Annotated in this window: 52 protein-coding genes and 21 pseudogenes (2 of these 73 running past the window's edge); 50 read left to right on the top strand and 23 right to left on the bottom strand. The window is 48.7% G+C overall.

Annotated features, from left to right (window positions below; translation table 11 throughout):
• The 9 genes and pseudogenes from ACQGXV_RS35845 to ACQGXV_RS35805 form a co-directional block, all read left to right on the top strand.
• On the top strand, positions 1-170 hold the 3' portion of the coding sequence (locus ACQGXV_RS35845; RefSeq protein ID WP_440864665.1) for an IS30 family transposase. 805 nt of this gene lie to the left of the window's left edge; 170 of the gene's 975 nt are visible here — the last part of the coding sequence; its start codon lies beyond the left edge, outside the window; its stop codon occupies positions 168-170.
• A gap of 34 nt (positions 171-204) precedes the next feature.
• Positions 205-300: pseudogene (locus ACQGXV_RS35840) on the top strand (IS5/IS1182 family transposase); the annotation flags it as partial.
• 30 nt (positions 301-330) lie between these two features.
• Positions 331-696, top strand: a complete 366-nt coding sequence (locus tag ACQGXV_RS35835; protein ID WP_440862584.1) for an IS630 transposase-related protein — start codon at positions 331-333, stop codon at positions 694-696.
• On the top strand, positions 620-1,153 hold the full coding sequence (locus tag ACQGXV_RS35830) for an IS630 family transposase (protein WP_440867179.1): 534 nt from the start codon (positions 620-622) through the stop codon (positions 1,151-1,153). Before ACQGXV_RS35835 ends, ACQGXV_RS35830 begins: the two co-directional genes overlap by 77 nt.
• Positions 1,154-1,176: 23 nt before the next feature.
• Positions 1,177-1,871, top strand: a pseudogene (locus ACQGXV_RS35825) (IS5 family transposase); the annotation flags it as partial.
• Positions 1,872-1,917: 46 nt separating this feature from the next.
• A pseudogene (locus ACQGXV_RS35820) lies at positions 1,918-2,217 on the top strand (molybdopterin dinucleotide binding domain-containing protein); the annotation flags it as partial.
• Between the two features lie 11 nt (positions 2,218-2,228).
• Positions 2,229-3,089, top strand: coding sequence for a formate dehydrogenase subunit beta (fdxH, locus tag ACQGXV_RS35815; protein ID WP_440864664.1), 861 nt, complete (start codon positions 2,229-2,231; stop codon positions 3,087-3,089).
• A 38-nt stretch (positions 3,090-3,127) separates the two neighbouring features.
• The gene (locus ACQGXV_RS35810) at positions 3,128-3,406 is read left to right on the top strand and encodes a transposase (RefSeq protein WP_440863524.1); all 279 of its coding nucleotides are present in this window, start codon (positions 3,128-3,130) and stop codon (positions 3,404-3,406) included.
• Positions 3,400-3,951, top strand: a complete 552-nt coding sequence (locus ACQGXV_RS35805) for an IS3 family transposase (protein WP_440864663.1) — start codon at positions 3,400-3,402, stop codon at positions 3,949-3,951. Before ACQGXV_RS35810 ends, ACQGXV_RS35805 begins: the two co-directional genes overlap by 7 nt.
• A gap of 6 nt (positions 3,952-3,957) precedes the next feature.
• Here the strand turns inward: ACQGXV_RS35805 and ACQGXV_RS35800 are convergent, their stop codons facing one another.
• Positions 3,958-4,308, bottom strand: coding sequence for a transposase (locus ACQGXV_RS35800; protein WP_440867671.1), 351 nt, complete (start codon positions 4,306-4,308; stop codon positions 3,958-3,960).
• Positions 4,309-4,628: 320 nt separating this feature from the next.
• On the opposite strand from ACQGXV_RS35800, the pseudogene ACQGXV_RS35795 reads away from it, so the two are divergent.
• Positions 4,629-4,961 (top strand): annotated as a pseudogene (locus ACQGXV_RS35795) (integrase core domain-containing protein); the annotation flags it as partial.
• A 62-nt stretch (positions 4,962-5,023) separates the two neighbouring features.
• Positions 5,024-5,262 (top strand): annotated as a pseudogene (locus tag ACQGXV_RS35790) (cytochrome b/b6 domain-containing protein); the annotation flags it as partial.
• Between the two features lie 22 nt (positions 5,263-5,284).
• Here ACQGXV_RS35790 and ACQGXV_RS35785 read toward each other — a convergent pair.
• Together ACQGXV_RS35785 and ACQGXV_RS35780 are read right to left on the bottom strand one after the other, a co-directional pair.
• Positions 5,285-5,818 (bottom strand): IS630 family transposase, encoded by a 534-nt coding sequence (locus tag ACQGXV_RS35785; RefSeq protein WP_440862665.1) that lies wholly within the window; start codon positions 5,816-5,818, stop codon positions 5,285-5,287.
• A complete protein-coding gene (locus ACQGXV_RS35780) occupies positions 5,742-6,107 on the bottom strand; it encodes an IS630 transposase-related protein (protein ID WP_440862584.1) in 366 nt (121 codons plus the stop codon). Before ACQGXV_RS35780 ends, ACQGXV_RS35785 begins: the two co-directional genes overlap by 77 nt.
• A gap of 178 nt (positions 6,108-6,285) precedes the next feature.
• On the opposite strand from ACQGXV_RS35780, the pseudogene ACQGXV_RS35775 reads away from it, so the two are divergent.
• Positions 6,286-6,687 (top strand): annotated as a pseudogene (locus tag ACQGXV_RS35775) (formate dehydrogenase subunit gamma); the annotation flags it as partial.
• A gap of 71 nt (positions 6,688-6,758) precedes the next feature.
• Here the strand turns inward: ACQGXV_RS35775 and pgl are convergent.
• A complete protein-coding gene (gene pgl, locus ACQGXV_RS35770; RefSeq protein WP_440867814.1) occupies positions 6,759-7,757 on the bottom strand; it encodes a 6-phosphogluconolactonase in 999 nt (332 codons plus the stop codon).
• Positions 7,758-7,883: 126 nt separating this feature from the next.
• Here pgl and ACQGXV_RS35765 point away from each other — a divergent pair, with 126 nt between their 5' ends.
• From ACQGXV_RS35765 to ACQGXV_RS35755, 3 genes and pseudogenes are all read left to right on the top strand, one after another.
• Positions 7,884-8,249 carry an IS630 transposase-related protein gene (locus tag ACQGXV_RS35765; RefSeq protein WP_440862584.1) on the top strand — a complete coding sequence of 122 codons (366 nt, stop codon included), beginning with the start codon at positions 7,884-7,886 and terminating at the stop codon, positions 8,247-8,249.
• On the top strand, positions 8,173-8,706 hold the full coding sequence (locus ACQGXV_RS35760; RefSeq protein ID WP_440867174.1) for an IS630 family transposase: 534 nt from the start codon (positions 8,173-8,175) through the stop codon (positions 8,704-8,706). The genes ACQGXV_RS35765 and ACQGXV_RS35760 overlap by 77 nt, the downstream gene beginning before the upstream one ends.
• Before the next feature lie 29 nt (positions 8,707-8,735).
• A pseudogene (locus ACQGXV_RS35755) lies at positions 8,736-9,557 on the top strand (pyridoxal phosphatase).
• Between the two features lie 33 nt (positions 9,558-9,590).
• On the opposite strand, the pseudogene ACQGXV_RS35750 reads toward ACQGXV_RS35755, so the two are convergent.
• Together ACQGXV_RS35750 and ACQGXV_RS35745 are read right to left on the bottom strand one after the other, a co-directional pair.
• Positions 9,591-10,508: pseudogene (locus tag ACQGXV_RS35750) on the bottom strand (IS256 family transposase); the annotation flags it as partial.
• 45 nt (positions 10,509-10,553) lie between these two features.
• Complete coding sequence (locus ACQGXV_RS35745; RefSeq protein ID WP_440864662.1) at positions 10,554-11,291, bottom strand: transposase family protein; 738 nt, start codon at positions 11,289-11,291, stop codon at positions 10,554-10,556.
• 511 nt (positions 11,292-11,802) lie between these two features.
• Here ACQGXV_RS35745 and ACQGXV_RS35740 point away from each other — a divergent pair.
• A pseudogene (locus tag ACQGXV_RS35740) lies at positions 11,803-12,006 on the top strand (transposase); the annotation flags it as partial.
• 29 nt (positions 12,007-12,035) lie between these two features.
• Here ACQGXV_RS35740 and ACQGXV_RS35735 read toward each other — a convergent pair.
• A protein-coding gene (locus tag ACQGXV_RS35735) for an IS3 family transposase (protein ID WP_440864661.1) occupies positions 12,036-13,195 on the bottom strand; the annotation gives its coding sequence in 2 pieces (ribosomal slippage) (positions 12,036-12,940 and positions 12,940-13,195; 1,161 coding nt in all).
• Between the two features lie 61 nt (positions 13,196-13,256).
• On the opposite strand from ACQGXV_RS35735, the pseudogene ACQGXV_RS35730 reads away from it, so the two are divergent.
• Both ACQGXV_RS35730 and ACQGXV_RS35725 read left to right on the top strand, forming a co-directional pair.
• A pseudogene (locus ACQGXV_RS35730) lies at positions 13,257-13,409 on the top strand (transposase); the annotation flags it as partial.
• A 208-nt stretch (positions 13,410-13,617) separates the two neighbouring features.
• Positions 13,618-14,502 (top strand): annotated as a pseudogene (locus ACQGXV_RS35725) (IS5 family transposase); the annotation flags it as partial.
• 102 nt (positions 14,503-14,604) lie between these two features.
• On the opposite strand, the pseudogene ACQGXV_RS35720 reads toward ACQGXV_RS35725, so the two are convergent.
• Positions 14,605-14,793, bottom strand: a pseudogene (locus tag ACQGXV_RS35720) (molybdenum-dependent transcriptional regulator); the annotation flags it as partial.
• 237 nt (positions 14,794-15,030) lie between these two features.
• Here ACQGXV_RS35720 and ACQGXV_RS35715 point away from each other — a divergent pair.
• The 5 genes and pseudogenes from ACQGXV_RS35715 (at position 15,031) to ACQGXV_RS35695 (ending at position 17,704) form a co-directional block, all read left to right on the top strand.
• Positions 15,031-15,180: an AcrZ family multidrug efflux pump-associated protein gene (locus ACQGXV_RS35715; RefSeq protein ID WP_196906231.1), complete on the top strand. Its 150-nt coding sequence runs from the start codon at positions 15,031-15,033 to the stop codon at positions 15,178-15,180.
• 385 nt (positions 15,181-15,565) lie between these two features.
• On the top strand, positions 15,566-16,327 hold the full coding sequence (gene modA / locus ACQGXV_RS35710) for a molybdate ABC transporter substrate-binding protein (protein ID WP_440867813.1): 762 nt from the start codon (positions 15,566-15,568) through the stop codon (positions 16,325-16,327).
• Positions 16,324-16,476 (top strand): annotated as a pseudogene (modB, locus tag ACQGXV_RS35705) (molybdate ABC transporter permease subunit); the annotation flags it as partial. The gene modA and the pseudogene modB, both read left to right, overlap by 4 nt.
• 89 nt (positions 16,477-16,565) lie before the next feature.
• Positions 16,566-17,540, top strand: a complete 975-nt coding sequence (locus tag ACQGXV_RS35700; RefSeq protein ID WP_440864660.1) for an IS30 family transposase — start codon at positions 16,566-16,568, stop codon at positions 17,538-17,540.
• Between the two features lie 32 nt (positions 17,541-17,572).
• Positions 17,573-17,704 (top strand): hypothetical protein, encoded by a 132-nt coding sequence (locus ACQGXV_RS35695; protein ID WP_440864659.1) that lies wholly within the window; start codon positions 17,573-17,575, stop codon positions 17,702-17,704.
• Positions 17,705-17,755: 51 nt separating this feature from the next.
• Here the strand turns inward: ACQGXV_RS35695 and ACQGXV_RS35690 are convergent.
• A pseudogene (locus tag ACQGXV_RS35690) lies at positions 17,756-18,040 on the bottom strand (aldose epimerase family protein); the annotation flags it as partial.
• 19 nt (positions 18,041-18,059) lie between these two features.
• Entirely contained in the window at positions 18,060-19,076 is a 1,017-nt protein-coding gene (gene galE / locus ACQGXV_RS35685; RefSeq protein WP_440864658.1) for a UDP-glucose 4-epimerase GalE, read from the bottom strand.
• 1,126 nt (positions 19,077-20,202) lie between these two features.
• On the opposite strand from galE, the gene ACQGXV_RS35680 reads away from it, so the two are divergent.
• From ACQGXV_RS35680 to ACQGXV_RS35670, 3 genes are all read left to right on the top strand, one after another.
• Positions 20,203-20,580 carry a helix-turn-helix transcriptional regulator gene (locus tag ACQGXV_RS35680; protein WP_440864657.1) on the top strand — a complete coding sequence of 126 codons (378 nt, stop codon included), beginning with the start codon at positions 20,203-20,205 and terminating at the stop codon, positions 20,578-20,580.
• A 127-nt stretch (positions 20,581-20,707) separates the two neighbouring features.
• Complete coding sequence (locus ACQGXV_RS35675; RefSeq protein WP_440864656.1) at positions 20,708-21,118, top strand: PAS domain-containing protein; 411 nt, start codon at positions 20,708-20,710, stop codon at positions 21,116-21,118.
• 334 nt (positions 21,119-21,452) lie between these two features.
• Positions 21,453-21,641, top strand: coding sequence for a hypothetical protein (locus ACQGXV_RS35670; RefSeq protein ID WP_440864655.1), 189 nt, complete (start codon positions 21,453-21,455; stop codon positions 21,639-21,641).
• 73 nt (positions 21,642-21,714) lie between these two features.
• On the opposite strand, the gene modF is transcribed toward ACQGXV_RS35670, so the two are convergent.
• From modF to ACQGXV_RS35650, 4 genes are all read right to left on the bottom strand, one after another.
• Positions 21,715-23,196, bottom strand: coding sequence for a molybdate ABC transporter ATP-binding protein ModF (gene modF, locus ACQGXV_RS35665; protein ID WP_440864654.1), 1,482 nt, complete (start codon positions 23,194-23,196; stop codon positions 21,715-21,717).
• A gap of 101 nt (positions 23,197-23,297) precedes the next feature.
• Positions 23,298-23,474 carry a TOBE domain-containing protein gene (locus ACQGXV_RS35660; protein WP_440864653.1) on the bottom strand — a complete coding sequence of 59 codons (177 nt, stop codon included), beginning with the start codon at positions 23,472-23,474 and terminating at the stop codon, positions 23,298-23,300.
• Positions 23,475-23,527: 53 nt separating this feature from the next.
• A complete protein-coding gene (locus ACQGXV_RS35655) occupies positions 23,528-23,962 on the bottom strand; it encodes a transposase family protein (RefSeq protein ID WP_440862780.1) in 435 nt (144 codons plus the stop codon).
• Positions 23,910-24,233, bottom strand: coding sequence for a helix-turn-helix domain-containing protein (locus ACQGXV_RS35650; protein WP_440867812.1), 324 nt, complete (start codon positions 24,231-24,233; stop codon positions 23,910-23,912). The genes ACQGXV_RS35655 and ACQGXV_RS35650 overlap by 53 nt, the downstream gene beginning before the upstream one ends.
• Before the next feature lie 93 nt (positions 24,234-24,326).
• Here ACQGXV_RS35650 and ACQGXV_RS35645 point away from each other — a divergent pair.
• The 4 genes and pseudogenes from ACQGXV_RS35645 to ACQGXV_RS35630 all read left to right on the top strand — a co-directional run.
• A pseudogene (locus ACQGXV_RS35645) lies at positions 24,327-24,783 on the top strand (transposase); the annotation flags it as partial.
• A 239-nt stretch (positions 24,784-25,022) separates the two neighbouring features.
• Positions 25,023-25,523 (top strand): annotated as a pseudogene (locus ACQGXV_RS35640) (transposase); the annotation flags it as partial.
• Between the two features lie 142 nt (positions 25,524-25,665).
• Positions 25,666-26,031: an IS630 transposase-related protein gene (locus ACQGXV_RS35635; protein WP_440862584.1), complete on the top strand. Its 366-nt coding sequence runs from the start codon at positions 25,666-25,668 to the stop codon at positions 26,029-26,031.
• Positions 25,955-26,380 (top strand): annotated as a pseudogene (locus ACQGXV_RS35630) (transposase); the annotation flags it as partial. The gene ACQGXV_RS35635 and the pseudogene ACQGXV_RS35630, both read left to right, overlap by 77 nt.
• Here ACQGXV_RS35630 and ACQGXV_RS35625 read toward each other — a convergent pair.
• Both ACQGXV_RS35625 and istA (ACQGXV_RS35620) read right to left on the bottom strand, forming a co-directional pair.
• Positions 26,332-27,075 (bottom strand): ATP-binding protein, encoded by a 744-nt coding sequence (locus ACQGXV_RS35625; protein WP_440864652.1) that lies wholly within the window; start codon positions 27,073-27,075, stop codon positions 26,332-26,334. The pseudogene ACQGXV_RS35630 and the gene ACQGXV_RS35625 sit on opposite strands and share 49 nt — an antisense overlap.
• Positions 27,072-27,842: pseudogene (istA, locus tag ACQGXV_RS35620) on the bottom strand (IS21 family transposase); the annotation flags it as partial. The gene ACQGXV_RS35625 and the pseudogene istA (ACQGXV_RS35620), both read right to left, overlap by 4 nt.
• A gap of 52 nt (positions 27,843-27,894) precedes the next feature.
• On the opposite strand from istA (ACQGXV_RS35620), the gene ACQGXV_RS35615 reads away from it, so the two are divergent.
• From ACQGXV_RS35615 to ACQGXV_RS35595, 5 genes are read left to right on the top strand one after another with little or no spacing between them, the layout of a single operon-like run.
• Entirely contained in the window at positions 27,895-28,377 is a 483-nt protein-coding gene (locus tag ACQGXV_RS35615; protein ID WP_440863617.1) for a transposase, read from the top strand.
• On the top strand, positions 28,374-29,219 hold the full coding sequence (locus ACQGXV_RS35610) for an IS3 family transposase (protein ID WP_440864651.1): 846 nt from the start codon (positions 28,374-28,376) through the stop codon (positions 29,217-29,219). Before ACQGXV_RS35615 ends, ACQGXV_RS35610 begins: the two co-directional genes overlap by 4 nt.
• Positions 29,161-29,322, top strand: a complete 162-nt coding sequence (locus ACQGXV_RS35605; protein WP_440864650.1) for a hypothetical protein — start codon at positions 29,161-29,163, stop codon at positions 29,320-29,322. The genes ACQGXV_RS35610 and ACQGXV_RS35605 overlap by 59 nt, the downstream gene beginning before the upstream one ends.
• A gap of 28 nt (positions 29,323-29,350) precedes the next feature.
• A complete protein-coding gene (locus ACQGXV_RS35600) occupies positions 29,351-29,716 on the top strand; it encodes an IS630 transposase-related protein (protein ID WP_440862584.1) in 366 nt (121 codons plus the stop codon).
• Positions 29,640-30,173 (top strand): IS630 family transposase, encoded by a 534-nt coding sequence (locus ACQGXV_RS35595; RefSeq protein ID WP_440862665.1) that lies wholly within the window; start codon positions 29,640-29,642, stop codon positions 30,171-30,173. The genes ACQGXV_RS35600 and ACQGXV_RS35595 overlap by 77 nt, the downstream gene beginning before the upstream one ends.
• 24 nt (positions 30,174-30,197) lie before the next feature.
• On the opposite strand, the pseudogene istA (ACQGXV_RS35590) reads toward ACQGXV_RS35595, so the two are convergent.
• Positions 30,198-30,908: pseudogene (gene istA, locus ACQGXV_RS35590) on the bottom strand (IS21 family transposase); the annotation flags it as partial.
• Positions 30,909-31,274: 366 nt separating this feature from the next.
• On the opposite strand from istA (ACQGXV_RS35590), the gene ACQGXV_RS35585 reads away from it, so the two are divergent.
• The 4 genes and pseudogenes from ACQGXV_RS35585 to ACQGXV_RS35570 all read left to right on the top strand — a co-directional run bounded on the left by ACQGXV_RS35585 (position 31,275) and on the right by ACQGXV_RS35570 (position 34,448).
• Positions 31,275-31,820, top strand: a complete 546-nt coding sequence (locus ACQGXV_RS35585; protein ID WP_440864649.1) for a chorismate mutase — start codon at positions 31,275-31,277, stop codon at positions 31,818-31,820.
• A gap of 19 nt (positions 31,821-31,839) precedes the next feature.
• Positions 31,840-33,030 (top strand): cytochrome P450, encoded by a 1,191-nt coding sequence (locus ACQGXV_RS35580; RefSeq protein WP_440864648.1) that lies wholly within the window; start codon positions 31,840-31,842, stop codon positions 33,028-33,030.
• A gap of 76 nt (positions 33,031-33,106) precedes the next feature.
• Positions 33,107-33,259: pseudogene (locus ACQGXV_RS35575) on the top strand (IS6 family transposase); the annotation flags it as partial.
• A gap of 47 nt (positions 33,260-33,306) precedes the next feature.
• Positions 33,307-34,448 (top strand): IS3 family transposase gene (locus ACQGXV_RS35570; protein WP_440864647.1). Its coding sequence is split into 2 segments (ribosomal slippage): positions 33,307-33,544 and positions 33,544-34,448, totalling 1,143 coding nucleotides; the frame shifts between segments, so codons are not numbered across the junction.
• Here ACQGXV_RS35570 and ACQGXV_RS35565 read toward each other — a convergent pair.
• From ACQGXV_RS35565 to metG, 3 genes are all read right to left on the bottom strand, one after another.
• Positions 34,434-34,919 carry an IS30 family transposase gene (locus ACQGXV_RS35565; protein WP_440864646.1) on the bottom strand — a complete coding sequence of 162 codons (486 nt, stop codon included), beginning with the start codon at positions 34,917-34,919 and terminating at the stop codon, positions 34,434-34,436. The two genes, ACQGXV_RS35570 and ACQGXV_RS35565, sit on opposite strands and share 15 nt — an antisense overlap.
• Positions 34,882-35,502, bottom strand: coding sequence for an IS30 family transposase (locus tag ACQGXV_RS35560; protein WP_440864645.1), 621 nt, complete (start codon positions 35,500-35,502; stop codon positions 34,882-34,884). The genes ACQGXV_RS35565 and ACQGXV_RS35560 overlap by 38 nt, the downstream gene beginning before the upstream one ends.
• Positions 35,503-35,644: 142 nt before the next feature.
• Positions 35,645-37,672, bottom strand: coding sequence for a methionine--tRNA ligase (metG, locus tag ACQGXV_RS35555; RefSeq protein WP_440864644.1), 2,028 nt, complete (start codon positions 37,670-37,672; stop codon positions 35,645-35,647).
• 226 nt (positions 37,673-37,898) lie between these two features.
• On the opposite strand from metG, the gene apbC reads away from it, so the two are divergent.
• Positions 37,899-39,008, top strand: a complete 1,110-nt coding sequence (gene apbC, locus ACQGXV_RS35550; RefSeq protein WP_440864643.1) for an iron-sulfur cluster carrier protein ApbC — start codon at positions 37,899-37,901, stop codon at positions 39,006-39,008.
• A gap of 60 nt (positions 39,009-39,068) precedes the next feature.
• Here apbC and ACQGXV_RS35545 read toward each other — a convergent pair whose 3' ends face one another.
• Complete coding sequence (locus ACQGXV_RS35545) at positions 39,069-40,043, bottom strand: IS30 family transposase (protein ID WP_440862518.1); 975 nt, start codon at positions 40,041-40,043, stop codon at positions 39,069-39,071.
• Between the two features lie 855 nt (positions 40,044-40,898).
• Between ACQGXV_RS35545 and udk the strand changes: the two genes are divergently transcribed.
• The 3 genes from udk to asmA are packed head-to-tail and all read left to right on the top strand — an operon-like array spanning position 40,899 to position 44,054.
• Positions 40,899-41,540, top strand: a complete 642-nt coding sequence (gene udk / locus ACQGXV_RS35540) for a uridine kinase (RefSeq protein WP_196906238.1) — start codon at positions 40,899-40,901, stop codon at positions 41,538-41,540.
• A 37-nt stretch (positions 41,541-41,577) separates the two neighbouring features.
• Positions 41,578-42,159 (top strand): dCTP deaminase, encoded by a 582-nt coding sequence (gene dcd, locus ACQGXV_RS35535; protein WP_222160069.1) that lies wholly within the window; start codon positions 41,578-41,580, stop codon positions 42,157-42,159.
• Between the two features lie 44 nt (positions 42,160-42,203).
• Positions 42,204-44,054: an outer membrane assembly protein AsmA gene (asmA, locus tag ACQGXV_RS35530; RefSeq protein WP_440864642.1), complete on the top strand. Its 1,851-nt coding sequence runs from the start codon at positions 42,204-42,206 to the stop codon at positions 44,052-44,054.
• Between the two features lie 90 nt (positions 44,055-44,144).
• Here the strand turns inward: asmA and ACQGXV_RS35525 are convergent, their stop codons facing one another.
• Complete coding sequence (locus ACQGXV_RS35525) at positions 44,145-45,356, bottom strand: IS256 family transposase (protein ID WP_440864641.1); 1,212 nt, start codon at positions 45,354-45,356, stop codon at positions 44,145-44,147.
• 344 nt (positions 45,357-45,700) lie between these two features.
• Between ACQGXV_RS35525 and dcuC the strand changes: the two are divergent.
• Positions 45,701-46,927 (top strand): annotated as a pseudogene (gene dcuC / locus ACQGXV_RS35520) (anaerobic C4-dicarboxylate transporter DcuC); the annotation flags it as partial.
• A gap of 47 nt (positions 46,928-46,974) precedes the next feature.
• On the opposite strand, the gene ACQGXV_RS35515 reads toward dcuC, so the two are convergent.
• The gene (locus ACQGXV_RS35515; protein ID WP_440867811.1) at positions 46,975-48,561 is read right to left on the bottom strand and encodes a TerC family protein; all 1,587 of its coding nucleotides are present in this window, start codon (positions 48,559-48,561) and stop codon (positions 46,975-46,977) included.
• A 594-nt stretch (positions 48,562-49,155) separates the two neighbouring features.
• Here ACQGXV_RS35515 and wecA point away from each other — a divergent pair.
• The 6 genes from wecA to ACQGXV_RS35485 all read left to right on the top strand — a co-directional run.
• Positions 49,156-50,244: a UDP-N-acetylglucosamine--undecaprenyl-phosphate N-acetylglucosaminephosphotransferase gene (wecA, locus tag ACQGXV_RS35510; protein WP_440864640.1), complete on the top strand. Its 1,089-nt coding sequence runs from the start codon at positions 49,156-49,158 to the stop codon at positions 50,242-50,244.
• A 114-nt stretch (positions 50,245-50,358) separates the two neighbouring features.
• Positions 50,359-51,495, top strand: a complete 1,137-nt coding sequence (locus tag ACQGXV_RS35505) for a polysaccharide export protein (RefSeq protein ID WP_440864639.1) — start codon at positions 50,359-50,361, stop codon at positions 51,493-51,495.
• A 26-nt stretch (positions 51,496-51,521) separates the two neighbouring features.
• A complete protein-coding gene (locus tag ACQGXV_RS35500; RefSeq protein ID WP_440867810.1) occupies positions 51,522-51,956 on the top strand; it encodes an arsenate reductase/protein-tyrosine-phosphatase family protein in 435 nt (144 codons plus the stop codon).
• Between the two features lie 15 nt (positions 51,957-51,971).
• Positions 51,972-54,170 (top strand): tyrosine-protein kinase Wzc, encoded by a 2,199-nt coding sequence (gene wzc, locus ACQGXV_RS35495; RefSeq protein ID WP_440864638.1) that lies wholly within the window; start codon positions 51,972-51,974, stop codon positions 54,168-54,170.
• Positions 54,171-54,224: 54 nt separating this feature from the next.
• Positions 54,225-55,523, top strand: coding sequence for a flippase (locus ACQGXV_RS35490; protein WP_440864637.1), 1,299 nt, complete (start codon positions 54,225-54,227; stop codon positions 55,521-55,523).
• A gap of 31 nt (positions 55,524-55,554) precedes the next feature.
• On the top strand, positions 55,555-55,806 hold the beginning of the coding sequence (locus ACQGXV_RS35485) for a hypothetical protein (RefSeq protein ID WP_440864636.1). It continues 627 nt past the right edge of the window; the window shows 252 of its 879 coding nt (coding positions 1-252); its start codon is at positions 55,555-55,557; the stop codon falls past the right edge of the window.

Below are 55,806 nucleotides of genomic sequence, written 5' to 3'. Positions count from 1 at the left end.
AGCACACCAACGGGCTGATACGACGTTTTTACCCAAAGGGAACAGACTTCAGTCAGGTCAGTCATCGTAAGATTGCCGAACTCGAACACATACTCAATACAAGGGGCAGAAAATCGCTGGGCTATCGTTCTCCCAATGAGGTATTTTTAACGCACTTACTGGTGGCATAAGCCTCTACCGTTTTGTTGCGTTTCGAGTGGGAATGGGGCTGTCGACTCGGTTTTTACACTGATGAGCCTGCCACTGCGCTGCCCGGACTACTCTCTGGTCAGTCGGCGGGCAAAAACCGTCAGTATAGCTAAACGACTTAATTTTGATTACATTATTTAAATGAGCTATTCAATTGATTTTAGACGTAAAGTGATATCTACACGGAAAAACGAAGGGTTGAGTATCCGAGAAACAGCGAAGCAATTTCGGATTGGCCCTGCCTCTGTATCGCGTTGGATTAATCAAATAGAGTCAAAAGCATCGACCACGCGTCAGCGAAAGATCGATAAATCCGAGTTGATAAAAGATGTTGAACAATATCCAGATGCTTACCAAAAAGAACGTGCAGAGCGTTTTGGCGTTTGTCAGAAGGCCATTTGGCAAGCGCTTAAAAAGCTGGGATTGACCTATAAAAAAAACTCTACGTCATCCGAAAGCCGACGAAAACGCCCGGCAGGGATTTCAACAAAAAAAACAACAGTATGAAAAAGAAGGTAAACCTATTGTTTTTATTGATGAAAGTGGTTTTTCACACGATACCCCACGGACTCACGGCTATTCCCCAAAAGGTCAACGGTGTTTTGGCCTGAAGAACTGGGGAGCTAGGGGAAGAACAAATGTTATCGGCGCTTTATTAGGCACAACGCTGTTTGCTATCGGATTATTTGATATCAATATTAACAGCGATGTTTTCTATGCCTGGGTCACACAAGTCCTTATCCCAGTACTCCCTAAAAACAGTGTAATCATGATGGACAATGCCACTTTTCACAAAAAACATAATATTCAACAAGTCATCATCGATGCAGGGTATATGGTGGAGTATTTGCCTACATATTCGCCAGATCTTAACCCAATTGAGCATAAATGGGCACAAGCAAAAAGCAAAAAAAGAGAGATGGGTTGCGATACAGAGAGTTTGTTCTCAGTCCATATGGTGTAATCAAAATTAAGTCGCTTGGCTATATCAGCATAAAAACGCCAACGCGTGGTGAAATCTCGCATCTGGTCATCGACAGTACCGGTCTGAAGGTCTTTGGCGAAGGTGAATGGAAAGTCAGGCAGCATGGGGCTGACAGACGAAGAGTGTGGCGCAAGCTTCATCTGGCAGCAGACAGTGCGACGCATGAGATTATCTGTGCCGACTTATCGCTCAGCGGAACGACAGATGCGCAGGCACTGCCGGGCCTGATTAACCAAACCCACCGAAAAATCAGGGAAGTGTCAGCAGACCGCCCGTTACTGCCACGATGCGTTGCTAAGAAAGAAAATCAGGCCCCTTATCCCGCCGCGAAGCGGAGCCAAATACTGGCCGGACAAGTATAGCCAACCGACTTAAAAATGATTACATCCTATGCCCTGATATGCGGCAAAGAAGCATAGTTGGCTGTTATCAAAATAATGTCGCTTGGCTATACCATGAACGTAACCATGCGGTGGCGAATCAGCGTCTGAGCGGGAGTAATGATATGTGGAAAAAGAAAGTGGGTTATCACCGGCGTTCAGTGGCAGAAACAGCGATGTTCCGCATAAAAACTTTGCTGGGTGGCCATCTGAGCCTGCGTGACTATGAGGCTCAAGTAGGTGAAGCCATAGCGATGGTCAAAGCGCTGAACCGTATGACGTTGTTGGGTATGCCACACAGCGTCAGGATCGGATAACAGGTGTAGCAGAGGGAGTCATCCTGTCGGCTAATTCTGATTTATTCAACAAAGCCGTGAAATTGGTGAAAACCTGGCGCAGAGCAAAGGGATCAAAGCGGGGGATGAGGTGAAGGTTTCCTGCCAGCGCGGCTTCATCAAAGCCAAAGCGGTGGTCACCAAACGAATCAAGACCTTGACGGTCGCCGGTAAAGCGATTGAGACCGTCGGGATCCCTTGCTACTGGGGCTTTGAAGGCACCACGCGCAAAGGCTTCCAGGCAAATACCCTCACGCCCAGCGTCGGTGGCGCTAACTCGCAAACGCCAGAGTTCAAGGCGTTTTTGGTGAATGTGGAAAAGGTGTAAGGTAGCGCGCTATGTCAATGCAATCTCAAGATATTATACAACGTTCGGCTACCAGTAGCCTGACACCACCACCGCACGTAAGAAACGACAAAAGTGAAGTGGCCAAACTGATTGACGTCACCACCTGTATCGGCTACAAAGCCTGTCAGGCGGCCTATTCCGAGTGGAATGACATCCGTGACGAAGTGGGCCATAACCACGGGGTGTATGACAACCCGATGGATCTGAGCGCCAAATCGTGGACGGTGATGCGCTTTTCTGAAGTGGAAAGCGCCGATCGTCTGGAGTGGCTGATCCGTAAAGATGGCTGTATGCACTGTAGCGATCCGGGCTGCTTGAAAGCGTGCCCGTCTGCTGGTGCCATCATTCAGTACGCGGACGGCATCGTCGACTTCCAGTCCGAGCACTGCATCGGCTGCGGTTACTGTATCGCTGGCTGTCCGTTCAACGTTCCACGTCTCAATAAAGACGATAACCGGGTTTACAAATGCACCCTGTGTGTGGATCGCGTTAGCACGGGTCAGGAACCGGCCTGTGTGAAAACCTGTCCGACCGGCGCTATTCATTTCGGTACCAAGGAAGAGATTAAACTGCTGGCGGAAGAGCGCATCACGCATCTGAAAAAACGCGGTTACAACAACGCGGGTCTGTACGATCCAGAAGGGGTGGGCGGTACACACGTCATGTACGTGTTGCACCATGCCGATAAACCGTCGCTCTACAACAATCTGCCTGACAATCCGCAGATCTCCACCCCGGTCAACTTGTGGAAAGGCATCCTCAAACCGCTGGCTACGCTCGGCTTTGTCGCGACCTTTGCCGGTTTGATTTTCCACTATGTTGGCATTGGGCCAAATGTAGTGGTTGAATAATCAGGACACTAAACTTACATCCAAAACGGAGGTGTTTAGTGAACCATAAACGACAATTTACCCCTGAGTTTAAAAAGGAAGCCGTTGCCCTGGTAACAGAGCAGGGCTATACGATAGCCAGGGCAGCAGCATCGCTGGGCATAAGCAACAAAACCCTGCATACATGGGTCTCGCTGGCACGCGAGCAGAGCAACGGCGTACTCAGCGATGATGAACGTGCAGAGTTAAAACGGTTACAAAAGGAAAACAAAGAGTTACGTACAGAGAAGGAGATACTAAAAAAGGCGAGTGCCTTCTTCGCGAAACATATGTGGTGAGATACCGGTTCATTCTCGACAATGCCACTGACTTCAGCGTTCGTACACTCTGTCGGGTCATGCGTGTGACGGCCTCTGCCTGGTATGCATGGCGAAAAAAGCCCGCCGAACCGCTGCAAAAAGACGTGGAGGTCCGGGTCAGGTTAAAGGCGCTGTTCGCCGCCAGCAGGCAGGGAGCAGGAAGCCGGACGCTGGTCAAAAGGCTTCGTGGAGAAGGCATCATAATCAGCCGCTGGCGGGTGAGGAAACTCATGCAGGAAGAGGGGCTGGTCTGCCGACAGCGCCGGACTTATAAGGTCACGACAAAACCCCGCCCGGGTGCAGAGGTGGCCCCAAACCTGCTGAACCAGAATTTTAACCCGCCGGGGCCAAATCAGGTGTGGGCGAGTGACATCACGTATCTGAAGACCGGTGAAGGCTGGCTGTATCTGGCGGCTATTATGGATTTGTACTCCCGGCAGATAGTGGGCTGGCAGGTGGACAGACGGATGACCTCATCGCTGGTCTGCGGGGCCCTGATGAAGGCATATAGCCAAGCGACTTAATTTTGATTACACCATATGGACTGAGAACAAACTCTCTGTATCGCAACCCATCTCTCTTTTTTTGCTTTTTGCTTGTGCCCATTTATGCTCAATTGGGTTAAGATCTGGCGAATATGTAGGCAAATACTCCACCATATACCCTGCATCGATGATGACTTGTTGAATATTATGTTTTTTGTGAAAAGTGGCATTGTCCATCATGATTACACTGTTTTTAGGGAGTACTGGGATAAGGACTTGTGTGACCCAGGCATAGAAAACATCGCTGTTAATATTGATATCAAATAATCCGATAGCAAACAGCGTTGTGCCTAATAAAGCGCCGATAACATTTGTTCTTCCCCGGCTTTGTTGAATAATTTAAGATACTGATTTATATAAGCATTATAAAATTTCAACGACTAATTTTTCCTCTCGGAATGCTTTTTATTGTGCTAACTATTTGATTTGTCGTTCTAACAAAATACATTCTCTGTAAATGCATTCTAACTAAAGAAGATGTAAATCAAACGGTTAAATTATTCAACAAAGCCATACAGAGGCAGGGCCAATCCGAAATTGCTTCGCTGTTTCTCGGATACTCAACCCTTCGTTTTTCCGTGTAGATATCACTTTACGTCTAAAATCAATTGAATAGCTCATTTAAATAATGTAATCAAAATTAAGTCGTTTAGCTATATAACCTGCGAACTCCCCCGCCGGGCCTGGTGGTGCATACGGACAGGGGGGCGCAGTACACGGGACAACGCTTTCAGGCGCTGCTGAGCAGCTACAGGCTGAGGAGCAGTATGGGAGACGTGGGTGCCTGCTGGGATAATGCGGTGATGGAGCGCTTCTGGGGCAGTCTGAAACATGAATGGTTGCTGCTGGTACCCCAGCCAACACGGGCTTACATGGAGCAGGATGTGGCGACGTATATCCGCTACTACAACCTGCACAGGCATCATGCCGCTAACGGGGATCTGTCTCCGGTGCGTTATGAACAAATGGCTGAGAAAAAAGTGCACTGATTTACTTGACCAGTGCAAAATACGGAAGAAACAGAGCATGACCACGATGAGGAGGAGAAGCAATGAGCAAGCAGAAAATGATTGTGCGCACCAAATTCGTTGACCGCATCTGTCACTGGATTGTGGTGATCAGCTTCTTCCGGTGGCGCTGTCGGGGATTGCGCTGTTTTTCCCCACGCTGCAATGGCTGACGCAGACCTTTGGTACACCGCAGATGGGGCGCATCATGCACCCGTTCTTCGGGATTCTTATCGTGGTTTGTCTGGTGCCGATGTTCTTCCGTTTCGTGAGCCACAATATATAGCCAAGCGACTTAATTTTGATTACACCATATGGACTGAGAACAAACTCTCTGTATCGCAACCCATCTCTCTTTTTTTGCTTTTTGCTTGTGCCCATTTATGCTCAATTGGGTTAAGATCTGGCGAATATGTAGGCAAATACTCCACCATATACCCTGCATCGATGATGACTTGTTGAATATTATGTTTTTTGTGAAAAGTGGCATTGTCCATCATGATTACACTGTTTTTAGGGAGTACTGGGATAAGGACTTGTGTGACCCAGGCATAGAAAACATCGCTGTTAATATTGATATCAAATAATCCGATAGCAAACAGCGTTGTGCCTAATAAAGCGCCGATAACATTTGTTCTTCCCCTAGCTCCCCAGTTCTTCAGGCCAAAACACCGTTGACCTTTTGGGGAATAGCCGTGAGTCCGTGGGGCATCGTGTGAAAAACCACTTTCATCAATAAAAACAATAGGTTTACCTTCTTTTTCATACTGTTGTTTTTTTTGTTGAAATCCCTGCCGGGCGTTTTCGTCGGCTTTCGGATGACGTAGAGTTTTTTTTATAGGTCAATCCCAGCTTTTTAAGCGCTTGCCAAATGGCCTTCTGACAAACGCCAAAACGCTCTGCACGTTCTTTTTGGTAAGCATCTGGATATTGTTCAACATCTTTTATCAACTCGGATTTATCGATCTTTCGCTGACGCGTGGTCGATGCTTTTGACTCTATTTGATTAATCCAACGCGATACAGAGGCAGGGCCAATCCGAAATTGCTTCGCTGTTTCTCGGATACTCAACCCTTCGTTTTTCCGTGTAGATATCACTTTACGCCTAAAATCAATTGAATAGCTCATTTAAATAATGTAATCAAAATTAAGTCGTTTAGCTATAGAAAGATGTTTTGGCCGTTTAAAGGAATATAGACGGATTGCCACACGTTATAGCCAAACGACATTATTTTGATAACAGCCAGCTATGATTCTTTGCCGCATATCAGGGCATAGGATGTAATCATTTTTAAGTCGGTTGGCTATACCTAAACGCCGCGACCTTCCCTGGTTCCTGCATATCGTTGAGGTTCTGAAAGGCAATGAACATAACGTCGCGGATGTAGGCAAATACAACCCGGGCCAGAAGATGATGTTCTGGAGCATCATGGGGTTAACGCTGGTGTTGCTGATTACCGGCATCATCATGTGGCGGCCGTACTTTGCTCACCTGTTCCCGATCGACATCGTGCGCTACGCCATTCTGGTTCATGCGGCGGCAGCTATCGTGTTGATCCACGCCATCCTGATTCATATGTACATGGCGTTCTGGGTACGCGGTTCCATCAAGGGCATGATCGAAGGCAAAGTCTCTGCCAAGTGGGCGCGTAAGCACAATCCGCGTTGGGCGCGTCAGATGCTTAACGAAGAAGAAGAGAAGAAATAAATCTGGCTTCCCGGCGACAGGCCGTGAATATCCTGTTGGCGTTCCCGCACTGCGCGGGAACCCCGTCGGGCTTAATCAAGCGCCAGAATACTCACCCACATCGGCCCCTGCCCTACTGCATAGCGCGCCAACGGTTGCAGCTTTCCGCTTTCCTGATCGATGCGATACACCTCAATGTGCTGGGACTTCTGCCCGGCAGAAATCACAAATTCACCGAGGTTATCGATATTGAAACCGCGCGGTTGCGTCTCCGTTGGTTGATGTCCCACCAGCGTCAGGGTGCTGCCATCTTCGGACACCTGGAAAATACTTAACAGACTGGCGGTGCGATCGCTGCAATAAAGGAAACGACCATCAGATGTCAAATGAATATCCGCCGCCCAGCGGGTATCCGCAAAGCCCTGCGGCATGGCATCCAACGACTGCACGGTGCGCGCTTTGCCCGCCACCGAGTGCAGTTCAATCACGTCAACCGAACTGTTCAGCTCATTCACACAGTAAGCAAAACGCTGATTGGGATGAAAATCCATATGCCGTGGGCCTGCGCCATCTACCGCATGCAGGTCCGCTTGCGCCGCAACCGACAGCTCACCCTCAGCAGAAACGTCATACAAACGAATGCGATCTTCTTTCAAGCACGGTGCCCACAGCACCTGGTTTTGGAGATCAATATTGCTCGAGTGGCAACCTGACAGCCCATCCAGTTGTTGAATCGGCTCCCCCACAATGCCTTCGGCATCAATTGGGCTGACGCTCAACGTTTCTCCGCTGTAGGAGGCGCTAAACAAAAAACGTCCTTGGCGGTCAGTGGACAAATGCGTCGGACTTCCCGGCAACGAGGCAGAACCAACCTGCGTCAGCAAACCTTGCGCATCGATGCGATAACTGATGGCCGAGAACGTCGGGCGTACCCCAACGTAAAGATGCTGTTTGTTGGGCGCTATCACCATCGGTTGCACCTGACCCGGCGCATCGACAACCTGTAACAACGTGAGCTGCCCCGAAGACGCCAATTGCCAGACGTGAATCTGCTGGCTTTCCGGACTGGCGATATAGACCACTTGCTGCATGCTTTTCTCCTTGGTTTGTCGCATTTTGCGCCATGCAACTTAGGGTGTAACATTATGGACATTAACGCAATTCTAGACTCTCTTAATAGTATAGCTAAACGACTTAATTTTGATTACATTATTTAAATGAGCTATTCAATTGATTTTAGACGTAAAGTGATATCTACACGGAAAAACGAAGGGTTGAGTATCCGAGAAACAGCGAAGCAATTTCGGATTGGCCCTGCCTCTGTATCGCGTTGGATTAATCAAATAGAGTCAAAAGCATCGACCACGCGTCAGCGAAAGATCGATAAATCCGAGTTGATAAAAGATGTTGAACAATATCCAGATGCTTACCAAAAAGAACGTGCAGAGCGTTTTGGCGTTTGTCAGAAGGCCATTTGGCAAGCGCTTAAAAAGCTGGGATTGACCTATAAAAAAAACTCTACGTCATCCGAAAGCCGACGAAAACGCCCGGCAGGGATTTCAACAAAAAAAACAACAGTATGAAAAAGAAGGTAAACCTATTGTTTTTATTTATGAAAGTGGTTTTTCACACGATGCCCCACGGACTCACGGCTATTCCCCAAAAGGTCAACGGTGTTTTGGCCTGAAGAACTGGGGAGCTAGGGGAAGAACAAATGTTATCGGCGCTTTATTAGGCACAACGCTGTTTGCTATCGGATTATTTGATATCAATATTAACAGCGATGTTTTCTATGCCTGGGTCACACAAGTCCTTATCCCAGTACTCCCTAAAAACAGTGTAATCATGATGGACAATGCCACTTTTCACAAAAAACATAATATTCAACAAGTCATCATCGATGCAGGGTATATGGTGGAGTATTTGCCTACATATTCGCCAGATCTTAACCCAATTGAGCATAAATGGGCACAAGCAAAAAGCAAAAAAAGAGAGATGGGTTGCGATACAGAGAGTTTGTTCTCAGTCCATATGGTGTAATCAAAATTAAGTCGCTTGGCTATACCGCTATGACGTATGGTATCATTGCTCTTGATTTGGATGGCACATTGCTGGACAAACAAAAGAAAATTTTACCGGAGTCCCTCGCTGCACTGGCGCATGCACGCCAGCAGGGCGTCAAAGTGGTGATCGCCACTGGGCGTCACCATTCCGCGATTCATCCGTTCTATCAGGCGTTGGATCCGGATACACCCGCGATTTGCTGCAATGGCACCTATCTGTACGATTATCAGCATAAGCAAACATCGCAAGCCAATCCGCTGACGGCGGCTCAAGCTTAAAACGTGCTGACTTTGTTAGGCGAGTATGGCATTCACGGTTTGATGTACGCCGATGACGGCATGTTGTACCAAGAACCAACCGGCCATGTGATTCGCACTCAGGCGTGGGGAGAAACGCTGCCGCCACACCAACGCCCCACCTTTCTTCACGTTGACAGCCTGATTAACGCCGCCGATCGAGTACAAAACATCTGGAAATTCGCCCTGTTGCATTCGGATATGCAAGCGCTAGACAACTTTGCCAATCGGGTCATGGACGAGTTTGGCTTGACCTGCGAGTGGTCCTGGCAGGATCAGGTTGACGTCGCCCAAAGCGGAAATAACAAAGGCAAGTTGCTGAGTGAATGGGTCACGTCTCAGGGGTATTCCATGAGCGAGGTGCTGGCCTTTGGCGATAACTTCAATGACATCAGTATGCTGGAAGCCGCAGGGCTTGGCGTTGCCATGGGCAACAGTGATGACGCCGTTAAAGCGCACGCCTCCCTGGTTATCGGACACAATGAAGAGCCGGCTATTGCACAGCTGATCCGTCAGCGAGTGTTGCAGTAAGAAGAATATCCCCGGCGAACGCCGGGGAAGGAACTGCTCATCCCATTTGGCCGCGAAGGCATCCAGGGCCTCTTCAGCGCCCTCTAGCGTTGCGGAACTATAGATGGTGCGCAGGTCAGCAGCAACGGCCTTACGCTCTTTCCAGCAGACGTAGCGCAGCGAGTTCCGCACCTGATGCACAATGCAGAGCTGTACCCGCGTATGCGGGTAAACAGCTTCAATGGCATCAGGAAAGCCTTTCAGGCCATCGCAGCAGGCGACGAAGATGTCCTTTAGCCCACGATTTTTCAGTTCTGTCATCACAGATAACCAGAACTTGGCCCCCTCAGTTTTGGCTATCCATAGCCCCAGCAGCTCTTTTTCGCCCTGGCCGTTGACGCCGAGGGCCAGATAAACAGACTTGTTGGCCACGGCTCCGCCGTCCTGGCTTTTGACAACAATACAGTCAAGGTAAACAATGGGATAAAGCGCATCCAGCGGCCGTTGCTGCCAGCGCTTAACTTCATCCATCACAGCATTGGTCACTTGAGAAATGAAGCCAGCGGAAACATCGACCCCGTAGACTTCTTTAAAGTGTGCCTGAATATCACGGGTTGATAACCCTCTGGAATAGAGAGAAATAATGCGGTCATCGAAGCCGTTAAGCTGTTTTTCGTTCTTACCGATCAGTGTCGGCTCGAAGGTACTGTTGCGGTCGCGCGGAATATCGAGCTCGATCTCCCCATTTTGGCTACGTACGCTCTTGGATGTCTTGCCATTGCGGGAGTTGCCTGAATGATTACCTGCCGGGTCATGCTTAGCATACCCAAGGTGCATCTCCATCTCAGCTTCAAGAACCCGTTCCGCCAGTCTTTTAGTCAGCACCTTGAGTAGGCCTGATTCACCCAGCAGATCCTGAGGGGAGTGACAATCTTGAAGCAGTTGGTCAATAAGTTCGTTGCTGATAGGCATTTTGTTATCCTTTGAAGGTTTTCCTCAAAATGCAATTTACACAGATTATTTTACAGTCTCGCGCTTGATACCCGCGATGGCGTGTTCAACTGTAATACGGATGCCCGAGATTATTTTATTTTCTTGTTTTTGTTCAGGCGATAAAGGTCTTTTTCGAGTTCCTTTTTTTGGGATTTGTGTATTAGGATGCTGTTTATCTATACCTTGAAAACCGGTATCTGCCCAGATGGTTACCTCAGGAGGAATATGGCGAATTATATCGACTTTATCGAGTAAGCGTTTATCGTGACGGCGCCCATTTTTGCTCATGGGGATAAATCCAATTTGCCTTGTTTCGTCAGTCATAATAAGCCCTTTTCGAGTGGTCTGTCTTTTCTTTCCCGAATACATTTTTTTTCGCCGACGCAGATTCTTAGGCTTTTGGACAGGTCGCTCTGTCCCATCAATAAAGACGTCTTTAACTCCAGGAAAGGCGCGAAAAAATTCCTCAGCAGAGCGAATTTGACGAGCGGGCAAAACACATTCTCGCCCCAAGGTCATCTCTAAAACCGGCAATAATATTTTTACCCAGCGACATACCCGTGTTCTATCTAAACCAAAAAGAAGTCCTTGCAAATCATAGGTCGGATAACATTTTAAATACAATAAAATAAAAAGCAGTTTATCTAATGGGGTTGGGATAAATCCTTTCTGCCCTGCACCCATCTGCCGCTCGTGATCTTTTCGATTCTTTTTCCGATAAGTCAAATAACAAGCTGAAAATTCAGCGGCTAAATTTTTCAATTCTTCGACTGATAATCCAATGAGGCTTTGTTGAATAATTTAACCGTTTGATTTACATCTTCTTTAGGTAGAATGCATGTACAGAGACTGTATTTTGTTAGAACGACAAATCAAGTAGTTAGCACAATAAAAAGCATTACGGCTGGAAAACTTAGTTGTTGAAGTGTTATAATAATTATGTAAATCAGCATGTTAAATTATTCAACAAAGCCAATAAAAAGGGCTTTGTTGAATAATTTAACCGTTTGATTTACATCTTCTTTAGTTAGAATGCATTTACAGAGAATGTATTTTGTTAGAACGACAAATCAAATAGTTAGCACAATAAAAAGCATTCCGAGAGGAAAAATTAGTCGTTGAAATTTTATAATGCTTATATAAATCAGTATCTTAAATTATTCAACAAAGCCCATTTCAAACCTTTATTCTCTAAGTTAAACCTCTTTTTATTCTCAATAGCCTGACAAAAAATGCAAGTCTCTATTCAGCAACTAGTTTAAAGGATAACAAAATGCCTATCAGCAACGAACTTATTGACCAACTGCTTCAAGATTGTCACTCCCCTCAGGATCTGCTGGGTGAATCAGGCCTACTCAAGGTGCTGACTAAAAGACTGGCGGAACGGGTTCTTGAAGCTGAGATGGAGATGCACCTTGGGTATGCTAAGCATGACCCGGCAGGTAATCATTCAGGCAACTCCCGCAATGGCAAGACTGATCTGGCCCAGACTTGGTGGACACGCCCTTAAGAGAGGACTTGTCGTTCAAATACCATCGGGCTGACATAGCCCAGCGTGCTATGCCGCCGTTTCTGATTGTAATCCACCTCAATGTAGTTAAACACCTCAGATTTCATGGTTTCCCGGTCAGGAAAGTGTTCGCCGTGGATCAGCTCCACCTTCAAACTGTGAAAAAAACTTTCAGCACACGCGTTATCATAACAGTTGCCTTTTCCACTCATGCTACATGTTAATTTACTGATTTTAATTAACTTCTGATAATCATCAGAACAGTACTGACTGCCACGATCCGAGTGGACGATGACGCCCTCTGGGGAACCCCGTCGGCTCAGGGCCATCTGCAGGGCATCGCAGACCAGGCCCGACTTCATCCTTACCGACATTGACCATCCCACAACGGCTCGTGAAAATAAATCAATTATTACAGCCAGATAAACCCAACCCGCTTCCGTCCATAAGTAAGTGATGTCACCGACCCATTTCTGGTTCGGGGCTGATGCTGTGAAATCCTGCTGTAGCAGATTCGGCGCCACCGGACGATTATGCTTCGAATCTGTTGTCACCCTGAATTTTTTTGCCGCCTTCGCCTTCAGCCCCTGCCGGCGCAGGCTGGCAGCGATGGTTTTGCGATTGTAATGATAACCGGCATCCTGCAGGTCCAGGCGCAGCCTGCGGGCACCGTTGCGTCCTTTCTGTTCCGTAAAGGCGCTGGCTACCCGGGTATTGCAAAGCTCACGTCGCTGCTGTGAAACCGTTTTCTGCCCACATCGTCGGCTCCAGGCATAAAATCCGCTGCGGCTGACGACCAGAACACGCGCCATAGACTTAACCCGAAACTCAGCCTGATATTGTTGCATAAAGACGTACCTCACTTCAGGCGTCTGGCGAAGTACGTCGCGGCCTTTTGGAGGATGGCTAACTCCTCAGCCTGATCAGCCAGTTGACGTTTAAGCCTTACAATTTCAACAGATTGCTGCTGTTCACGTTCGGAGCAGGATAGCGCCATTTGCTGTTTTTTACGCCAGGCATAAAGCTGCGATTCGTGAAGATTCAACTCACTGGCTGCTTTGGCTACGCCAATCCGCTGAGCAAGTAGCAGAGCATTCTCCCGAAACTCGTCCGGATAGCGATTGTTGCTCATTTTACGACCGTTCGATTGAGTCATTTTCCACCTCTGTCAGCAATTTTACTCACTTAACAGCGTGTCCACGATCTCTGGGCCGGATCAGACATCCAAGAGCGTACGTAGCCAAAATGGGGAGATCGAGCTCGATATTCCGCGCGACCGCAACAGTACCTTCGAGCCGACACTGATCGGTAAGAACGAAAAACAGCTTAACGGCTTCGATGACCGCATTATTTCTCTCTATTCCAGAGGGGCTTTGTTGAATAAATCGAACTTTCAGGGGATCGCCGGATCAAAGCACTATCATCGCTCCCGATAGCAGCTCCCCATGGCAAAGCAAAAGTTTAAAATCACCAACTGGCCCACCTATAGCTAAGCGACATTATTTTGATAACAGCCAGCTATGCTTCTTTGCCACATATCAGGGCATCGGCTGTAATCATTTTTAAGTCGGTTGGCTATACAACAAAGCACTCAGACAACGCGGCTCCCTGACGGTCTGGCTTGATGAGTCGGCCATCGCTGCATGGACTGACAGTTCTTCGCCTGAAGGTCGTGGTCGGCCGCTTTACTACACCGATATGGCTGTTACCACGGTTTTGATGATAAAGCGCGTGTTTAACCTGTCGCTCCGGGCATTACAGGGCTTTGTCGACTCGGTTTTTACACTGATGAGCCTGCCACTGCGCTGCCCGGACTACTCTCTGGTCAGTCGGCGGGCAAAAACCGTCAGTATCAGCATAAAAACGCCAACGCGTGGTGAAATCTCGCATCTGGTCATCGACAGTACCGGTCTGAAGGTCTTTGGCGAAGGTGAATGGAAAGTCAGGCAGCATGGGGCTGACAGACGAAGAGTGTGGCGCAAGCTTCATCTGGCAGCAGACAGTGCGACGCATGAGATTATCTGTGCCGACTTATCGCTCAGCGGAACGACAGATGCGCAGGCACTGCCGGGCCTGATTAACCAAACCCACCGAAAAATCAGGGAAGTGTCAGCAGACGGTGCTTATGACGCCCGTTACTGCCACGATGCGTTGCTAAGAAAGAAAATCAGGCCCCTTATCCCGCCGCGAAGCGGAGCCAAATACTGGCCGGACAAGTACCATGAACGTAACCATGCGGTGGCGAATCAGCGTCTGAGCGGGAGTAATGATATGTGGAAAAAGAAAGTGGGTTATCACCGGCGTTCAGTGGCAGAAACAGCGATGTTCCGCATAAAAACTTTGCTGGGTGGCCATCTGAGCCTGCGTGACTATGAGGCTCAAGTAGGTGAAGCCATAGCGATGGTCAAAGCGCTGAACCGTATGACGTTGTTGGGTATGCCACACAGCGTCAGGATAGGATAACAGGTGTAGCAGAGGGAGTCATCCTGTCGGCTAATTCTGATTTATTCAACAAAGCCCTTCAATCACCGAAACACCCTTATTTCACTATTAAGCAACACGCTTAATGGTTTGCTCTGCCAGTTGGTTCATTTCGTTGATGGCATCCCAGGCGCTTTTGTAGCTGATACCTGCGAGTTTGGCTCCTTGGCTGATGGAACCGGTGTGGCGAATCTGTTTGATCAGCTCAATGCGTCGTGGGTCGGCAAAAAGACGTTGTTGTAATTTGAGTGTCAGAAGGATTTCAGCTTGCATGGTCACGGTCCAGGGAGATTAAAAAAGACAAAACCGAGCGTGCGTGACGTTCGGTACAGCGCTATTGTCGCGCGTTTGAGCAGTGCGGGCAAACCGCACAAATGGTCGCATTAATTCTTACAGTTACGGTACACTATTCACCATCACCCGTAATGATTTTTCGTTGCGGTACGTTGAGATTCGCGATGAATGTCGCGTGTATTGAGAAGCGGACCGTTAGAGATAAGTGAGGTAAGCATGTTGGATTTGCTCAAAAGCCTGCTGTTTGCAGTTGCCATGGTGCCCGTGATGATGGCGATCATCCTCGGTGCTATCTACGGTTTAGGCGAAGTATTTAATGTCTTTTCCCGTATTGGTCATGCCGATGAACGCGTTGTAAGAAAGTAACCCACCACGTTTTCTCTTTTCTGATGCCCGGTCGATTCGACCGGGCATTATTTTTTTGTATGTACTCTCTTCGGATTATGCGAGCAAAAGCGCATGACATTGCTGGATTTATCGTTATATCATTCCGAATGCAACGATAATGTCCTGATGTAATTACTCTTGGGAGAGACCGGGCTTTGTTGAATAATTTAACCGTTTGATTTACATCTTCTTTAGTTAGAATGCATTTACAGAGAATGTATTTTGTTAGAACGACAAATCAAATAGTTAGCACAATCAAAAGCATTCCGAGAGGAAAAATTAGTCGTTGAAATTTTATAATGCTTATATAAATCAGTATCTTAAATTATTCAACAAAGCCGAGAGACCGATAAAACAGCAATGGATGAAATGGGGTGTAGCACTAACCCTGAGCGCAACCATGGCGATGCCAGACTTCGCTGCGGAACAGAAAATCACAGTGTTTGCCGCCGCTTCGCTGACCAATGCATTGCAGGAAATTGGCGCACAATATAAGAAAGAGAAAAACGTCGATATCGTTTCCTCTTTTGCTTCCTCTTCAACGCTGGCTCGCCAGATTGAACAAGGTGCGCCTGCGGATCTGTTTATTTCTGCCGATCAGCAGTGGATGGATTACGCTCAGGATAAAAATCTGACCGATACCGCGACCCGCTATACCCTGCTGGGTAACGCGCTGGTGGTGATTGCACCGAAAACCAGCGATGTGAAGCATTTTGCCATCACGGATAAAACCGACTGGAAGAGCCTGTTGAAAGGGGGCCATCTGGCGGTTGGCGATCCGGACCATGTGCCTGCCGGGATCTATGCCAAAGAAGCGCTGCAAAATCTGAAAGCCTGGGATGAACTCTCTCCGGTGATGGCACGCGCTAACGATGTGCGTTCCGCCATGGCGCTGGTAGAACGTGAAGAAGCCCCTTTAGGCATTGTGTATGGTTCCGATGCGGTTGCCAGCAACAAGGTGAAAGTGGTCAGCATTTTCCCGAAAGAGAGCCACAAGCAGGTCGAATATCCGATGGCTATCATCAAAGATCATAACAACGCGACGGTGACCGGTTTTTACGAATACCTGAAAACGCCTGCCGCTGCGGATGTGTTCAAACGCTATGGTTTCACGCCGCGCGGATGATGCTCACGGATTACGAATGGCAAGCCATTGAACTTAGTCTTAAAGTTTCCATCACCTCTGTCATATTCAGCCTGCCGCTAGGGATCCTGGCGGCATGGGTGTTGGTACGCTGCCGTTTTCCCGGTAAATCGCTGTTGGACAGCATTATCGCCCCATTCCCAGTCGAAATGCAACAAAGTGACCCACTGGCCAGAGTCGGATAAAATCACCGTTCTGGCCCTACTGGAGATCCCGTTGCATGCAGGGAAAACATCTGACTCACAAAGAACGGTTCTACATCGAAAAGCGGCGTGGTGATGGGGTTAACCAGGCCACCATCGCCCGGGAACTGGAGCTTCCTCGTTCTACCATCAGCAGGGAACTCAGACGCAATACCGACGCCGCTTTCAACGGGGTCTATTCCTGCAGAAGGGCCGAAACGTTGGCCAGAGGGCGGCGGCAGAAAACACGGCCGGACAGCGTGATTAACCAGCTTGAACCGCACATTCAGGACTTTATCAGAACGGCGCTGTCTACCCACACCTCACCTGAGGTCATCAGTGGGCGCCTGGTCCTGGAATTTGGCCTGTCCGTCAGCAAGAACTCGCTCTATCGCTATATCCAGCAGGAGCGCCGGGCCGGCGGTGAGCTGTATCAGCAGCTCCCTCATCGGGGTAAACGGTATAACTATCAGACCGATGAGAACAAACGCGGTCCTATTCCCAACCGTGTTGGCATTGAGCAGCGGCCGGCCGTTGCTGACCTCAAGCAGGAACCCGGGCATTTCGAGATTTACACCATCTTTGGCAAAGATCAGAAATCATTCCTGCTGACGGTGGTCGATAAAGCCGTCAAGCTGGTCATCATTCGCAAACTGCCCAACAAGCGAGCAGAGACAGTGGTAGCGGCCTTCAGGGACATCGTTGCCAATACCTTCTGCGAGTTTAAAACCCTGACTGCTGACAACGGTTCTGAATTTTCCCAGCACGGGGAAATTACAAAAGTCACGGGGGCACCGGTCTACTTTGCCCGGCCATATCATTCCTGGGAACGCGGGTTGAATGAGCATACCAACGGGCTGATACGGCGTTTTTACCCGAAGGGAACGGACTTCAATTATGTCACCCATCGCAAGGTTGCAGCACTCGAACACCTGCTCAATACGCGAGGCCGAAAATCGCTGGGTTATCGTTCTCCAAATGAGGTATTTTTAACGCACTTACAGGCGGCATAATGCCCTACCGTTTTGTTGCGTTTCGACTGGGAATGGGCCCAAGCACTATCATCGCTCCCGATGGTTGCATGACCCAAATTTTACGGAATCGTAGACCCTTTATTGATGATACCTTCTTACTCCTTAGCTCCGGTCTTTGGAATTTCCATCTCAGAACAGCGTAAAATTTACTTCAATCACCGAAACACCCTTATTTCACTATTAAGCAACACGCTTAGTGTGTAGGTTGCGCCGTTACGTTGTAAACGGGCGTGGTCGATGCGGTTGGCATAGCGCCCGATAGACGCGCCAAGATAGGCCTGTTGGCGCGGATAATCCGCAGGTGTTGTGCAGCCGAGCAGTACTTCACGAACTTCTCCCTCGGGCAGAGGGACCTGACAAGAGAGCCAGGTTGCACCCCAATCCATCAACATAACGCGCATTCCTGCGCGGTTTTGTAGCGTAGTCAGGGTAAAAGGCTGGCCATCGGGGGACAATTCAGCACTTTTTTCGTTCAGAATACACCTGATCCTGAGGGTATCAGTCGGGATAGCCATTGGGATGTTTGGATTGCCAGCGCCAGGTATCCTCCGCCATTTGCGCTAACGTCCGGGTAACGCGCCAGTGGAGTTCATTGGCCGCTTTTTCCGGGTCGGCCCAATAGGCGGGAAGATCGCCCTCGCGGCGCGGGGCGAAGTGATAGGGCAGCGGTTTGCCGCATGCCTGACTAAATGCTTGCACGACGTTCAATACACTGTAGCCGACACCTGCGCCCAGATTGTAGATGTGTATTCCTGGGCGTTGATGCAGTGCTTTCATTGCCGCCACGTGACCATCGGCCAGATCGACCACGTGAATGTAATCTCTGACGCAGGTGCCATCTTCCGTCGGGTAGTCATCACCGAAGACTGACAGCGATTCGCGGCGACCAACGGCGACCTGCGCGATAAAGGGCATCAGATTGTTAGGGATGCCTTGTGGGTCCTCGCCCATCTCACCTGAAGGGTGGGCCCCAACCGGATTGAAATAGCGTAATAAGGCGATGCTCCATTCCGGATGCGCTTTCTGTAAGTCTGTCAGGATCTGCTCCACGATCAACTTGCTGCGCCCGTAAGGGCTGGCAGGCATACCGGTAGGAAAGCTTTCCTGATAAGGGATGCGTGGCTGATCGCCATAGATCGTGGCAGAGGAACTGAAAATCAGGTTTTTAACGCCCGCTTTTTCCATCGCTTTAACCAGCGTCAGGGTGCCATAGATATTGTTATCATAGTATTCGACAGGCTTGCTGACGGATTCTGCGACCGCTTTTAGCGCGGCAAAATGGATCACGGCATCGATATTTTCAGTGGCGAAAATGCGGTCTAATAAAACGTTATCGCGAATATCGCCTTGATAAAACGGCACAGTTTTGCCGGTGAGGCGGGTAAGGGTTTCCACCACGCTGGCTTTACTGTTGCACAAGTTATCCAGAGTAATCGGTTGATGCCCGGCTTCTAAGAGCTGAACACAGGTATGGCTGCCGATGTAACCGCTACCACCCGTCACTAAAACATTCATAAGAACCTCGATGACCAATATTGAATAAAACTAGCATAGCCTGTGGGGTGAAAAGGTGATCTGCAACGAAGAAATTCGCTGAAATTATGAGGTTTTTTATCAATCTTGCCGAGAGGAATAATCCGTTTCACACCTGAAAAATCCATCAACTATTAGCGTCATAATAGCGTGATATCGCTATCACTTTGATCCATCAATAAGAAACCCTACCTCCTACGCCGTATAGGCAGGAGAAAAATACCATATCTGCCGGGGAAGGGGTACTTGATGATGAGCGACAACGCAGGAGGAGAAACGAGACAGCGCGCCGCAGCGCGCGTGAAAATGCAAAAGGGTCCCTGGTGTAAGTAAAGGGGATGGCTCTCAAAATGTTTTCAGTTTGGTTTTACTTCTGGATACGCCGATTATGATTTTTTTAGGCGTAACATCTCTAATGGTTCTTATATATTATGACGCATCTGCATATAAATAATAGCGTACTTTATTATTCTATAGGCTGTATATTTCCGCATTCATTGAGAGGGATCGATACGATACGGATGTAGTGAATGTTACTATAATAATTCAATCGCTTTACTACTGTTTTGTAAAAATGAATATGCATTTGGAGTGTGGTTGTGATTTATAAACAAACATGAAACGTATGGTGTAAAATTTCAAAAAATGATGTTCTTTATTTTTTTTATTTGTGTAATGTCAATTTGTTCTGCTAAGTATGAAATTCATAGTGTGGTTGTTTCTTTACAGGTGCTATACACAAAGTAATGATTGTTTTATTATAGAATATTAATTTCTTATTGTAATAAGAGGTCGTCATGAAAAATGATGAACATGCAAGCATAGTTCTTCCAAAAATGTTGACATCATTATTTGATTAACATCCCGATGCTTATTTTATCAAAGGATTGGACTCAAGTTTTATCTATGCTAATTTGTCCGCCGTTAGAAAAATGGGACTACAGTCGTTGAATGATTTGTTGTATAAGAATGAGAACGATCTTTCATCTCGTTTGACAGAAAATAAGGATATTGTTAAAGAATGGCAATGGCAGGATAGACAAGTGGCTTCATTAAGAAAAAAATAGATACGTTAGAAATTAATCCAGAAGCTGTTGATTATCCTTATATGGTTAGGGAATTCCCATTTTATAATGAAAATAACAAGTGTCAAGGCGTTGTTATTTATTGCAGAGCTCTGGAGGATTTTTCTTATACTCAATTGATAGGTGGAAATAATACAGGATCATTTTTATTAACTAGGCCTGATGATTTTTTTACTGAAAAAGAGTGTGAGGTTATTTATCTGAGTTTACACGGGCAGACGCCAAAAAGTATCGCAGCTCGACTGGTGTGCTCGGTTCAGGATGTGGAGTGTTCGTTGCAGAAAATTTACAATAAGGCTAATGCGAAACATTATGATAACTTTTATGAATTTTGTTATCTAAGGGGTTATCATCGCTATTTGCCAAGATGTTTTATTAGTAGTCGTTTTATCATGTTTTAATATTTCACTGATTTTTTATTTTATTGGGGTGTAAGCTTTAGTAAAGCCTCATCATATAATTTATATTATTGAATTTTTTATTGTCGGGTTAACTTAGAGAGGCTGTAAGGAATTTTTTAATACATGCATGGTGAAGGGTGGTTTTATGAACGATGATGTTCACGATGATAATTATCTACCAAGAATTCTTACGAATATTTTGGATCAAGTTCCCGATCCTTATTTTATAAAGGATTTAGATTCTATGTATATATATGCTAATTTGCCAACGGCAAAGCTTGCTGGTCTGAGAACGCCAAATGATTTTTTACATAGAACGGAATATGAACTTTGTTCAAGATTAACGGAAAATGCAGATGTTGTTAAAGAGTGGCAACTTCAAGACAAACAAGTTAGCTCTTCAAAGAAAGGGCTCAGTATGTTGGAGGTCCACCCTGAGGCTGTTAGCTATCCATATATTGTGAAAAAAATGCCCTTTTATGATAACAATAATCAATGTGTTGGGGTAGTGACTTATGCAAAAACGCGGCTTTGTTGAATAATTTAAGATACTGATTTATATAAGCATTATAAAATTTCAACGACTAATTTTTCCTCTCGGAATGCTTTTTATTGTGCTAACTATTTGATTTGTCGTTCTAACAAAATACATTCTCTGTAAATGCATTCTAACTAAAGAAGATGTAAATCAAACGGTTAAATTATTCAACAAAGCCCAAAAACGCTACAAACCTTCACTCCTAATGATTTTATCAATGGGCGATGTCCAGGTTCTTTACTACTCAATCGGCCAGATGATTTTTTTACAGAGAAAGAGTGTGAAATCATTTTCTTAAAAACTGCAAGGGCGAACCTGTAAAGCGATAGGCGATATGTTATTCCTTTCGCCTCGTACCATTGAGAGTGCTCTGCAAAGACTCTATACCAAAGTTGGTGTATCCCATTTTGATGATTTTGCAGAGTTTTGTCATGATAAAAATTACCATCGTTATCTTCCACGGCGATTCATTGAATACAAAAGAGCTATGTTCGAAAACAATTATGATTTAGATGAGTGGTGATGTATATTGTAATTGATATATATTCCGCAGTTAAAGTAATAAAGGCCGCTTGGTGGCCTTTATTACTTATTTTTTATTTCGCGCTACATGTCAGCGTTTCAAACTGATACCCGTAAATATCCCCTTGTGCTACAAAGTTAAGACGGTTCGTGATGCATTCCGGCGCGTCTTCTGCGTGGTGGGAAACAAACAGCAGTTGCGTTTCACATTCACCGATCAATACATCCAACCAGCGCCGCACCAACTGCCTGTTGAGCGGATCTAATCCTTGCAACGGTTCATCAAGGATCAACAGTGCCGGGTGTTTCACCAGCGCGCGCGCAATCAGGACCAGACGCTGCTGCCCCCATGATAATGCGTGGAACGGGGAGTCCGCTTGTGTCGCCAGTCCCAACAGATCGAGCCATTGCTGCGTTAAGAAACGTTGACGATCGGACACGGCCTGATAAATGCCGATCGAATCGAAAAAGCCTGACGTAATAACATTGCGCACGCTACTGCTGACGCGGTATTCCAAATGCAGGCTGCTGCTGACGTAACCGATATGCCGCTTGATATCCCAAATGGTTTCGCCACTGCCGCGCCGACGGCCAAACAGCGTTAAATCATTACTGTATCCCTGTGGGTGATCGCCAGTAATCAGGCTCAGTAGCGTGGATTTTCCGGCTCCGTTCGGGCCGACGATTTGCCAATGCTGACCGGGTAACACCTCCCAATCAAGGTGATGCAGAATAGGGCGATCGTTATATTGCACTACGCCATCTCGCAGGAGGATACGTGCCTGATCGGCTGGGAGCGTAGGCGTATGCAGCGGGTCTTCAGGGGCCGGTAGCGCTGTGCCGGAAAGTGTTTCACTAAATGCGAGTTGAGCGATCAAAGCATCAGCTAATACCGCTTCACGCGTACCGGTGCGTGTTAGCGTACAGTCAGCCAGAATGCCGACATGGTTGATAAATTCAGGAATATCATCGAACCGATTAACGATGATAGCCAGCGTGTAACCGCGCTGCGCCAACTCCGCCAGGTGTGCTGCCAACTGGGCACGAGAAGCAACATCGAGACCATCGAAGGGTTCGTCCAGAATCAACAGGTCGGGCTTTGGCATCAGCGCCTGACACAGCATGACTTTGCGCGTTTCACCGGTAGAGAGGTATTTAAAACGGCGCGAGAGCAGGGGAGTGATACCGAACAGAGCGGCCAGCGAGGCACAACGGGCAGGATCGTGAATATCATCCTGAATCACTTCAGCGGTCGTACGTCCGGTATCGTCTTCATCAGCGCTGAGCATATCGGTATTGTTGCGCTGCCATTCTTGCGTGACCAGTTGTTGCAACTGTTCGAAGGAGAGACGGGCAACGCGAGGAAAATCGCTGTGTTGCGAGCCTTCTAGCAAGGGGAGTTCACCCGATAGTGCGCGTGCCAACGCAGATTTTCCGCTGCCATTCGCGCCTACAAAGGCCCACTGTGATTTTCCTTCCAACGTCAAGGCATCAAGGCGTAAAACGCGTGTGTCATTTATGCGAAAAACACCTTGCAAAATTTGCAACGACGACATTCTTTATCTCTTTTTCAGCAAGTAATACCCCCAGAAATAAAGGGCATTGCCGTCGTTGTCAAGCCGTTCCTATGGCGATTCGTGTCACAGGCGTTCAGCGATCAGCACAAGGTCGCGACAATCGCACGGTCGGCATTAAAGCAGGCCGTCACCGCCATGCCCACGCGCAGTTTTTGTTCTGCAACTTGCTCGTTTGGCACTGTGGCGCAGAGTGCCTCGCCGCTTGCCAGTGCGATCAGCACTTCGCTGCTATCCTGCCCCGCTTCTAGCGATGACACAAAGCGTGTTGCTTAATAGTGAAATAAGGGTGTTTCGGTGATTGAAGTAAATTTTACGCTGTTCTGAGATGGAAATTCCAAAGACCGGCGCTAAGGAGTAAGAAGGTATCATCAATAAAGGGTCTACGATTCCGTAAAATTTGGGTCATGCAACCGAGGCGCTTGATACCCGCGATGGCGTGTTCAACTGTAATACGGATGCCCGAGATTATTTTATTTTCTTGTTTTTGTTCAGGCGATAAAGGTCTTTTTCGAGTTCCTTTTTTTGGGATTTGTGTATTAGGATGCTGTTTATCTATACCTTGAAAACCGGTATCTGCCCAGATGGTTACCTCAGGAGGAATATGGCGAATTATATCGACTTTATCGAGTAAGCGTTTATCGTGACGGCGCCCATTTTTGCTCATGGGGATAAATCCAATTTGCCTCGTTTCGTCAGTCATAATAAGCCCTTTTCGAGTGGTCTGTCTTTTCTTTCCCGAATACATTTTTTTTTCGCCGACGCAGATTCTTAGGCTTTTGGACAGGTCGCTCTGTCCCATCAATAAAGACGTCTTTAACTCCAGGAAAGGCGCGAAAAAATTCCTCAGCAGAGCGAATTTGACGAGCGGGCAAAACACATTCTCGCCCCAAGGTCATCTCTAAAACCGGCAATAATATTTTTACCCAGCGACATACCCGTGTTCTATCTAAACCAAAAAGAAGTCCTTGCAAATCATAGGTCGGATAACATTTTAAATACAATAAAATAAAAAGCAGTTTATCTAATGGGGTTGGGATAAATCCTTTCTGGAGACTGTAAAATAATCTGTGTAAATGGCATTTTGAGGAAAACCTTCAAAGGATAACAAAATGCCTATCAGCAACGAACTTATTGACCAACTGCTTCAAGATTGTCACTCCCCTCAGGATCTGCTGGGTGAATCAGGCCTACTCAAGGTGCTGACTAAAAGACTGGCGGAACGGGTTCTTGAAGCTGAGATGGAGATGCACCTTGGGTATGCTAAGCATGACCCGGCAGGTAATCATTCAGGCAACTCCCGCAATGGCAAGACATCCAAGAGCGTACGTAGCCAAAATGGGGAGATCGAGCTCGATATTCCGCGCGACCGCAACAGTATAGCCAACCGACTTAAAAATGATTACATCCTATGCCCTGATATGCGGCAAAGAAGCATAGCTGGCTGTTATCAAAATAATGTCGCTTGGCTATACCTTCGAGCCGACACTGATCGGTAAGAACGAAAAACAGCTTAACGGCTTCGATGACCGCATTATTTCTCTCTATTCCAGAGGGGAGAGTGTAAAAAGATCTGTGTAAATGGCATTTTGAGGAAAACCTTCAGAGGACAAAAAATGCCTATCAGCAACGAACTTATTGAGGCTTTGTTGAATAATTTAACCGTTTGATTTACATCTTCTTTAGTTAGAATGCATTTACAGAGAATGTATTTTGTTAGAACGACAAATCAAATAGTTAGCACAATAAAAAGCATTCCGAGAGGAAAAATTAGTCGTTGAAATTTTATAATGCTTATATAAATCAGTATCTTAAATTATTCAACAAAGCCACTTATTGACCAACTGCTTCAGGATTGCCACTCCCCTCAGGAGCTTCTGGGTGAATCAGGACTACTCAAGCAGCTGACTAAAAGACTGGCGGAACGGGTTCTTCAAGCTGAGATGAAGATACACCTTGGGTATGCTAAGCATGACCCGGCTGGTAATAATTCAGGCAACTCCCGCAATGGCAAGACATCCAAGAGCGTACGTAGCCAAAATGGGGCGCTCGAGCTCGATATTCCGCGCGACCGCAACAGTACCTTCGAGCCGACACTGATAGGTAAGCACGAAAAGCAGCTTAACGGCTTCGATGACCGCATTATTTCTCTCTATTCCAGAGGGCTATCAACGCGTGATATTCAGGCTCACTTTAAAGAAGTCTACGGGGTCGATGTTTCCGCTGGCTTCATTTCTCAAGTGACCAATGCCGTGATGGATGACGTTAAGCGCTGGCAGCAACGGCCGCTGGATGCGTTTTATCCCATTAAGCGTGTTGCTTAATAGTGAAATAAGGGTGTTTCGGTGATTGAAGTAAATTTTACGCTGTTCTGAGATGGAAATTCCAAAGACCGGCGCTAAGGAGTAAGAAGGTATAGCTAAACGACTTAATTTTGATTACATTATTTAAATGAGCTATTCAATTGATTTTAGACGTAAAGTGATATCTACACGGAAAAACGAAGGGTTGAGTATCCGAGAAACAGCGAAGCAATTTCGGATTGGCCCTGCCTCTGTATCGCGTTGGATTAATCAAATAGAGTCAAAAGCATCGACCACGCGTCAGCGAAAGATCGATAAATCCGAGTTGATAAAAGATGTTGAACAATATCCAGATGCTTACCAAAAAGAACGTGCAGAGCGTTTTGGCGTTTGTCAGAAGGCCATTTGGCAAGCGCTTAAAAAGCTGGGATTGACCTATAAAAAAAACTCTACGTCATCCGAAAGCCGACGAAAACGCCCGGCAGGGATTTCAACAAAAAAAACAACAGTATGAAAAAGAAGGTAAACCTATTGTTTTTATTGATGAAAGTGGTTTTTCACACGATGCCCCACGGACTCACGGCTATTCCCCAAAAGGTCAACGGTGTTTTGGCCTGAAGAACTGGGGAGCTAGGGGAAGAACAAATGTTATCGGCGCTTTATTAGGCACAACGCTGTTTGCTATCGGATTATTTGATATCAATATTAACAGCGATGTTTTCTATGCCTGGGTCACACAAGTCCTTATCCCAGTACTCCCTAAAAACAGTGTAATCATGATGGACAATGCCACTTTTCACAAAAAACATAATATTCAACAAGTCATCATCGATGCAGGGTATATGGTGGAGTATTTGCCTACATATTCGCCAGATCTTAACCCAATTGAGCATAAATGGGCACAAGCAAAAAGCAAAAAAAGAGAGATGGGTTGCGATACAGAGAGTTTGTTCTCAGTCCATATGGTGTAATCAAAATTAAGTCGCTTGGCTATAACCTGGAAGAACAGATTGGCTTCCATTTTACCGAAGGGAAGGTAGTCAACCTCATCTATGATCAACAACTTAGGCTTACCCACAACGCGATTAAGATAGCTTTTTAACTCCCCCTGACGATGTGATGCGAGCAGCTGTAGCATCAGATCTGCGGCTGTGACGAACCGAATACTCATTCCGGCCATCGCGGCTCTGTAGCCGAGTGCTGTCGCCAGGTGCGTTTTACCTACCCCGGACGGACCCAGCAAGACCAGGTTCTCCTGACGCTCGATAAACGCCAGCCCGGCCAACTCCTGGATCTGACTGCGAGGTACGCCACTCGCAAAGGCGAAATCAAACTGCTCCAGCGTCTTGATCACCGGTAGGCCTGATAAACGCAAAATAGTCTGCCGGCGCCGTTCGTTCAGCCCATCATGCTGAAGCTGTAAAGCAGCTTCAAGGAAGTCGGCATGAGTGCCGTTGCTGTCGATCGTCGTCTGAGCAACGGCGGGCCACTCAGCCGGTAATCTATCGAGCTTAAGCTGCTCGCAGAGCGCTGCGATACGATCATGCTGGAGGTTCATGCTTCTACCTCCAGTAGCGCCTGATACGTAGCCAACGGGTGCTGGAGACTCTCTGTGGGTATGGGGCGCGAGCAACTCGCCGGTACCGGTGGAGGAAATGCCAGTGTTATCTTCGGCAATGGCAACAACGCAGCCCGCTCACGCGGCATGCGTTGTTCAGGCGGAATACCGGTGGTGCCATGTTTACGGGTGTTGGCAACGGTGATCCACCACTCACCAATGCGTGCATTAGCCGCGGGGACGTCCAGTATCAGCCCAGCCTGGCGAAACGTGGCGGCAAGCGGCACAACAAAGCTGTTCTTGAGGTAATGGTTGAAGCGTTCGACCTTGCCCTTAGTCTTGGCGCGGTAGGGACGGCAAACTTTAGGCGTAAAGGCATACTTCTCAGCCAGTTGCATCAACTGTGGGTTCCAGCGATGCTTGCCGGGCCCGTAGACATCACGCTCAATAATGATGGCCTTGGCGTTGTCGAACAGCAACTGATGCGGAGTTCCGCCAAAGAACTTAAGTGCAGACTCAATGCCGTCACACCAGGCTGCGGACTCCTGGTTGCTGTAGAACTTGACGAAAGTCGCCCGGCTCCAGCCCAGCGTAGCGACGAAGGCCAGCAACGGGTTATGGCCCTGCCTGACGATGGTGAAATCAACCTGCATCTGTACGCCGGGTTCGGTCTCAAAGCGCGTGACCGCCTCAGTAACGGGCTGCTTCATGGGGTGTAGAAATGCGGTAAGCATGCTATAGCCGCCATCATATCCCCCCCATGTCAGGGTAGTTGTCGCCTCTGAGTGAAAAAAATCTAGGGGGCTGGAGAAGCTGTTCATGGGAAGCTATTCGCCAGAACGTAAAGCGGCTGTGATCGCCAGAATGTTGCCGCCGCATAGTCAGTCTATTTACCAGATATCCCGCCTGGAAGGCATTCCCGCCAATACGCTTTATGGCTGGCGGTCTCAGGCTGGAATTCCGACTCAGTCGGCAGCCAGTGAGAGTAAACTCCACCTGGAGTGGTCTCAGGATGCGCGCTTCGCCGTTATCGTTGAAACCGCGCCGCTTTCTGCTCATGCTGTGGCTGAATACTGTCGCCGTAAAGGCCTCTATCCTGAACAGATTCAGCAGTGGAAGGACGAGTTTATGCAGCCAGGTCAGCGTGCAGAAAGAGCCTTAATAAAGAAACAACAAAAAGAAATTCAGCAGCTTAATCGTGAAATAGCCCGCAAGGACAAAGCCCTCGCCGAAGCGGCGGCACTGCTCATTCTGGAAAAAAAGCTCAAGGCGTTCTTCGACGAAGAACGCGAGGTCGAATGACGCGCACAGCCGACAGGTTACGGCTGATGAAGATGCTGGAGGAGGCTGCCACTGCCGGCGTCCGGCAAAGCGATGCCTGCAGGTCTGTAGGTATTAGCGAGCGGACGTTCCAGCGCTGGCGGCTAAGTCCTGACGACCGGCGACCGACGGCATCACGGCCGATGCCGAAAAACAGGCTCAGTGCTGAAGCGGAACAGCAGGTGCTGGCCATCTGCCATGAGCCACGATTCGCCAGTCTGTCGCCGGCGCAAATCGTACCGGCACTAGCCGATGAGGGGCGTTACGTTGCCAGTGAATCGACGTTTTACCGGGTGTTGCGCCGTGCCGGAGAGGTCAGTCATCGCGGGCGTCAGCAGGCCCCGCAAAGTAAGCCGCTGTCGACATGGAAGGCGATCGCGCCGAACCAGGTGTGGTCGTGGGACATCACCTGGCTGAAGTCGCTGACGGCGGGTCACTGGTTCTACCTGTATCTCATAGAAGATGTGTTCAGTCGCAAAATAGTGGGTTATGAGGTGTACCCGGTCGAAAGCGGCGAGTATGCAGCAGAACTGCTGAAGCGAACGGTGCTGAGCGAGCGCTGCTGGCAGGAGCCGCTGGTACTGCATGCGGATAACGGTGCACCGATGAAGTCACAGGTGCTGCAGGTGAAGCTTGCGGAGCTGAAGATAACCCCGTCACACAGTCGGCCGCGGGTAAGCAACGACAACGCCCACGTGGAATCGCTGTTCAGGATGCTGAAATACGTGCCTGCATGGTCTGAAAAAGGCTTTGCAACGCTGGAAGATGCGCGAGCCTGGGTGGAAACCTTCGTCGGCTGGTATAGCCAAGCGACATTATTTTGATATAGCCAACCGACTTAAAAATGATTACATCCTATGCCCTGATATGCGGCAAAGAAGCATAGCTGGCTGTTATCAAAATAATGTCGCTTGGCTATATAGCTAAACGACTTAATTTTGATTACATTATTTAAATGAGCTATTCAATTGATTTTAGACGTAAAGTGATATCTACACGGAAAAACGAAGGGTTGAGTATCCGAGAAACAGCGAAGCAATTTCGGATTGGCCCTGCCTCTGTATCGCGTTGGATTAATCAAATAGAGTCAAAAGCATCGACCACGCGTCAGCGAAAGATCGATAAATCCGAGTTGATAAAAGATGTTGAACAATATCCAGATGCTTACCAAAAAGAACGTGCAGAGCGTTTTGGCGTTTGTCAGAAGGCCATTTGGCAAGCGCTTAAAAAGCTGGGATTGACCTATAAAAAAAACTCTACGTCATCCGAAAGCCGACGAAAACGCCCGGCAGGGATTTCAACAAAAAAAACAACAGTATGAAAAAGAAGGTAAACCTATTGTTTTTATTGATGAAAGTGGTTTTTCACACGATGCCCCACGGACTCACGGCTATTCCCCAAAAGGTCAACGGTGTTTTGGCCTGAAGAACTGGGGAGCTAGGGGAAGAACAAATGTTATCGGCGCTTTATTAGGCACAACGCTGTTTGCTATCGGATTATTTGATATCAATATTAACAGCGATGTTTTCTATGCCTGGGTCACACAAGTCCTTATCCCAGTACTCCCTAAAAACAGTGTAATCATGATGGACAATGCCACTTTTCACAAAAAACATAATATTCAACAAGTCATCATCGATGCAGGGTATATGGTGGAGTATTTGCCTACATATTCGCCAGATCTTAACCCAATTGAGCATAAATGGGCACAAGCAAAAAGCAAAAAAAGAGAGATGGGTTGCGATACAGAGAGTTTGTTCTCAGTCCATATGGTGTAATCAAAATTAAGTCGCTTGGCTATATTTGAGGTAGTCGACCATGCGTTCAACCTTGCCCTTGGTTCGCGCGCGGCGGGGGCGACACGCCCGGGGCTGGAAGTCATAGTGCTGCGCCAGTTGCAGGAAGCCTGCGTTGAACACCACATTGCCGTTGTGATTTTTCAGCACGGCCGCTTTCTGATTATCGACCAGCACGGTTTTCACGCCGCCACCGAAGTAACGGAAGGCCCGCACCAGGGACTCATAGGTGTGCTCCGCATCCTGGCTCGGTGCCGCAAAGACGTGGAGGCGACGCGAGTAACCCAGCGTGTTCACGGCGAAGTTGATTTTGCAGCGTTCACCAGACACCTCCGCCTCGATTTCTCCCCAGTCATGCTGTAACTGGTAACCTGGCTGGGTTTCGAAGCGCACGGTCTTTTTACCCGGCCGCATTTTACGTTTGGGCTGGATGTAAGCCCGAAGCGTGGAGCGTCCGCCGGGATAGCCCATCTTTCTGATTTCATGGAATATCACTTCGGCGTTCCAGACGTTTTCGGTCAGACGCATATCGATGTACTCCATGAAAGGGCGGAGTTTTTCCATTCGCAGCCGGGCCTTACGCGCCGGCGGAGATGGATAACGCAGATACCGTCTGACGGTGCGCTCGGAACAACCGATTTGGGTGGCAATATCGACAATGTAAGCCCCCTGATGGCGCATTTGCTTTATCATGAAAAAGTCCTCTCTGCTCAGCATGTTGATATCCTTTTCGGTGTAGGAACCATCAGGAAACAACATGTTGGGTGGAACGGACAAATCAAATGGTGAATTAGGGACTTATATCACTGGCGCTAACACATAGTCGGCAACATTACAAAAAAACAGCATGTTACCTGAACCCGGCTTAATGCGACAGAGCCCTGACGGATCGCTTCTTGTGCCTTGAAAAAAAGGCGCATCCATTGGGAACTGTGCCTTTTTGGCCAGCGCATTATGTGGGCTTAAAATTTCAGCAAAAATAACGCTTGTTACATGTTTTACATCTTGAAAACAAAATAATCACACAATGTTATCTTCCGTTGTGTAAATTAATATCAGCTTTTCATACGGCGGGGCTGATTCATGATGGACTTTATGGCCATTTTTCTTTCTTCACTGTTTATGTGCAGTACCGTTTTTACTGGTTCAGTGACCTCCGTGTCGCTCGTGGAACTGTCATCCGCACTGAATCAACGCATGCGGTTAATGCCGGAGGTGGCAAGCTATAAAACGCTGCATCATCTGCCCGTTGAAGACCTGCCGCGGGAGAAGGTTGTCATGGACGGTATGACACAAAATGCGGAGGTCGCCGGGCTTGCTTCCCACACCGTCCTCCCTTTTGTCCATGCGCTGATGAACGCCGGTAAGGCAATCCAGTACCGCTGTCTGGCTGACTGGCTGGCCACGCCGCAGGACGGCGCTCCCGTTACGGACCTTGCAGATATCAGACAACAGATACAACAGACTGACAGCCGGATGATGACCGCACTCAGCCAGCGCCTGATGGTCGGCTCCTTTTCCGAAGCTGATATGGCCTGGCTGGTATCGCAGATGACGGCCCCGGGACTCAGCGCAGCGGATAAAAAAAATCTCATTGTAGCCCTGTCACGCATTCAGCGGGCTCGTTAACCAAAAGCGGAGGTAAGGCATGCAGCTTCATGAGTTAATGAACCCGGATTATTCTGATAATCCCTTTCTTCTTTACCGAAAACTCCATGAGCAGGGGCCGCTCATCCGGGGCGGGGATAATGTCATCATCAGCGGCAGTCACGCCGTCGTGGAGGCCCTGCTTAACGACAGACGGGCCGGCAAAAACTATATGGACAGTGTCCGGCTGCGTTTTGGTAACGATGCTGCAAGGATGCCGGTATTCCGGGGAATGAACAGGATGTTTCTCGTTCTGAACCCGCCTGAGCACACCCGACTGAGGGGTTTGGTCATGAAGTCCTTCGGCGCAAAAGAGATTCAGTCCCTAAGGGAGATCGTCCTCAACGTGGCAAACGACCTGGCTGACGCCCTGGCAGGTCGACGCTCATGCGACCTGGCCCGGGAATTTGCGTTTCCCCTTCCTGTACGCATCATCTGTCGCATGCTGAACGTGCCGGAATCTGATGCAGCCGTGCTTGGCCGGTCTGCCTCGGCGCTGGTGAGGGTCTTTGACCCGCAGATAACGCAGGAAGACCTGCTGAAGGCCGGGGAGGCTTTCGCTGCGCTGGAGGAGTACTTCAGCGCGCTCATCGTGTCCCGCCGCGGGAGTCCGGCCAGTGACCTCGTGTCGCTTTTTCTGCGCGGCGAAAATGACGATGACAGGCTGCAGCACGATGAAATCATCGCCAACGTCATTCTACTGTTTATTGCCGGGCATGAGACCACCTCTAACATGCTGTGCAACACGGTGTTGGCACTGCATGAAAACCCCATGGAGCTTGAGCGGCTCAGGCAGGACCACAGCCTGATACCCGCCGCTATAACCGAGTGCATCCGTTATGACAGTTCTGTACAGATGCTCTACCGTACGGCACTCGACGAGATTGAGGTGGCAGACCATGTTATTGCGCGCGGAACCAGCCTGTTTCTCAGCCTGGGGGCGGCCAATCATGACCCGGCGGTGTTTTCCTCACCGGAAATCCTGAATATCCGGCGCAGGGAGGGACGCAGCCTGTCCTTCGGCGGTGGTATACACCACTGTATGGGATACCGACTTGCGCTGGCCGAGCTGGAGGTCGCCCTCGCGGTACTGCTGACGCGTTTGCCGGATATGCGGCCCATGACAGGGGGGATACGGCGCAACAACAGAGCCAACCTGCGTGGCATCAGCGCTATGCCGGTTACATGGTGACATGCATAAAGAAAGGCTCTGTCACATTAAGCCGGGTTCAGGTAACATGCTGTTTTTTTTTGTGATGTTGCCGACTATGTCCTTGAACCGAAAATCTTTCCGACGCCTCCATTATCCCACTGATGTTATCGCCCAGTGTGTCCGCTGGTATCTGGCGTACTCACTCAGCCTGCGCAACCTCGAAGATATGATGGCTGAGCGGGGTATTATTGTTGATCACTCTGTAGTGGTTGAATAATCAGGACACTAAACTTACATCCAAAACGGAGGTGTTTAGTGAACCATAAACGACAATTTACCCCTGAGTTTAAAAAGGAAGCCGTTGCCCTGGTAACAGAGCAGGGCTATACGATAGCCAGGGCAGCAGCATCGCTGGGCATAAGCAACAAAACCCTGCATACATGGGTCTCGCTGGCACGCAAGCAGAGCAACGGCGTACTCAGCGATGATGAATGTGCAGAGTTAAAACGGTTACAAAAGGAAAACAAAGAGTTACGTACAGAGAAGGAGATACTAAAAAAGGCGAGTGCCTTCTTCGCGAAACATATGTCGTGAGAGACCGGTTCATTCTCGACAATGCCACTGACTTCAGCGTTCGTACACTCTGTCGGGTCATGCGTGTGACGGCCTCTGCCTGGTATGCATGGCGAAAAAAGCCCGCCGAACCGCTGCAAAAAGACGTGGAGGTCCGGGTCAGGTTAAAGGCGCTGTTCGCCGCCAGCAGGCAGGGAGCAGGAAGCCGGACGCTGGTCAAAAGGCTTCGTGGAGAAGGCATCATAATCAGCCGCTGGCGGGTGAGGAAACTCATGCAGGAAGAGGGGCTGGTCTGCCGACAGCGCCGGACTTATAAGGTCACGACAAAACCCCGCCCGGGTGCAGAGGTGGCCCCAAACCTGCTGAACCAGAATTTTAACCCGCCGGGGCCAAATCAGGTGTGGGCGAGTGACATCACGTATCTGAAGACCGGTGAAGGCTGGCTGTATCTGGCGGCTATTATGGATTTGTACTCCCGGCAGATAGTGGGCTGGCAGGTGGACAGACGGATGACCTCATCGCTGGTCTGCGGGGCCCTGATGAAGGCATATAACCTGCGAACTCCCCCGCCGGGCCTGGTGGTGCATACGGACAGGGGGGCGCAGTACACGGGACAACGCTTTCAGGCGCTGCTGAGCAGCTACAGGCTGAGGAGCAGTATGGGAGACGTGGGTGCCTGCTGGTATAATGCGATGATGGAGCGCTTCTGGGGCAGTCTGAAACATGAATGGTTGCTGCTGGTACCCCAGCCAACACGGGCTTACATGGAGCAGGATGTGGCGACGTATATCCGCTACTACAACCTAGACAGGCATCGTGCCGCTAACGGGGCCCCATTCCCACTCGAAACGCAACAAAACGGTATAGGCTTATGCCACCAGTAAGTGCGTTAAAAATACCTCATTGGGGGAACGATAGCCCAGCGATTTTCTGCCCCTTGTATTGAGTATGTGTTCGAGTTCGGCAATCTTACGATGACTGACCTGACTGAAGTCTGTTCCCTTTGGGTAAAAACGTCGTATCAGCCCGTTGGTGTGCTCATTCAAGCCCCTCTCCCAGGAATGATAAGGATGGGCAAAGTAGACCTGCGCCCCTGTGATTTGAGTAATTTGCTCGTGCAGAGCGAATTCAGGGCCGTTATCAGCTGTTAGGGTCTTAAACTTGCAAAAGGTATTAGCTTCAATGTCCCTGAAAGCAGCAACCACAGTCTCCGCACGCTTATTAGGCAGTTTGCGAATGATGACGGTTTTCAATGCGTTATCTACGATGGTTAACAAGAATGACTTCTGGTCTTTGCCAAAAATATAGCCAACCGACTTAAAAATGATTACAGCCGATGCCCTGATATGTGGCAAAGAAGCATAGCTGGCTGTTATCAAAATAATGTCGCTTAGCTATAGTGTCAATTTCGAAGTGGCCAGGCTCCTGTTTAAGCTCGGCTTGAGCTGGGCGATACTCAATACCAACACGGTTGGGAATAGGGCCTGATTTGAGGTTTTCGGCATTGTACCTGTAACGTTTTCCCCGATGAGGAAGTTGCTGATATAGCTCCCCGCCAGCCTGTCTCTCCTGCAGGATATAGCGATATAGCGTATTCTTGCTGACAGATATACCGAATTCCAGGTGCAAACGGCCACTGATAATTTCAGGTGAAGAGTGAGTGGAAAGCGCCTGCCTGATGAAGTTCTGAATGTGTGGCTCCAACGGGTAAAAAGCATTGTTTGGCAGAGGCTTATGACGGCGTTCCCGGGCCAGAGTGTCCGCCCTTCTACAGCAGTAGACACCATTGAAAGTAGGGTCGGTATTGCGTCTGAGTTCCCTGCTGATGGTCGAGCGAGGCAGAGCAAGCTCTCTGGCGATGGTAGCTTGGTTGACACCTTCACCACGCCGCTTTTCGATGTAGAACCGTTCTTTCTGAGTCAGATGTTTTCCCTGCATGCAACAGGCTCTCCAGTATGGCCAGAACGGTGATTTTATACGACTCTGGCAAGTGGGTTACTTTGTTGCGTTTCGAGTGGGAATGGGGCTTTTGCGGCAAAAGAAGGGCGATAAAAAAGCCGCCCGGAGGCGGCTTGATGTGTTATTTCACTTGCATTCCCGGTTGTGCGCCGCTATCCGGACTGAGCAGAAAAATCTCCTTGCCGCCAGGACCTGCTGCCATCACCATGCCTTCCGACACGCCAAAGCGCATTTTACGCGGGGCCAGGTTGGCGACTATGATGGTCAAACGCCCTTCCAGCGCTTTCGGATCGGGATACGCCGTGCGGATGCCGGAGAAAATCTGGCGCGTTTCACCGCCGAGATCCAGCGTCAATCGTAGCAGCTTATCAGAGCCCTCCACGAAATCTGCCTGCTTGATCAGAGCAATGCGCATATCCACTTTGGCAAAATCGTCAAAAGAGATGGTGTCCTGAATCGGATCGTCAGCCAGCGGACCTGTCACCACTGTCTTGGCACTCATGTCCTCTTTGGAGGCATCAACCATCGCATTGACCTTGTCGAGATCGATGCGGTTGAACAACGCTTTGAACGCTTTCACCTCGTGACCCAGCAGCGGTTGTGCTACCGCATCCCACGCCAATGTCGTGTTGAGGAATGCTTCGGCACGCTCGGCCAGTGATGGCAATACCGGTTTCAGGTAGGTCATCAGCACGCGGAACAGGTTGATGCCCATCGAGCAAATCGCCTGCAAATCCGCATCGCGGCCTTCTTCTTTTGCCACCACCCACGGGGCTTGTTCGTCCACATAGCGGTTAGCGATATCGGCTAGCGCCATGATCTCGCGGATGGCTTTGCCGGATTCCCGGTTGGAATAGGCTTCGGCAATGCTGTCAGCCGTATTGGTGAAGGTGGCATAAAGCTCGGCATCAGCCAGCGTTTCCGCCAGTTTCCCGCCAAAACGCTTATTGATGAAACCGGCGTTACGCGACGCGAGGTTAACCACTTTGTTAACGATATTGGCATTAACGCGCTGTACGAAATCTTCCAGATTGAGGTCGATATCGTCAATGCGTGACGACAGCTTGGCGGCGTAGTAATAACGCAGGCAATCAGCATCCAGATGTTGCAGATAGGTCTCGGCCTTGATAAAGGTGCCGCGCGATTTGGACATCTTGGCGCCGTTTACCGTCACGTAGCCGTGCACAAACAGGTTGGTCGGCTTACGGAAGCCGCTGCCTTCCAACATGGCGGGCCAAAACAGGCTGTGGAAATAGACGATGTCTTTACCGATGAAATGGTATAGTTCAGAGCTGCTCTCTTTACGCCAGAATTCATCAAAATCGATATCGCCGCGTTTGTCGCACAGGTTTTTAAATGACCCCATGTAACCGATCGGCGCATCCAGCCAGACGTAGAAGTATTTGCCCGGCGCATCCGGCACTTCAAAACCGAAGTAGGGCGCGTCGCGGGTGATATCCCACTGTTGCAGGCCGGCATAAAACCACTCTTGCATCTTGTTGGCGACCTGCTCCTGCAATGCGCCAGAACGCGTCCAGGCTTGCAACATTTCGCTGAATGCGGGCAAATCAAAGAAGAAATGCTCTGACTCGCGCATCACCGGCGTAGCGTCGGAAACCGCTGATTTCGGATCGATCAGTTCCGTTGGGCTATAGGTCGCACCGCACACTTCGCAGTTATCGCCATACTGATCGGCCGCTTTACATTTCGGGCAGGTGCCTTTGACAAAACGGTCCGGCAGGAACATACCTTTTTCCGGATCGTAGAGCTGCGAAATGGTGCGGTTCTTAATAAAACCGTTCTCTTTCAAACGACCATAGATAAGACCGGACAGCTCCCGGTTCTCTTCACTGTGGGTGGAGTGATAATTGTCGTAGCTAATCTGAAAGCCAGCGAAATCCCGCTGATGTTCCTGACTCACGTCCGCAATCATCTGCTCCGGTGCCACACCCATCTGCTGTGCTTTCAACATGATTGGTGTACCGTGGGCGTCATCCGCACAGATAAAGTGAACCTGGTGGCCGCGCATTCGCTGATAACGGACCCAGATATCAGCCTGGATATGCTCCAGCATGTGGCCGAGGTGGATTGATCCGTTAGCATAAGGCAACGCGCAGGTTACCAATATTTTCTTAGCGACTTGAGTCATAGTGGGGAACTTACTTTCTTTCATGATGATGAGAACGAATCCCGATGTTAACCGATAGGTCCTTATGGCGTAAACCGCTGCAAGCGGAAAATACTGCCAAACGCCGGCAATACAGCGTTCACGCGACTCGGGTCGATTTTTTCACTGAGGTCAACGATCGGAACGGGGCATTCTGTTATGCTATGGCCGTTTTTCCACAAAATAATGAGATCGATAAGGAGCCGGGATGAACGCAACAATCCCTGAGCAAACCCCCGATACGCTGAAGGCACTGGTGACCGGTGTCCTCTCCACGTTTAAGCACCCGACGCTGAAAAATAACCTGACGACCCTCAATGCCCTGCATCATTGTGCCTTGCTGGATGAGGTGCTGCGCATCGAACTGGTGATGCCGTTTGCCTGGTTGAGTGGGTTGGACGTATTAAAAGAGACCGTCAGCCCCGATTTGATGCGTTTAACCGGTGCCAAGGATGTGGAATGGCGCCTGACGCACAGTATTGCCACGCTGCGCCGCGTAAACAACCAGGCAGGTGTCAAAGGTGTTAAAAACATTATTGCCGTTAGCTCTGGCAAGGGCGGCGTAGGGAAATCCAGCACCGCGGTGAACATGGCGCTGGCGTTGGCCGCAGAGGGCGCGTCGGTGGGTATTCTCGATGCCGACATCTATGGTCCGTCCATTCCGATCATGCTGGGCACCGCCAGCGAGCGCCCGACCTCGCCGGATGGTCAACATATGGCGCCCATCATGGCTTACGGCCTGGCAACCAACTCTATCGGTTATCTGGTGACGGATGATAATGCGATGGTGTGGCGCGGCCCGATGGCGAGTAAAGCGCTGTTGCAACTGCTGCAAGATACGCTATGGCCGGATCTCGATTATCTGGTATTGGATATGCCGCCGGGCACCGGGGATATTCAGTTGACGCTGGCGCAAAACGTGCCAGTGACGTGCGCAGTAGTGGTGACGACACCGCAGGACATTGCGTTGGTGGATGCCATGAAGGGTATCACCATGTTTGAGAAAGTCAGCGTGCCGGTGCTGGGTATCGTCGAGAACATGAGCGTGCATATTTGCAGCCACTGTGGTCATCTGGAGCCTATTTTTGGCACCGGCGGCGCGCAGAAACTGGCGGAGAAATACAACTGTGCCCTGCTGGGGCAACTGCCGCTGCATATCTTGCTACGTGAAGATCTCGATCGCGGTGAACCCACCGTTGCCAGCAAACCGGACAGCGAGTTCACCTCACTGTATCGTGAACTGGCTGGGCAAGTGGCTGCACAGCTTTACTGGCAGGGTGAAGTCATTCCGACCGAGATTTCGTTCCGCGCAGTGTGATCGATTTTATGCAGGGTCAATGGCCCATTCCCAGTCGAAACGCAACAAAACGGTAGGGCATTATGCCGCCTGTAAGTGCGTTAAAAATACCTCATTTGGAGAACGATAACCCAGCGATTTTCGGCCTCGCGTATTGAGCAGGTGTTCGAGTGCTGCAACCTTGCGATGGGTGACATAATTGAAGTCCGTTCCCTTCGGGTAAAAACGCCGTATCAGCCCGTTGGTATGCTCATTCAACCCGCGTTCCCAGGAATGATATGGCCGGGCAAAGTAGACCGGTGCCCCCGTGACTTTTGTAATTTCCCCGTGCTGGGAAAATTCAGAACCGTTGTCAGCAGTCAGGGTTTTAAACTCGCAGAAGGTATTGGCAACGATGTCCCTGAAGGCCGCTACCACTGTCTCTGCTCGCTTGTTGGGCAGTTTGCGAATGATGACCAGCTTGACGGCTTTATCGACCACCGTCAGCAGGAATGATTTCTGATCTTTGCCAAAGATGGTGTCAATCTCGAAATGCCCGGGTTCCTGCTTGAGGTCAGCAACGGCCGGCCGCTGCTCAATGCCAACACGGTTGGGAATAGGACCGCGTTTGTTCTCATCGGTCTGATAGTTATACCGTTTACCCCGATGAGGGAGCTGCTGATACAGCTCACCGCCGGCCCGGCGCTCCTGCTGGATATAGCGATAGAGCGAGTTCTTGCTGACGGACAGGCCAAATTCCAGGACCAGGCGCCCACTGATGACCTCAGGTGAGGTGTGGGTAGACAGCGCCGTTCTGATAACGTCCTGAATGTGCGGTTCAAGCTGGTTAATCACGCTGTCCGGCCGTGTTTTCTGCCGCCGCCCTCTGGCCAACGTTTCGGCCCTTCTGCAGGAATAGACCCCGTTGAAAGCGGCGTCGGTATTGCGTCTGAGTTCCCTGCTGATGGTAGAACGAGGAAGCTCCAGTTCCCGGGCGATGGTGGCCTGGTTAACCCCATCACCACGCCGCTTTTCGATGTAGAACCGTTCTTTGTGAGTCAGATGTTTTCCCTGCATGCAACGGGATCTCCAGTAGGGCCAGAACGGTGATTTTATCCGACTCTGGCCAGTGTGTCACTTTGTTGCGTTTCGAGTGGGAATGGGGCAATAGGGTTCCCGCACTGGCGGGAACTGCCTGCTATAAACCCGCATGTCCGCCTGGCGGATTCTCGCGTTGATAAATCACTCGCCCATTATCAGCGTTCCCGGCGTTATGACGGGACACCTACCGTTCATTTAAACCAAACGCCAATCAAAACGCGCTGTGGGTATCTCAGGTGCGACACCTGTGATAATTTTGGTCCGATGAACCTACTGATGTTGAGGGATAGCGCGATGACGACAATCTTAAGATGGCTTATTTTCACACTGCCCGTTGTCACTCTCCTAGCATGCGCGCCTTATAATTATGAGGCGCAACAGAATAAAAGACCCGGTATGCATGCCAATGGACCACTCTATTCGATGGGGCACGATGGGGTATTCAGAAGGGACCGGCGTATGGAACGTGTCCGTGCTCGCGGATGTGTAGATAACAGCACGGATTGTGGCAGACCGTTTGGCTGGTAACGCGGCGGGAGCGTCAGTATTACTGATCTTTCGGCGGTGAAAGCGTGCCGCTTCACTGTTGAACTCGCTCGGTGAGCGGGAAATGCGCCACATAAAGCCTCGCTTCAACCTGTTTTCACGTTTGTAATCTTTCGTTGTGCCGAGACAACGTGTGCACGCTCACCAATTCCCTTGCAAACCAGAAATGACCATGAGTAGGGCTGGCGCTGCCTGCCTTAACTCCCTATAATTCGCTCGTTACTGTTTGTTTACCCGTTACTATGCCATTCGGCATTTCCCTCATTTATCAGGTCATTTATTGTCATGGCTGCGACGTCTCACCAGTGTGTCATCATCGGAATTGCAGGAGCATCCGCTTCTGGTAAAAGTCTTATTTCCAGTACGCTGTATCGCGAGTTGCGCGATCAGGTGGGGGATGAGCATATCGGGGTCATCCCGGAAGACAGTTATTATAAAGATCAAAGCCATCTGAGCATGGAAGAACGGGTGAAAACCAACTACGACCACCCCAATGCCATGGACCATGACCTGCTGTTAACGCATCTTAAAATGCTCAAGGCCGGACAAGCGATTGAGTTGCCACAGTACAGTTACGTTGAGCATACCCGTAAGCAAGAGACAGTACGCTTGCTGCCAAAGAAAGTGATCATTTTGGAAGGTATCTTGTTACTGACGGAAGTCCGCCTGCGCGCTGAGCTGAATTTTTCCATTTTTGTCGATACCCCGCTGGATATCTGCCTGCTGCGTCGTATGCGCCGTGATGTGAACGAACGTGGTCGCTCTATGGATTCGGTCATGGAGCAGTATCAAAAAACAGTACGCCCGATGTTTTTGCAATTTATTGAACCGTCCAAGCAATACGCAGATATTATTGTGCCACGTGGCGGTAAAAACCGTATTGCTATTGATATTCTGAAAGCCAAAATTAGTCAGTTTTTTGAATAATTCACCGATGACGGCGTAACCGAGAAAAGGGAACAACATGAGACTGTGCGATCGCGACATAGAAAGCTGGCTAGACGATGGACGCCTGGTTATCACCCCCCGTCCTCCCGTTGAACGAATTAACGGCGCAACGCTGGATGTGCGGCTGGGCAATCAGTTTCGCGTTTTCAGCGGACACACAGCCGCATTTATCGATTTAAGCGGTCCGAAAGATGAAGTCAGTGCGGCGCTCGATCGCGTGATGAGTGATGAAATCAACTTGCCGGAAGGAGAAGCGTTTTTCCTGCATCCCGGTGAACTGGCGCTGGCGGTGACGTTGGAGTCGGTAACATTGCCGGACAATCTGGTGGGCTGGCTCGACGGGCGCTCATCGTTGGCGCGCCTGGGATTAATGGTTCACGTAACTGCACATCGCATCGATCCCGGCTGGCAGGGTAGAATTGTGCTGGAGTTCTATAATTCAGGTAAGCTACCGTTGGCATTACGTCCTGGCATGATTATCGGTGCATTGAGTTTTGAACCGCTCTCTGGCCCGGCCGCGCGCCCCTACAACCGTCGTGAAGATGCGAAATACAAAGATCAGCAGGGCGCTGTGGCGAGCCGAATCGATAAGGATTGATCGCCAGTGCATAATGCTGTTGCACTGATTGTTGGGAGGATGGCATGAAAAGAGTGTTGACGACGCTGGCGATTTTACTTGTGGTGCTGGCTGTCGGTATGACGGCGCTGGTCATGCTGGTGAACCCCAACGATTTCCGCGCTTATATGGTAAGCCAGGTCGATGCCCGCAGCGGATACCGTTTGCAGTTAGAAGGGGATTTGCGCTGGCACGTTTGGCCGCAACTCAGCATTCTCTCCGGCGGTATGTCGCTAACGGCACCGGGAGCGGCGGCACCGATTGTCAGTGCAGAAAACATGCGCCTCGATGTTAAACTCTGGCCGCTATTGTCACATCGTCTGGAAGTGAAACAGGTGATGCTCAAAGGGGCGGTGGTGCGCTTAACGCCTGAAAGCGAAGCGCATCGTTCCAGCACCGCACCTATTGCGCCGGCGGGGTCGTCAACGCCGGAAGAGACGCGTAATTGGCGACTTGCCGTCAATCAGTTAAAAATCGTGGATAGCTTGTTGATTTTGCAACGTGGTGACGACGAACAACTCAACGTGCGCGATATCAACCTCACGCTGGAAGAGAGCCGCGATCGCCAACTGGCGCTGGAATTGACCAGCCGCATTAATCGCGATCAGCGCGATCTTGCCGTATCACTTCAGGCGAGTCTCTATATGCAGCACTATCCGCAGCAAATCGACGCCAGCATCGAACAATTTCAATACCAACTTCAGGGCGCAGGAATTCCCGCTGGCGGTATCAGCGGCAGTGGTAGCCTTCAAGCCAGTTATCAACAAGCTGCGGGTGCGACTCAGCCAGAAAAAGTCACGGTAAGTCAGTTCACGCTGGCGATGAGTGATAGTCAACTGAGCGGGAATGCGACAGCAACCTTGGGCGATCACCCGGAATATACGCTGGACATTAACGCGGCTCGACTAAACCTCGATGCGCTGCTGGGAAGTGCGCCAACGCCACAAACGCAAAACGCTACGCCCACTGTGATCAAGACGGTGACGCCGGTGGTCTCGACGGAACGCGGGCTGAGTGAGGGAGATGCCTTATGGCAATCGTTCAGCGCGCAGCTGGCATTGCAAGTGGACACGTTTATCTACCGTGGCCTGACCTTCAGCAAACTTAACCTCAATGCGGTCAATCAGGCTGGCGTGCTGACCCTTTCCTCGTTGCAGAGTGAGCTTAACGGCGCGCATATTGCACTGACCGGAAAAATGGATGCGAAGGCAACACCGAAAATCACCTTGCAACCTACTATTGAAGGGGTGAGCGTTGAGCCGCTGACAGTAGCATTCGCGTTGCCGCAAACGGTGAGTGGGAAACTGTCGTTAAAGGGGCAGTTTAGTGGTGATACCTTCTCGCTGGATGCGTTGATGCGTCAGTGGCGGGGCAACGCGGCGTTGAGCGTGGACAACCTGCGTTTTCAGGGGGTGAATATCCAGCAGATGATTCAGTTGGCGGTGGTGCGTAACAACAGCAATGTGCAGGCGTTAGAGCGCTACGATCGCTATACCGACATTACACGGTTGACTGGCAATGCCGATCTTAATGCGGGCAAACTGCGGGTAAGTGATATCACTGGTCAATCCGCCCTGCTGTCGCTCACTGGCACCAGCCAGTTTGATCTCCCGGCTCAACAATGTGACATGAATTTTAACGTGCGCATTACCGACGGCTGGCGCGGCAACGAGCAGTTGGTGGACATTTTAAAATCTACCAGCGTACCGCTGCGTATTTACGGCCCGATCAATAACCTGAGCTATCAACTGCAAGTCGATCAGTTGCTGCGTAAACGCCTTCAGGATGAGATGAAAAAGCGGCTCAATGAATGGGCAGATAAAAACCAGCAGAGCCAGACCAGTAAAGGGCTAAAACAGCTTCTCGACAAGCTTTGATTCGCCTATGGCGCGATCTTGCGGTCGAGGACGATAAATCGGGGGGACTTATCGAGTCTGTAAAGCATTTCGTGTAAATGGCTCCATCGCTTAACCGGAAATCCGATCTCCATACATCAACATGAATTGGCTCATAGCCGGTTTCCAGTCTCTGATTGGTAGGGTCCATTTAGCCGAGATAGTATGCAAGGCTAGATAGAATAATTTTAGCACCGAGTCATCCGTTGGAAATATTCGTCGCGTTTTCGTTATCTTGCGCAATGAAGCATTTAACGACTCTATCGCGTTGGTGGTGTAGATAACCTTGCGGATCTCCGGCGGAAAATCAAAAATGACGATGAGACGTTCCCAATTATTTCTCCACGATGGGCTGATCGTCGGGAACTGTTCATCCCATTTGGCCGCGAAGGCATCCAGGGCCTCTTCAGCGCCCTCTAGCGTTGCGGAACTATAGATAGTGCGGAGGTCAGCAGCAACGGCTTTACGCTCTTTCCAGCCGACGTAGCGCAGCGAGTTCCGCACCTGATGCACGATGCAGAGCTGTACCCGCGTATGCGGGTAAACAGCTTCAATGGCATCAGGAAAGCCCTTCAGGCCATCGCAGCAGGCGATGAAGATGTCCTGTAGCCCACGATTTTTCAGTTCTGTCATTACAGATAACCAGAACTTGGCCCCCTCGGTTTTGGCTATCCATAGCCCCAGCAGCTCTTTTTCGCCCTGGCCGTTGATGCCTAGAGCCAAGTAAACAGACTTGTTGGTCACGGCTCCGCCGTCCTGGCTTTTGACCACAATACAGTCAAGGTAAACAATGGGATAAAACGCATCCAGCGGCCGTTGCTGCCAGCGCTTAACGTCATCCATCACGGCATTGGTCACTTGAGAAATGAAGCCAGCGGAAACATCGACCCCGTAGACTTCTTTAAAGTGAGCCTGAATATCACGGGTTGATAGCCCTCTGGAATAGAGAGAAATAATGCGGTCATCGAAGCCGTTAAGCTGCTTTTCGTGCTTACCGATCAGTGTCGGCTCGAAGGTACTGTTGCGGTCGCGCGGAATATCGAGCTCGAGCGCCCCATTTTGGCTACGTACGCTCTTGGATGTCTTGCCATTGCGGGAGTTGCCTGAATTATTACCAGCCGGGTCATGCTTAGCATACCCAAGGTGTATCTCCATCTCAGCTTCAAGAACCCGTTCCGCCAGTCTTTTAGTCAGCTCCTTGAGTAGGCCTGATTCACCCAGAAGCTCCTGAGGGGAGTGGCAATCCTGAAGCAGTTGGTCAATAAGTTCGTTGCTGATAGGCATTTTTTGTCCTCTGAAGGTTTTCCTCAAAATGCCATTTACACAGATCTTTTTACACTCTCTCCTGTGGGGTTGCCACGTTAACAACGCGCGTTCCTGTTTTTTTTCTTTCAATACACCAATAGTCAGTTTATTAACCTTATCTCCTTTGCGGAAATAAACTTTACTTCTTTGATCTTTGCCATTTGTAGTTTTTCTACAAATCAGTAAACTTCCCTGCTTTTATCACGTTTTCTTATACCAGAGCGCTATTTGATGTCTGCCCGTCAGGCATTTGTTTACGTTCACTTTTGACAGAGAAACATCATGATCGAACTCCTTATAGGTGTGGTTGTGACGGTGCTGATGGGCAGCAGCAACAACCCGCCAGTGCGAAATCCACGGGGTGGGGCTTAACGGATATTGTTGAATACGTCAAAATTCTGCTGATGAGTCGCGGCGGCGATCTCGGCATGATGATCATGGTACTGTGCGGTTTTGCTGCCTACATGACGCATATTGATGCCAATGACGTTGTGGTAAAACTGGTTTCACGCCCGCTGAAAGTGATCAACTCCCCTTATTTGCTGATGATTGCCGCCTATTTCGTTGCCTGCCTGATGCCATTGGCTGTGTCATCTGCCACCGGATTGGGAGTATTGCTGATGGCAACGCTGTTCCCGGTCATGGTGAATGTCGGCATCAGTCGCGGCGCGGCGGCGGCGATCTGCGCCTCGCCAGCGGCATTGATCCTGTCGCCAACTTCTGGCGACGTGGTGCTGGCGGCACAGGCTTCGCAAATGAAGCTGGTGAATTTTGCCTTTAAGGTGACACTACCCATTTCTATCGCCGCCATTGTGTCTATGGCGATTGCCCACTTCTTCTGGCAGCGCTATATCGACCGAAAAGAGAACATCAGCCATGAAATGGTCGAAGCGAAAGACATTGAAACCAATGCGCCGCGCCTGTACGCCATTTTGCCGTTCACGCCGATCATCGGTGTGCTGATTTTTGATGGAAAGTGGGGACCGGAACTGCACATTATCACCATTCTGGTGATCTGCATGCTGCTGGCAGCGGTGTGTGAATTCCTGCGATTCTTGAACGCCAAAACCATTTACGCCGGGCTGGATGTCGCATACAAGGGCATGGCTGAAGCTTTCTCCAGCGTAGTGGTGTTGCTGGTTGCTGCAGGTGTATTTGCACAGGGGTTAAGCACCATCGGCTTTATCAGCGTGTTGATTGGGTTGGTGCAATTCTTTGGCAGCGGCGCTCTGCTTATCATGCTGGTGCTGGTCGTGATCACCATGCTGGCGGCAATGACCACTGGGTCGGGCAACGCGCCGTTCTATGCGTTTGTCGAACTGATCCCCAAGCTGGCTTCACAGATGGGCATCAACCCAGCCTACCTGGCGATCCCGATGCTGCAAGCCTCTAACCTTGGCAGAACCATTTCTCCGGTGTCAGGCGAGGTAGTTGCGGTGGCTGGGATGGCGAAGGTCTAGCCGTTTGAAGTGGTAAAACGCACATCTGTGCCGGTGTTGGTCGGGCTGATTGTGGTGGTAGTTGCTACGGAAATTTTGATTCCGGCGTAAGGAAAATAAGCATCCCTCACTGTTTATCGGTGGGGGATGCTTCACGTCTATACTTCATAATCCTGCTCAGGCGTGTGCTCCTGAGTGATTGCCACTTTGACGATTCGGTGGCTCTCCATGCTTAATATCTTGAAGCGATAGCCGTCGATGGTGAGCTCATCGCCTTCCTGGGGCACGCGCTGTGAGTACTCCATCATCAACCCGGCCAGCGTGTAATATTCACGTTTTTCATCCAGCGTAAGCGGGATGTACATGGCGAGATCTTCCAGTGGTGTATAGCCATTGGCAATCCAACTGCCATCTTCATTTTGCGTGATGTCATGACGCGCATCGACATCCTCTCCTTCAACTGGCAGATTTCCGGCGATGGTTTCCATTACATCGCTCAGCGTAACAATGCCTTCCACCGAACCAAATTCATCCACCACAAAAGCGAAGTGGGTTTTTGCCGTTCTGAACTGCTCTAGTGTCTGTAGTAAAGATATCTGCTCAGGGAACACCAGCGGCTGGCGCACCAGCTTATGCAGATCGAGCGGTTCATGGCGCAACTGTTGTTGCAACAAGGAGGCCACGTGCACGATACCCACTGGTTCATCCGAGGTAGGGCTATGTATTACCACCAGCCGGGTGTGCGGGCTTTTCTCCAACAGCGCTGCCAGCGCATCCTGGGGAGACTGAAGCTCGACGGCGATGATATCGTGGCGAGAGGTCATGATGCTGCTGACGCTACGCTGCCCCATGCCGAGCACGCGTTCAATCATGCGCCGTTCCTGACGGCTGAACACCGCATTACCGCTTTGTGCGTTATCACCAATCAGGTCCGAGGTTTGGTTATTCAATTCCGCATCTTCATGCTCACCGCGCAGGATTTTCAGGATTACATCGGCGGTACGCTGGCGCAGTGGCACATCAGAGGTGAGGAAACGGCGGCGGTTAAACTGGGCAACCTGGTTTAGCACCTCAATCAATACGGAGAAACCAATCGCTGCATAGAGGTAGCCTTTGGGAATATGGTAGCCAAAACCATCCGCGACCAGACTAAAGCCAATCATCAGCAAAAAGCTGAGGCAGAGGATGACAATGGTAGGGTGAGCGTTTACAAACCGGGTTAACGGCTTGCTGGCGAGCATCATTAGCCCAATGGCGATGGTCACGGCAGACATCATCACCAGCAAATGATCGGTCATGCCCACAGCGGTGATCACCGAATCGAGCGAAAAGATGGCATCCAGAATAACAATCTGTGTCACAACCGCCCAAAACCGCGCTCTTTTGCGCTGGCCATGCTGCTCCTGATCTCTGCCTTCTAACCGCTCATTGAGTTCTACCGTGGCCTTGAACAGCAGAAACAGCCCACCGACCACCATGATGATATCGCGTGCGCTAAATGGCTGTTGAAACAGGGTGAAGAGCGGGGCGGTGAGAGAAACCAGCCAAGACATAGAGGCAAGCAGCACCAGACGCATCAATAACGCGAGCGACAAGCCCACAACGCGGGCACGATCTCTGAATTTTTCGGGGAGTTTTTCCGCCAGAATGGCAATAAAGACAAGGTTATCGATACCTAATACCAGTTCCAACACCACAAGCGTTGCCAAACCGGCCCAGATAGTGGGATCAGCGATCCACTCCATATAAATTTTATCACCTTCATCAACCAGAACTGATATAGGGTAGCAGCGCAGTCCGCATTGAACCAGCATTAGTGGGGATATTGTCAGTCTGGCAGCATTTTCATAAAATAGTTGCAAATATAATTACTTTATTTACAACTATTTAGTATTATAACTTGCTGATTTAAAATCGCTAACTTTCAAAAAACGGTATCTCGCCACGCGCAAGAGTGCTAGCATTTGTAAGTAATTATTAAATAAAACTGATTTGTTTAAAAAACACTCAAACATAAAAAGACATGTGATTTCTTAAGGTTATTGCGGTTTTGTTGTGCGGGCTAGGCCTAATCTGAAAATCTTTGTAAATCCACGAAATTCCTGTACAGAGTGAAATGTGCTCCATGCTATAGTGGCGCGCGCGGCACTATAGGGTCCTTTTCTGAAAGTTTCGCGGTTTTTTTTGCTTGACTAGTCCGTAACAATAAATAAGTACCCAAGAATCATAATGTGACCCACGGATGGTAGTCCGTATTTTAACAGCACGTTGGCGGCTATAAGCCAAGGGCGGTAGCGTGCCTGGTGCGAAGTAACTTCACGGTTGATGATGGTGCAAAAATGCAAGAAATTACGGTTATCTTTATAAGCGCTTTTATTGCGCTTTTTCTGGCAAGAAAAGCGGCAATAAAAGTAGGGTTAGTGGATAAACCGAACGCACGCAAAAAACACCGTGGGCATATTCCTCTGGTGGGCGGCGTTTCTATATATCTCGCCCTATGGATCCTCTACATCCTTCATTCTGAATGGTTACCTGATTTTTCCCTCTATATGGTCTGCGCCAGTGCGTTACTTTTCGTTGGTGTACTGGATGACCGCTTCGATCTCCCTGTCATGCCTCGTGTCTTTCTGCAAGCACTGGTGGCCAGCATCATGATGTATTCCGGGCTTCATCTCGCGAGCCTGGGTAACATTCTGTTTGGTTATGAATTGGTGCTGGGGTGGGCGGGCTATGCGGTGACGCTGCTCGCCGTCTGGGGCGCTATCAATGCTTTCAACATGGTCGATGGCATCGATGGCTTACTGGGCGCACTCTCTTGCGTCACTTTTGGTGCGCTGGCCGTGATGTTTTATCTGGACGGTGAGCATGAACTGGCGCAGTGGAGTTTATGCCTGTTAGCCGCATCCATTCCTTATATCCTCCTTAATCTCGGCATTCCGTGGGGACAAAAATTTAAAGTCTTTATGGGCGATGCTGGTAGCACCTTGATTGGCTTTACCGTTATCTGGTTGCTGATTGTGGCTACGCAGGGGCATGACGCCGTAATTCGCCCAGTGACCGCGTTGTGGTTTATCGCCGTGCCGTTGATGGACATGGTCACTATCATGACGCGCCGCATTCGCCGTGGTGACAGCCCTTTCAAACCTGACCGTGAGCACCTTCATCATATTTTACTGCGTGCAGGGCTGCGTCCAAGACAAACCCTGTTAGCCATTGTTGGCGTGGCGTTTATCTTTGCGATGGTAGGAATCATTGGCGAGCGTGCAGGAATCCGAGAGTCTGTTATGCTTAGCCTGTTTTTACTGGCATTCGTCGGCTATTTCTGGTCAATTACCCGGGGATGGCGTTTGTTGACGTGGGCTCGTAGCGGTAGCGGTCAGTCAGAGCATTTGCACAGCAACGTGAGCCAAACGCCACTGAACAAGTAAATTACCCGTTTTTACAGCCGTAACTCATGGAATCAATAGCACCCGAATTCTTTATTATAGAGGCAGAGGATCGGCGGCGACTTATAACTTATTAAAAGTGATGGCATAAACAGGATGATAGCTTACAAAAGAAAAGTGGTACCGTTGATGGTATCTGCCGTGTTGCTGAGCGGTTGTACCATGATTCCTGGTTCGCATTTGACAACCAGTGGTAAAGAAGTGATAAAGCAGCAAGATGCAGATTTCAATATCAGTAAACTGGTTAACGTTTACCCGATGACGCCCTATCTGATTGAGAAGATGCGGGCAAAACCGCTGGTAGCGCAGGCTAACTCTGCGTTGGATCGTGAACTGCAAAGCTACGAATATCATATAGGCGTCGGCGACGTTCTGATGATCACCGTGTGGGATCACCCTGAGCTAACAACCCCTGCGGGCACCTACCGCACTGCTGCGGATACGGGTAACTGGGTTCATTCTGACGGCACCATCTTTTATCCCTACATTGGTAAAGTGAAAGTCGCAGGCAAAACAGTCACTCAAGTGCGCGATGAGATCATGGGCCGCTTGGCGCAATATATAGAGTCGCCGCAGGTGGAAGTGAGTATTGCCGCATTCCGTTCACAGAAAGTGTATGTTTCTGGAGAAGTAGCGGCATCTGGGCAGCAGGCGGTGACTAACGTGCCACTCACCATTCTGGATGCGATTAACAAAGCCGGTGGACTGACGGAAAACGCCGACTGGCGCAACGTGGTGTTAACACATAACGGGCAGGAAAAGCGGATTTCTCTCCAGGCACTGATGCAAAACGGCGACCTGTCTCAGAACCAACTTCTTTACCCCGGTGATATCCTTTATGTGCCGCGTAACGATGGCCTGAAGGTGTTTGTTATGGGGGAAGTGATAAAGCAAAGCACGCTGAAAATGGACCGCAGTGGCATGACGCTCACTGAAGCGTTAGGTAACGCGGAAGGGATGGTTCAGGCGATGTCTGATGCCACCGGTGTGTTTGTTATCCGCCCACTGCGCGGTACGCAAGGCCCAAAACTGGCCGATATTTATCAGCTCAATACAGCAGATGCTACTGCTTTGGTGATGGGCACTGAGTTCCAGTTACAGCCTTATGATGTGGTGTACGTAACCACTGCACCGATTGTGCGGTGGAACCGCGTTGTTTCACAACTGGTGCCGACCATCTCTAGCTTTAATGACCTGACCGAAGGCGCATTGCGTGTGCGTACCTGGCCGTAACCATCCTTTTGCATGCGAAGAACGTCATGTTTGATTCCATCTTAGTGGTATGCGTCGGCAACATCTGCCGCTCCCCGACCGGGGAGCGGTTGTTAAAACATCTATTGCCCAACAAAAGAATCGCCTCCGCAGGGTTGGGCGCGTTAGTTGAGCACGCTGCGGATGACACCGCCAGTGATGTGGCCAGTGCGCACGGTCTGTCTCTGGAAGGGCACTCAGCCAAGCAACTTACCAAATCTTTATGCCGTGAATACGATCTTATTTTGGTGATGGAAAAAGGCCAAATCGATGCCGTTGGGCGCATGGCACCGGAAGTGCGTGGCAAAACTATGCTGTTTGGCCACTGGCTGAACCAGCGAGAAATTGCTGACCCTTACCGTAAAAGCCGTGAGGCTTTTGAATTTGTTTATCTGCAACTTGAGCAGTCGGCCCAAAAATGGGCGCAGGCTTTAAATCGATAATTTTCAGAGAAACCGATGGCAGAGAAAAATTCAGTGAAAACATCTGAAATTGACCGTTCAGATGAGATTGATTTGGGGCGATTGCTTGGGACCCTGCTAGATAATCGTTGGTTGATTATTGGTGTAACAGCATTGTTTAACATTGTTGGTATTGCCTATGCCATGTTGACCACTCCGATTTATAAAGCGGATGCGCTGATTCAGGTGGAACAGAGTGGTGGTGAATCGCTGTTGAAAGATCTCTCCAGTATGTTGCCAGATGCCAAACCGCAGTCTGCTGCAGAAATTGAGTTAATTAAATCTCGCATGGTCATAGGGAAGACTATCGATGATCTTGGGCTAAATATCGATGTGCGTCAGAAGTATTTCCCTATTTTTGGTAAGGGCATCGCGAGGTTGATGAATGCTGAACCAGGGAAAATAGCAGTCTCTCGCCTTGATGTGCCTGACAGTTGGCAGGATGAACCGCTGACTCTTAAAGTCATCGACAAAGAGAATTATACATTAACGGGGGCGGATATTTTATCTTTCTCAGGTAAAGTTGGGCAGATTGAGAACCACAATGGTATCGAACTATTGGTGAGTGATATTCAAGCACAAAACGATACTGTTTTTCTTTTGAGAAAACTTAACTCGTTAACGACAATTAAAGATCTATTAGATGGCTTCTCCGTTGGGGATAAGGGAAAAGATACTGGTGTTTTAGGTTTAAGTCTTGAGGGGACAGATCCAGCGTTAACATCAAAAATCTTAAACAGTATTACTCAAAATTACTTACAACAGAACGTGGAACGTAAATCGGAAGAAGCTGGTAGAAGCTTGCAATTTCTTAAAGAGCAACTACCTAATGTCCGTGGTGCACTCAATGATGCTGAAAATAAATTAAATACTTTCCGCCAGCAGAATGATTCTGTAGATCTTTCTCTGGAAGCCAAGGCTGTCTTGGATACCATGGTGTCTGTAGAATCTCAACTTAATGAGTTAACGTTTAAAGAAGCAGAGATTTCGAAACTCTATACGCGTGAGCATCCAGCCTACCGCGCATTGATCGAAAAGCGGAAAACCTTGCAGCAAGAGCGTGATAAACTCAATAAACGCGTAGGGGCAATGCCCAAAACTCAGCAAGAAATTCTGCGTTTGACTCGTGATGTGCAAGCAGGGCAAGAAGTCTATATGCAACTGCTGAATAAACAGCAAGAGCTGAGCATTAACAAAGCAAGCACTGTAGGTAACGTTCGTATTATTGATAAAGCTGTTGTCCAACCTAAGCCAGTTAAACCGAATAAACCACTGATTGTCTTGTTAGCTATGCTTGTAGGTGGAATAGTATCTACAGCATTTGTGATCATAAAAACATTACTGCATAAAGGTATTGAAAGTCCTGAGCAACTTGAGGAGATAGGGATTAACGTTTATGCCAGTGTGCCTCTTTCTGAATGGCAGCAGAAAAAAGATAATGCATTGCTGGCTAAGGGTAAAAAAAGTAATACGCGAGCTACAGAGCTGCTTGCAATTGGGAATCCGGCTGATTTGGCTATCGAAGCAATCCGAAGTTTGCGCACCAGTTTACATTTTGCGATGATGGAAGCGAAGAATAATGTTCTGATGATTTCGGGTGCTACCCCTTCGATCGGTAAAACATTTGTCAGTGCTAATCTTGGTGCTGTGATCGCGCAAGCAGGACAGCGCGTGCTGATTGTAGACTGTGATATGCGTAAAGGTTATGCCCATGAGCTGATGGGGGCGCAGAGTAGCAATGGTCTCTCTGATATTTTATCTGGGCAGCTGAATATTAAAGATGCTGTACGCAAAAGTCATGTAAATAATATGGATTTTATTCCGCGTGGCCAAATACCTCCGAACCCTTCAGAATTGCTCATGCACAATCGCTTTGCTGATTTTATCAAATGGACTGCTGAGAATTACGACTTAGTACTGCTTGATACACCACCTATTCTGGCGGTAACAGATGCGGCGATTATCAGCCGCCATGTAGGTACTTCACTACTTGTAGCACGCTTTGAAATGAATACGGTAAAAGAAATTGAAGTAAGCGTTCGCTGTTTCGAGCAGAATGGTACTGAAATTAAAGGCGTAATACTTAACGCAATTGTCAAACGTGCAGCTAGTTACTATGGATATGGGAACTATCACTATTATACTTATGAGTATAAGTCTGATAAATCCTCTAGCCATAATCTTGGAATAAAGTAGTTATAGATACGAGTGATAAATATTTTCTAATATATATCACTCGTATAGAGAAACATGATGGCCATTGAAGATCGTTTGTTGAAAGTTATAAGAAATAGTGGTTGGTTATTATTAGACAAAGCTAGTCGTTTATTTTTTGGTTTGTTAGTTGGTGCTTGGCTCGCAAGGAGTTTTGGCCCGGAAAAATATGGTGAATTATCTTATTGCATCGCATTTATCGCATTTTTTCAAACATTATGCCTGCTAGGATTGGATGCGATTGTTGTTAGAGAATTAGTAAAGAATAAAGATAAAGCAGCTGCAATATTAGGCACGACTTTTAGATTGAGAATCTGTTGTGGTTTTTTTTGTTCAGTGATTATAGCAGTTTACGGTATTTTAATACTATACTCAAATACTGAATCCGATATAGGGTTTATGCTGATTATACTGGGCTTTTTACTGGTAACTCAGTCAGCAGATACGATAGACTTATGGTACCAAAGTTTAAGTTTAAGTAAAATAGTTGTTCGAGTGAAATTTGTATCGTGTTTGATTTCTAACATGCTTAAAATATATTTTATTATAATCGATAAATCTATAATATATTTTTCGATATTAGTGCTTCTTGAAGGCATGATTTCATTTTTATTACTTTTTTATGTGTATAAAACTAATAATTCGAACGCGATTAGATGGTCATACGATAAAAATATAGCAAAATATTTATTAACAGAATCCTGGCCCTTTATTATTAGTGGTTTATCTATAATATTATACGTAAGATTAGATCAGATATTCATAAAACACTTCTTTGGTGCGAAGGAACTGGGGATCTATGCTGCCGCTATTCCGCTATCTAGTGCGTGGAATTTTGTACCTGTAATAATATCTATTAGCTTGGCTCCCTTAGTTGCGAAGATTAAGAAGGAGTCAGAGCTGGAATATAATAAATTGATATATAATATATTTAGAGGTTTTGTTTTTTTAGGCCTACTTATTTCATTTGGAACGCTAGTTTTTTCAGATTGGATTATTCATATACTTTATGGAGAGCGTTATGATGAATCTATTTGGATATTGAAAATACATGGCTTCACAAATTTATTTATATGTGTTGGTGTTGCACAATCTATTTGGATAGTTAATGAAAGACTCAGCAAGCTGGCATTGGTAAAGACAATATCTGGAGCTCTTTTTTGTATTGGTAGCAACCTATTATTATTACCGATGCTAGGCATTCAATGGGCAGCTATTACTGCCGTGTTATCACAAGCTGTTTCGGCATTTTTTGCGAACATTTTTTTTGCTCCTAAAATATTTAAAATGCAAGTCAGAGCACTATTATTATTGGGATATAAATGTGAACATTAAGTCACCAGTTGTATTATTTGTGTATAGGCGAGTGGAACATACAAAAAACACTTTAGATAGTCTTAAAATGAATGTAGGTGCATCGGAGACGGAGTTATTCATTTTTTCTGACGGCAGTAAGAATGAAAGTGATAAAGCTGAGATAGTAACTATAAGATGTCTTATAAGAGAGTATAATAAATTTTTCAAATCTGTTCATATCGTTGAAAGAGAAAAAAACATCGGTTTAGCAGAAAATATAATTGATGGTGTTAGCTTTGTAATCAATAAGTATGAAAAAGCA

The sequence above is a fragment of the Symbiopectobacterium purcellii genome (assembly GCF_052050035.1).
Lineage (GTDB): Bacteria > Pseudomonadota > Gammaproteobacteria > Enterobacterales > Enterobacteriaceae > Symbiopectobacterium > Symbiopectobacterium purcellii_A.
The sequence above is the reverse complement of the archived record's forward strand: the minus strand, read 5'-3'. Positions and strand labels throughout refer to the sequence as shown.

Excerpts from the sequence above, each read along its gene's own strand:
- metG (WP_440864644.1), bottom strand. The coding sequence starts at position 37,672 with ATGACTCAAGTCGCTAAGAAAATATTGGTAACCTGCGCGTTGCCTTAT.
- ACQGXV_RS35635 (WP_440862584.1), top strand. The coding sequence starts at position 25,666 with ATGAGCTATTCAATTGATTTTAGACGTAAAGTGATATCTACACGGAAA.
- udk (WP_196906238.1), top strand. The coding sequence starts at position 40,899 with ATGGCTGCGACGTCTCACCAGTGTGTCATCATCGGAATTGCAGGAGCA.
- ACQGXV_RS35585 (WP_440864649.1), top strand. The coding sequence starts at position 31,275 with ATGATGGACTTTATGGCCATTTTTCTTTCTTCACTGTTTATGTGCAGT.
- ACQGXV_RS35625 (WP_440864652.1), bottom strand. The coding sequence starts at position 27,075 with ATGAACCTCCAGCATGATCGTATCGCAGCGCTCTGCGAGCAGCTTAAG.
- galE (WP_440864658.1), bottom strand. The coding sequence starts at position 19,076 with ATGAATGTTTTAGTGACGGGTGGTAGCGGTTACATCGGCAGCCATACC.
- ACQGXV_RS35490 (WP_440864637.1), top strand. The coding sequence starts at position 54,225 with ATGATGGCCATTGAAGATCGTTTGTTGAAAGTTATAAGAAATAGTGGT.
- ACQGXV_RS35670 (WP_440864655.1), top strand. The coding sequence starts at position 21,453 with ATGTTATTCCTTTCGCCTCGTACCATTGAGAGTGCTCTGCAAAGACTC.
- ACQGXV_RS35655 (WP_440862780.1), bottom strand. The coding sequence starts at position 23,962 with ATGTATTCGGGAAAGAAAAGACAGACCACTCGAAAAGGGCTTATTATG.
- ACQGXV_RS35500 (WP_440867810.1), top strand. The coding sequence starts at position 51,522 with ATGTTTGATTCCATCTTAGTGGTATGCGTCGGCAACATCTGCCGCTCC.
- ACQGXV_RS35610 (WP_440864651.1), top strand. The coding sequence starts at position 28,374 with ATGACGCGCACAGCCGACAGGTTACGGCTGATGAAGATGCTGGAGGAG.
- wecA (WP_440864640.1), top strand. The coding sequence starts at position 49,156 with ATGCAAGAAATTACGGTTATCTTTATAAGCGCTTTTATTGCGCTTTTT.
- ACQGXV_RS35560 (WP_440864645.1), bottom strand. The coding sequence starts at position 35,502 with ATGCAGGGAAAACATCTGACTCAGAAAGAACGGTTCTACATCGAAAAG.
- ACQGXV_RS35615 (WP_440863617.1), top strand. The coding sequence starts at position 27,895 with ATGGGAAGCTATTCGCCAGAACGTAAAGCGGCTGTGATCGCCAGAATG.
- modA (WP_440867813.1), top strand. The coding sequence starts at position 15,566 with ATGAAATGGGGTGTAGCACTAACCCTGAGCGCAACCATGGCGATGCCA.
- ACQGXV_RS35835 (WP_440862584.1), top strand. The coding sequence starts at position 331 with ATGAGCTATTCAATTGATTTTAGACGTAAAGTGATATCTACACGGAAA.
- modF (WP_440864654.1), bottom strand. The coding sequence starts at position 23,196 with ATGTCGTCGTTGCAAATTTTGCAAGGTGTTTTTCGCATAAATGACACA.
- ACQGXV_RS35680 (WP_440864657.1), top strand. The coding sequence starts at position 20,203 with ATGGTTAGGGAATTCCCATTTTATAATGAAAATAACAAGTGTCAAGGC.
- ACQGXV_RS35605 (WP_440864650.1), top strand. The coding sequence starts at position 29,161 with ATGCGCGAGCCTGGGTGGAAACCTTCGTCGGCTGGTATAGCCAAGCGA.
- wzc (WP_440864638.1), top strand. The coding sequence starts at position 51,972 with ATGGCAGAGAAAAATTCAGTGAAAACATCTGAAATTGACCGTTCAGAT.
- ACQGXV_RS35525 (WP_440864641.1), bottom strand. The coding sequence starts at position 45,356 with ATGCCTATCAGCAACGAACTTATTGACCAACTGCTTCAGGATTGCCAC.
- ACQGXV_RS35765 (WP_440862584.1), top strand. The coding sequence starts at position 7,884 with ATGAGCTATTCAATTGATTTTAGACGTAAAGTGATATCTACACGGAAA.
- ACQGXV_RS35545 (WP_440862518.1), bottom strand. The coding sequence starts at position 40,043 with ATGCAGGGAAAACATCTGACTCACAAAGAACGGTTCTACATCGAAAAG.
- ACQGXV_RS35675 (WP_440864656.1), top strand. The coding sequence starts at position 20,708 with ATGGTGAAGGGTGGTTTTATGAACGATGATGTTCACGATGATAATTAT.
- fdxH (WP_440864664.1), top strand. The coding sequence starts at position 2,229 with ATGTCAATGCAATCTCAAGATATTATACAACGTTCGGCTACCAGTAGC.
- ACQGXV_RS35580 (WP_440864648.1), top strand. The coding sequence starts at position 31,840 with ATGCAGCTTCATGAGTTAATGAACCCGGATTATTCTGATAATCCCTTT.
- ACQGXV_RS35780 (WP_440862584.1), bottom strand. The coding sequence starts at position 6,107 with ATGAGCTATTCAATTGATTTTAGGCGTAAAGTGATATCTACACGGAAA.
- pgl (WP_440867814.1), bottom strand. The coding sequence starts at position 7,757 with ATGCAGCAAGTGGTCTATATCGCCAGTCCGGAAAGCCAGCAGATTCAC.
- ACQGXV_RS35600 (WP_440862584.1), top strand. The coding sequence starts at position 29,351 with ATGAGCTATTCAATTGATTTTAGACGTAAAGTGATATCTACACGGAAA.
- ACQGXV_RS35700 (WP_440864660.1), top strand. The coding sequence starts at position 16,566 with ATGCAGGGAAAACATCTGACTCACAAAGAACGGTTCTACATCGAAAAG.
- dcd (WP_222160069.1), top strand. The coding sequence starts at position 41,578 with ATGAGACTGTGCGATCGCGACATAGAAAGCTGGCTAGACGATGGACGC.
- ACQGXV_RS35515 (WP_440867811.1), bottom strand. The coding sequence starts at position 48,561 with ATGGAGTGGATCGCTGATCCCACTATCTGGGCCGGTTTGGCAACGCTT.
- asmA (WP_440864642.1), top strand. The coding sequence starts at position 42,204 with ATGAAAAGAGTGTTGACGACGCTGGCGATTTTACTTGTGGTGCTGGCT.
- ACQGXV_RS35505 (WP_440864639.1), top strand. The coding sequence starts at position 50,359 with ATGATAGCTTACAAAAGAAAAGTGGTACCGTTGATGGTATCTGCCGTG.
- apbC (WP_440864643.1), top strand. The coding sequence starts at position 37,899 with ATGAACGCAACAATCCCTGAGCAAACCCCCGATACGCTGAAGGCACTG.
- ACQGXV_RS35715 (WP_196906231.1), top strand. The coding sequence starts at position 15,031 with ATGTTGGATTTGCTCAAAAGCCTGCTGTTTGCAGTTGCCATGGTGCCC.
- ACQGXV_RS35695 (WP_440864659.1), top strand. The coding sequence starts at position 17,573 with ATGGGCCCAAGCACTATCATCGCTCCCGATGGTTGCATGACCCAAATT.